This is a genomic window from Hymenobacter jeongseonensis, from assembly GCF_015694725.1.
GTDB classification, from domain to species: domain Bacteria; phylum Bacteroidota; class Bacteroidia; order Cytophagales; family Hymenobacteraceae; genus Hymenobacter; species Hymenobacter jeongseonensis.
In genome coordinates, this window is sequence record NZ_JADQDQ010000007.1 from 57,672 (window position 1) to 114,488 (window position 56,817).

Sequence of the window (56,817 nt, forward strand, 5' to 3'; positions counted from 1 at the left end):
GCTCACCAACATCCGGCAGGGCGACGACAACCTGGACATCGCCGCAAACGGCTTCAATTCCCTCGATTTTGGGGGTGTCGGCGGACTCGAAGCCCGCTTGGGACCGGCCCGTTTGGGCGCGCGCTACAACCTGAGCTTGGGCAAAGTATTTGAAGACGGCTCCAACTCATCCGGCACCATCAACCCGGCCTTTTCCAATAGCAAGATTTACAACAACTTGTTTCAGATTTACTTGGGTATCGGCTTTACCCAATAAGCACCCTTCCGCTCCATTTCCAGTTCTCAAAAAGGAAGCCCGCTGGGCTTCCTTTTTTTGTTTCAAATGCCTCCCTTCTTCTTTTCCATGCAACACGTTACCCTGCTTTATGAAGCCCGCGAATTGCTGTTGGCCCGCGGCATGGCCGTTCTGGCCACTTGGGCACTGCTCAACGTGGTGGTGAGCGGCTACGGCGCCTGGCGCACGCCCCGCCACCTCGAATCGTTCCACTTCCATGGCATGAACCTGGGCTGGGGCCTTGTAAATGCTGGGTTGGCAGCCTGGAGCTTGCGGCACCTCAGCCCGCCCACCGGCCTGCGCCTAGCCAACCTGTTCCAGGGACAACTCCTGAATGAGAACCTGTTTCTGTTCAACACCGGTCTGGACGTGGCCTACATCATGACTGGCTTCTACCTGCGGGCGTTGGCGGGACAGCCGGCGCGGCGGAGTCCAGCGCAGCTGGCCGGATTTGGCCGTTCGCTGTGGTGGCAGGGCGGTTTTCTGCTGGTGTTCGATGCCGTAATGTGGGCGCTGCTGCACAGGCAGGGCCAAGCCTGGCTGCCGCTATTGAATTAGGGATAGTGATGCGTGAGCTGCAATCCCATTATGGGACAAATTACCCATTTTGAGAACAGCTCAATTTTTTCAACCGGGAAATGGGTTCATAAGCCGGCGAAAACTCCTACTTCGGCTAATAAATCTGCAAGCGCGTCGTGAGCGAGCGAATTTTGAATATCACTTTTAACTGCTCCTGGCACATGGAAGTGTTTTCGCTTTGTCTCTGACAACCTTGCTTATGCGCCAGTTCATCACCGTCCTCGTTTCCTGCTGCCTGCTGATTGCCGGCACCTTCCGTGCGCAAGCCGACGTGTTTGACCGTGTTGAAGCCGTGGCGGTTACCTCGCCCGCCGGGGGCGTTCGCCTCAACGGCACGCTGCGCCTGCCCAAAGGCAACGGCCCCTTCCCGGCCGTGGTGCTGCTGGCCGAGCGCGGCGCCGACAAAAGCGACCCCAATTCGGGCAGCAACCAGCTACTGGGCAGCCTGGCCGATTACCTGGTGAACCAAGGCGTGGCCGTGCTGCGCCTGCACGAGCGCGGCCAAGGTGGGTCGGGCGGCTCGGGTGCCACCACCACGCTCGCGGAGCGGTCGGCCGATGCCATTGCGGCCCTCAACTTCCTGCGCACCCGGCCCCAGCTCGACGGTAGCCGCCTCGGCCTCATCGGGCACGGCGAAGGCGGAAACGTGGCGCTGCTGGCGGGCGCGCAGCCACTGGCGCCCAACTTTGTAGTAGCGCTGGCCGCCGCCGGTCTCCCCGGCCGGGAATTGCTCGCCAGCCAGCCCGTGATGTACGGCAAGGTGCTGGGCAACGACTCGACCGATGCGCAGCGCCAGCGCAAGTACCAGCACGAGCAAGCCGCCGCCTTGGTTGAAGCCGAGAAGCTGCGCGCCCACGGCTCCAATGCCGCGCAAGTGCAAACCTACCTCGACCAGCAGCACCTCCGCCAGAAGGCCGCCATGCGCCGCGACGCTGAGAGCAGCCTCAAGCACCAGCGGGCCATGCTCGAAATCGTGCGCCAAACCCCCGACAACAGCCAAGCTCAAGCCATTTTGAGCAACATGATGCGCCAGCGCTACCCCAACATTGCCCCGGCCGATGTGCAGGCCACCGTGCAAACGCTCACTACGCCCGCCTACCGCAACTTCTTGGCCTTCGACCCCCTGCCTTCGCTGGCTCAGGTGCAGTGCCCGGTGCTGCTGCTGCAAGGCGACGAGGATGCCGAAGTAAATGCCCCGGTGAACCTGGCCCTGCTGAAAAAAGGCCTGCGCAACAACCCCCGCGTGGCCGAGCTGCACTACCCCGGCCTAAACCACGCCCTGCAAATCATCAGTGCCATTGCGGCCGGCATGTCGCCCCCGCCCATTTCCCTGGACGCCCCGGCCGACATCCGCGCCTTTGTCCTGGGCCAGAAATAAGCGTTTCTAGTCCAACAAAAAAGCCTTTCTCTGCACAGAGAAAGGCTTTTTTGTTGCAAAGAGATTACTAGAGTGCAGGCTTACACTTAGCTATTGCCGCCGTGCTGGGGCTCCAGCATTTCTTCCACAATCTTCTTGTTGAAGGCGGGAATGTCCTGCGGCTTGCGGCTGGTGATGAGGCCGTGGTCGCAGACTACCTCCGAGTCTTCCCAGTGGGCGCCGGCGTTGCGTAGGTCGGTTTGGAGGCTGGGCCAGCTGGTCACGCGCTTGCCGCGCACGGCATCGGCTTCAATCAGGGTCCAGGGGCCGTGGCAAATGGCGGCAATCACCTTGTTGGAGCGGGCAAACTCGCGGATGAAGGCCACCACGTCTTTGTCCATGCGCAGAATATCGGGGTTCATTTGGCCGCCGGGCAGCACCAGGGCGTCGTAGTCGGCGGGCTTGGCATCGCCGATGACTTTATCGACGTCCACCTTGCTGCCCCAGTCCTTGCTCGGCCCGTCCCAGCCCTTGATGGAGCCGCTCTTGAGGGAGATGACGTGGGTTTCGGCGCCTTCGCCTTCCAGGTATTTCTTGGGTTCGTCGAGTTCCGATTGCTCGAATCCGTCGGTGGCGATGATGGCAATTGTCTTGCCCTTGAGTTTGTCGCTGCTGAAAATACTCATTGGTAGCTGTGGTAAAAAGGAAAGGCCAGGAATATGCCCGGCCTTCTGTCTTTACGCCGCTGCCAGCCGTTGGTTCGGCTGTGGGGCGGGGCCGGCGGGTTAGTCGAACCAGTAAATGGTGAAGGTGGTGCCTTCGCCCACGGTGCTGGCCACGTCCAAGTGCCCGCCGCGGCTGGTCACGATGCGCTGCACCAAGTACATGCCCACCCCGGCGCCCGCAATATGTGGGTGCTGGCGCGTGAACGGCTGAAAAACCGCCGTTGAATTATCCGGCAGCACCATGCCCAGGCCGTTGTCCTCCACCCGCAGGACGGGACGGCCGGCCTCGGTGAGTTGGCTCTGCACCCGCACCAGCGGCGTCCGCTCGGCATCGGCAAACTTGAGGGCGTTGCTGAGCAGGTTGTGCAGAATGGAGCGCAGATTGGCCCGGCCGTAGGTCAGCGTCGGGACGGCTTCAAAGTCCAGTTCCACAGCAGCGCCGATGTCCTGCACCTGGGCGCGCAGGCCCAGCAGCACTTCTTCGGCTACGCTGCGCAAGTCCAGGGCCTCGGCCGGCGCCGTCAGGCCGCGCTGGTCCTGCACGGTGGCGGCCAGTTCCTGCAGCGTTGCGTCGAGCTGAGTGAGCGCCCCATCCACCATGCCCTGAATTTTGGCATCTTCCGGGTCGTGGAACGTGGCGGTGCGGCGCAGCTCGTCAAACAGGCCGCGCAGGTTGAGCAGCGGCTGCTTCAAGTCGTGCGAAGCCGTGTAGACGAACGTGTCGAGGTCGCGGTTGGTGCGGGCCAGTTCGTCGTATTGGGTTTGCAGCACTTCGCGCAGGCGGTGCTGGTCGTCCACGTCGGTGCAGGCGCCAAACCAGCGCGGGCCGCGCGTGTCGGTGAGTTGCCGCGCCCGAATGATGTGCCAGCGGTAGTGCCCGTCGTGGCGGCGCATGCGGCACAGGCTTTCATAGGGCTCGCCCGTGGCGATGCTCTGCACCCAGCGCCGGGCCGCTCCGGCTTGCTCGCTGGGCTCGAGCAGGTTTATCCAGCCGGTGGGGCCCAATTCTTCCTGCGTGAGGCCGGTGTACTCGCCCGTGAATTGGTTGTAGTAATCAATAAAACCGTCCGACGTCGCCGTCCAGATGAGTTCGGGAATGCTGTCGGCCAGAAACCGGAGCTCGGCTTCGCCCTGGCGCAGGGCTTCGGACAGTTCGCGCTGGTCGTGGATTTCGGTGAGGGCGCCGTGCCAGAACACCGGCTTGTCGGGGGCCAGAAACTCGGGCAGGGCGCGGCTCAGCAGCCAGCGGTACTGCCCGTCGTGCCGGCGCAGGCGGTACTCAAAGTTCCAGCCAATGCCCGAGGCGCGGGCCGTATCGGCCTGGTACAGCACCCGCAGCCGGTCGTCCGGATGAATCAGCAGCGGCCAGATGGCGTTGAGGTCGGTGGTGGGCGGCTGGCCGGTGAAGTAGTACCATTGCGGACTTACGTACTCAAACTTGCCCTCCGCGTTTATCGTGAACGTGATTTGGGGCACCGTTTCCGTCAGCACCCGCAGGCGCGTGTCCAGCCGCCGGGTTTCGATGGACAGCTCGTGGGCGCGCTGCCGGGCTTCTTCCTGCACGGTCACGTCCACGGCAAACAGCAGCAAGCCGCTCACGGGCCCGCCGCCCTCGTGCACGGGCTCCAGGGCAATATCAAAATAGCGCAGCCGGGGCGGCTGCCCATCGGCCGCCGGCTGGGGGATGCAGTAGGACTTGGCCACAAACGGCCGGTCGGACTGATACACCTGCTGCATGACTTCAAGCAAATCGGCGGGTACCAGCCCCGCGGGCTCGGCTATCGACTGCCCTTCGCGGACGCCGTCCCCGAGCACTGCTCGCATGGCCTCGTTCACGAAGCCAAACCGCAGCTCGGGGCCTTGCAGCGTGACGACGCCCGCCGGCATGTGGTGCAGGATGTCCCGCAGCTGTTCCTCACGCATGGACGGACTCGACGTGCTCGGCAGGCATGGTTTCGGGGCCAAACACGGCCAAGCGCACCAAGTCCACCAGCATGGCATCGGCAATGGTGAGGGTGCTCGGCGGGGCCGTCAGTTTGTGAGGCAACAGAAAGCCTTCCAAAGCCTCGAAGCCGGTGGGCTCGAGCGGGTGAAAGGCCATGGACCACTCCGAAAAGCTGCGGGTGGCAATGCGCTTGTCCACCAGCTTTCGGACGTCGGAGTGGCGGCCGTCGCGCGAAATCTTATCAAACAATGGCTCCAGAATTTCCGGCTCGCCCTCAATAAGCTGGGCAATATGGCCATGGCTGTAAAACAGCACGCCCGTCACATTGCGGCGGGCGTTATCGTCGCGGCACTGGCCCAGCAACGCCTGCAAGTCTTCGTCGGACAACGGACGGACGGCCCGGCTCATGTAAACGATGTGAATCATATCAAAACAGCGGCCAGGCAGCAGGGCACTTCATTTTACGGTCTTTGGCGATAAGCAGTACCGCAATACGCAGTAACGAGTTGAAAGATATGTGCCGTATCGGAAACCTGAAAATGGCCGTTCCCAGTGTGCTCCGCTTCAGCCGCTTATTTCCTGCAGCAGGGCCAACGGCCTCCCAATTCGGATGGCTCTCAGTTCCCCTTGCTCCAGAAGGAGCGTTCGAGCCCGCAAGTTCCCCAGTGCGGATTTCCAGAACCGGCTGCCCGGCCCTGAATTTTATTTTTTCAATTATCTTCCAAGCCATGAATCGACTCTTACACGCGCTGCTTCCTACCTGGCGGTTTCTACTACTGCTGGCCTTGCTGGCTCCACTGGCCGCTTCGGCTACCCACTTGGTGGGCGGCGAGCTTGACTTGCAGCACCGCATCGGCAACACCTACACGCTCCGCCTCAACCTGTACTTCGACGACGTGCACGGCGACCCCGGCGCCCTCGACCAGGAGCTGATGGCCGGCATTTTCGCCAAGAACAACAACCAGCGCTTCGGCAACGTCGTCCTGCCCCTCACGTCCAATACGTTCGTTGACTACACCGACCCGGACTGCGCAGTCGGCTCGCTCCGCACCCGCAAGCTGGTGTATATCCGCGACATTGTCCTCAGCCCCGGCGTGTACAACAGCCCCGCCGGCTACTACGTGGCCGTGGAGCGCTGCTGCCGCAACGACGAGATTAGCAACATTGTGGCCCCCGAAGCTGCCGCCCAAACCTTCTACCTCGAATTCCCGGCCGTGGTGCGCAACGGCGCGGCCTTCATCGACTCCACGCCCCGCATTTTCCCGCCCCTCAGCGACTATGCCTGCAAGAACGAGTTGTTCTACTACGATTTTGGCGGGGATGACTCCGACGGCGACTCCCTGGCCTACGACATGGTGACGCCCCTCAACGGCAACACATCGGTGGCGTTTCCGGTGCTGCCCCAGGTGAGCCCCGCCCCCTACTCCCTCATCACCTGGAAACCGGGCCTCGGCACCGACAACCAGATTCCGGGCACCCCGCCCCTGCGCATCGATGCCCGCACCGGCCGCCTCACCGTGCAGCCCGCCGATACGGGTTTGTTCGTGTTCGGGGTGCGCTGCACGGAGTATCGCAACGGCCAGAAAATCGGCGAAACCCGCCGCGACTTTCAACTCAAAGTCCTCATCTGCCCCACCAATTCCACGCCCCAGATGGAGGTGCGCACCTCCGCCAGCCCCGCCGCCTACCTGCCCGGCCGCGACACCCTGCGCCTCGTGCCCGGCGGCAACCGCTGCCTCACCATCCGCTTCACCGACCCCGACCCCAACTCCGTGCTCACCATGAGCAGCCGTCCGGTCAACTTCAGCGCCAACGCGCCCCTCTTCACCACCACCCGCAGCGGCACGGTGCGCGCAGCCGGCGCCCCCGATACCCTAACCGCCACCCTCTGCTTCCCGGAATGTACCGACTCCCAGGGCAAGGTTTTCCTGCTCGATGTCATCGTGGCCGATAATGGCTGCAGCCTGCCCCGGCGCGACACCGTGCGCGTGGCCTTCATCGCCACGCAGCCGCCCAATGCCCCGCCCCTGCTCACCACCAGCTTTCCGGCGGCGCCCGTGCCGCCCGCCCCGCTCACGCCCGTCGTCATTCGCGTGCCCATCGGCACCCGCTACTCCGCCACCCTGGCCGGCACCGATGCCGACGGCCACGCCCTGGCCCTCACCGCCGCCGGCCAAGGCTTCGACCTTGCCGCCCGGCGCATGGTCTTCGCCGCCCAAAACGGCACCGGGCAGGCCGACGCCACCTTCGCCTGGGAACCCACCTGCGACGACGTCACGGCCGACGGCCTCCTCGTCCGGTTCCGCCTCGCCGAAACCGGCCCCTGCACGCCCCGCAACCAGGAACGCCTCGTCCGTTTCCAAGTCGTGCCCCTCGAAGAACCCGTCGCCTTCCGGCCGCCCAACGTCATCACCCCCAACGGCGACACCAAAAACGACGTCCTCACCATGCCCGACCTACCCGTCGACTTCTGCGACCAGCGCTTCGCCGGCATCCAAATCTTCACCCGCTGGGGCCAGCGCGTTTATCAGTCGCCCGAGCGCACCTTCCGCTGGGGCGGCGCCGGCGCGGGCGGCGTCTACTACTACCTCGTCACCTATACCGACGGCCGCAAGTTCAAAGGCTGGGTCGAAGTAATTCAGTAGCCGAACGAGGCAGCGCATTTTTCCAGCCAACTGACCGTAGCGCGATAGTAGCGCGGACTTTTAGTCCGCGTCCCCAAACGACACCCACGCGGCGTGGGGCGCGGACTAAAAGTCCGCGCTACTATCGCGCCGTAACCACAACCCCCACCTCATTTCTCCCCCAGCCCCACCACCAGCCGCTGCATCTCGTGCTGCCGAAACGGCGACCACGTCCCCAGTTCCGAGAAATTGTACCGCACCACCACCGCATTCGCATTGTCGGTGAAGCGCTCCAGCACCCCAGGCACCAGCCGCAGCATCGCCAGCACCTCATAGCTCTCATACACCAGGTAGGTGCGCCGCCCGCTGCCGTGCCGCAGCCGCTCCCGTTTCGCCACGTCAAAATACCCCGTCAGCGGCGACGAGTTGAAGGCAAACACCTTCTCCACCCGCCCGCAGGTGAAGCCCGCGTGCTGCGCCAGCCCTCCCCCCAGCGAGTGCCCCGCCGACATCACCCGCTGCCGACCCCCATACGCCGAGTCCAGCTTCGCCACCAACACCGGCGTCAGCACGCGGGCCTGCTCGTACTGGTCCCACACGCCCGGCGTGTTGGTCAGGGGCCGCACGTTGGCCACCCAATCCGCAAACTCCAGGTAGTTCGTCCCCCGAAACACCAGCACCGCCAGCGGCACCGTGCCCGGCACCGTCCGCACCCACACATCAAACACCAGCCCACTGGCCAGCCGCTGCCCCGCCGGCGCCCCCACAGCGTACCGAAACGCAAACGGCAGCCACCCGCGCCGCGCCAGCTCCCGCCGCTCCCTCACGTACTTGGCCGTGTCCTGCCCATAGTCCGGCCGATGGTCGCGGGATTGCACGCCCGAATACACGTTGGCGCTCAGCATCGCCATGTCCAGCACCAGCAAATAATCCGGGTCCACCAGCGTCGGCGTCAGCCGGGCCTGCGCCAGCTCCGCCACGCTGCGGGTATAGGTTTTAGCCTTTATCCGCACCACTGCTTGGTCGTGCGGTTGGCAACTAATACTAAACAGGAGAAGCAAACCCAGTAACGCCCAGCCCACCGTGCTTTTACTACCTAAAAATCGACTGCGCATGGAATTGCAAATTGCTTCCTTGGTTGAATTAACCGCGCCACTCCTAGCTCAGCTGCAACCCCTGGGAGGTAAACCGCCGGTAAATCCCCGCCAGAATCTCGCTTTTCGTGAGCTGCTCCTGCCGGATGTTGGTAATCCAGAACAGCACCTTTAGCTCGTACAGCTGCCCGTTCACGCTGTTGAGCAGGATTTCGGGCGGCATGCTTTGCATGGTGTAGGGGCTGTTTTTGATTTCCTCCTGAATCAGCTCGCGGGCCGTTTGCAGGTCGGTTTGCATGTCGGTGCCCGGCGCCATTTTCAGCACCAAATCCACCCGGATGTGGTCGTTCGTCCGCGTCCAGTTGATGACGTGGCCCGAGAGCAAGTCGCCGTTCGGCACAATGATTTCCGAGCCCGTCACCGACGTGAGCTTGCTCGACCGGATGCCGATGTCCTGCACCCGCCCCGCCTTGCCGGCCACCTCAATGAAGTCGCCCACGTGAAACGGCCGCTCGAAAATCAGGATAATGCCCGACACCAGGTTGTTCACAATGCTCTGCAAGCCTAGGCCAATGCCCACGCTCAGGGCCCCAAACACGATGGCAATTTTGCTCAGCGGCAAGCCCGTGGCCGCCGTGGCCAGCGCAAAGCCCACTATCACGAGCAGCAGCCGCAGCGCCACCAGCCACGACCCGCGCCGCCGCGAATCGGAGCTGTCGTCGTCGCCCACCTCCCCAAAAAAGTAGCCGATGTACCGCTGCAGCAGCGTGGAGATGTAGAGAATCACGAAGAACAGCAGGATGTTGCCGAACGTGAACACCGTGCTGCCCAGCGTGTGGGGGGCCGTCAGCAGGTGCTCCAGGCCATTATACACCGTCTCGTACTGGTTGAGGTTGGAGGTGAACACCACCAGCCAAAGCACGCCCGCCACCACCGTGAGCAGGCGCATGAGCTGGGGCTCGATTTTGTCGTAGTCAAAGTGGGCCGCGCCGCCTGCCACCAGCCGGCTGGCCAGCATTTGCAGGTGAAACGCCTCCGTAAACAGCTCAATGAACACCGCCAGTCCAATGCCCTGCGTGAGCCCAAAAATGGCCGCCGTACTGAACATCTTCGCCAAACTCAGCCGCCCAAACACGTTGCAAACCACCGCCAGCACATTCAGCCCCATAAACAGGCCCGTGACCGGCACCAAAAACCCCGGCAGCGCCACCGCCTTGCGCACCCGCATCAGCAGCACCAGCCCAATGCCCACGGCCACCACGTTCAGCCCCAACAGCCCCCAGCGCGCCCCCAGCCCCGACGTGGCATTGGCATTCACCGCCCCCATCGCCACAAAAAATCCCACCAGCCCCAGCCAGTACCAAAACGGCCGCCGCGGCCAGCTCCGCGCAAACACCGCCGTGAGCGCCAGCAGCAACAGCCCTTGCAGCAGGGCCAGGTACACGGGCGGCGGGTGCAGCTCCAGCGCCGGCGCCAGGCTGAACATCACCACCAGCGTGCCCGCCACCGGCCCCGGCCGCAGGTAGCGGAACGGCTCGTCCAGCACCAGCGTGCGCTTGCTCACCCGGCGGTAGTTGAAGCGAACCCAGCCGTAGAAGACCAGCCCAATCAGGGCCATGTACGCCCAGTTATCCCAATTAGTAGCGAAGTAGAACGCGTTGATTTGCCCCCGATAGGTACCGACCGGCCGCGCGACTTGCGCCGCCGTATCGGGCCGGGCCGCCCACAGCGGCGGGTAAGCCGCCTTCACCGTGGTGCGCCCGAACCGGCGCATTTGGTCGCCCACGGCATCCTGCAATTCCAGGGTCTGAATGTAGCTGGCCGCCACCTGGGTTTGCAGCGTCCGCACCCGCTCAAACCGCTTGGCGAGCAAGCCGCCAATGCGCTGCTGCCGCACTTGCAGCGCCGAATCGGCCCGCATCAGGGCCCGCGCGTGTTCATCGGGGTTGAGCACCCGGGCGGGGCGCGGCGCCAGGCCCTTCAGGCGGCCGTTCATCTCCTCCAGCTGCTGATGGGCAGTGCCCAGCGCCGCCCGCCATTCCGCCAGCTGCTCCTGAATGGTGCCCAGCATCAGCTGGCACATTTGCAGCTGCTTGATGTCGACCACCTGCGCCTTGTCCTCCACGCTGAGGCGGATGGCCCGCAGGTTTTCGACCACCTCGGGCAATTCTTCGGTCACGGTGCGCGCATCGAAAATCTTGCGCACCTGCCCCGAAATGCCGCTCAGCGTGGTATAAGCCTTTTCCAACCGGTCCGATTCATTGAACGCCACGGTATCCGCGGACAGGATGGTAGCCGCCAACGTGTCGGCAGAAACCGCAGTGGACTGCGCGGCCACGGGGCCCACCATCAGCAGCCCCAGCAGCAGCGCGGCGGAGTTGCGCCACCCAGCTTTCCGTGCTTTCAAACCAGTAAGTACCCCATCAAAAAACGTCATGTCGAATTCTTTAAGCTGGAAATTTACGCCTCTCCTCCTAAAGAAAGCTGGGCGCTAGTCCTGTCCGGCGTAGAGGCGCAACACCTTGCGTCTCGGCGTCCGCACCGTCTGGAAGTCGTGCAGACGACATCGTTCAACACCGGGACGCCAGCGGTTGCCGCTCTTCCCGGGCGTTGGCGCCGACCTACTTTTGCTCGCGCCAACTGCAACACCTCCCCTTTTCCCGCCGTCTGTTGTCCCTATGATTCGAATTCTCCTCGCCCTCCTCCTGCTCGCCGGCACCGCCGCCGCCCAAACCACCCCGCCCCTTTACATGCCCCGCGACATTCAGCGGGCCTACGACCGAGGCACCCGCAGCCCCGACGGCCGCCCCAGCCCCAAATACTGGCAAAACCGCGCCCGCTACGACATCACCGTGCAAGCCGCGCCGCCCGCCCGCGACATCCGCGGCCGCGAAACCATCACCTACTTCAACAACTCCCCCGACACCCTGAAGCAGGTCGTGATGCGCCTCACCATGAACATCCACCTGCCCGGCGCCGCCCGCGACGCCGACGCCAACCCCGACTACCTCACCTCCGGCCTCGTCATCGACACCTTTAAGGTCAACGGCCAGGGCCGCCCCGCCCCCTTCGCCGACGGCGGCACCGCCCGCAGCCTCCCCCTCGCCAAGCCCCTCGCCCCGCGCGATTCCATCAAATTCACCATCGCCTGGCACTTCCCGCTCTCCCTCGAAAGCGGCCGCGAGGGCGTCATCGACCCCAACACCTTCTTCCTCGCCTACTTCTACCCGCGCTTGGCTGTGTATGATGATTACGCGGGCTGGGACCGGCTGCCCTTCGTCGACAGCAAGGAGTTCTACAACGACTTCAACGACTACCGCCTGCGCGTGCAGGTGCCCGCCAACTACATCGTGTGGGCCACCGGCACCCTCCAAAACCCCGACCAAGTGCTGCAAAAAGCCGCCGCCAAGCGCCTCAAGCAGTCCTTCACCAGCGACAAAGTCATCCACGTGGCCACCGCCGCCGACCTGGCCAAGAAGTCCATCACCGCCCAAAACCCCACCAACACCTGGGTCTGGACCGCCACCGACATCTCCGACGTCACCGTGGGCCTCAGCAGCGGCTATGTGTGGGACGCCGCCAGCGTGGTAGTCGATACCAAAACCAAGCGCCGCGCCAGCATGCAGGCCGCCTTCGCCGATTCCACCGCCAACTTCCACCAGTCCGTCAAGTTCGGCCAATACGCCCTCGGCTGGTTCTCCGACCCCAAAAACTGGCCCGGCGTGGCGTATCCCTTCCCCAAAATGACGGCCTTCCAGGGCTTCGCCGACATGGAATACCCCATGATGCTGAACGACAGCCCCCAGCAGGACCCCAAATTTGGCCAGTTTGTGCAGGACCATGAAATTGCCCACACGTGGTTTCCGTTCTACATGGGCATCAACGAAAGCCGCTTTGCTTACATGGACGAAGGTTGGGCCACCACCTTCGAGCGCCTCATCAACACCAGCCAAAACGGCGCCGCTTACGCCGACGACTTTTACAAGAAATTCCGCGTCAACCGCTGGATTAACGACCGCAACTCCGCCCAGGACCTGCCCATCATCACGCCCAGCAGCGAGCTGCGCGCTGGCTACGGCAACAACGCCTACGGCAAGCCTTCGCTCAGCTACTTCGCCCTGAAGGATATGCTCGGCGATACGATGTTCAAGAAGTGCCTGCACGCCTTCATGGCCGACTGGCATGGCAAGCACCCCATTCCTTGGGACTACTTCAACTCCTTCAACACCACCTCCGGCCAAAACCTGAATTGGTTTTTCCAGAATTGGTTCTTTACCAATAATTACATCGACCTGGCCGTGGCGCCCGTCACCGGCACCACCGTCACGGTGCAGAACATCGGCGGCTTCGCCATCCCCTTCGACCTCGCCGTGGAGTACACCGACGGCACCAAAGCCACCCTGCACCAGTCGCCTGCCATCTGGCAAGCCAACCAGAAACAGGCCACCATCACCCTACCCAAAGCCGCCAAGTCCGTGGCCTTGCAACAGGGCGTTTTCATGGACGCCAACGAGAAGGATAATACCTGGACCCAGAGGTAATTGCCGATTTACCGTTCGGTTTGGGCTCGTTCCAAAGAAAGCGGAAATATTAAAATCCGATTAAAGTTGAAAAGCCGTAGGTTCGCTGGCAAAACGCCCAGAAACTACGGCTTTTCTTCGTTTTCAATCGCCTTCTATGCTCCTAATTCTTCTTTTTCTGGCAGTAATTCTGCTGACGTATTCCAACGGGGCCAACGACAACTTCAAGGGCGTGGCCACCCTGTGGGGCAGCGGCACGCTGGCCTACAAGCCAGCGCTGATTCTGGCCACTGTATCTACGTTTGCCGGCTCCATCTGCTCGTATTTCTTCGCCGCCGAGCTGATTAAGAACTTCTCGGGCAAGGGGCTGGTGCCGGATGAGATTATTGGGTCGGCCGCATTTGTGCTGGCGGTGGCGCTGGCGGCGGGCATCACGGTGTTGCTGGCCACCAAGTTTGGCTTTCCCATTTCTACCACCCACGGCTTGGTGGGGGCCTTGGTAGGCGCCGGCCTGGTGGCGGTAGGCACGGCCGTGAATTTCTCCAAGTTGGGCACCACTTTTTTCCTGCCCCTGATTTTGGGGCCGGTGCTGGCTGTGGGGCTGGGCGCCCTGGTCTACATTCTGTTTCGCCAAGGGCGCAAAGCGGCGGGCATCACGGAAGAATCGTGCGTGTGCGTGGGCGACACCTGGGTGCCGGTGGCCTCGGCGCCCACCGCGGCCTTCACGGCCTTGCCCACGCTGCAGGCCGGCCTCGGCACCCAAGCCGAGTGCCAAAACCTTTACCAGGGCACTTTTATTGGCCTCAACTTTCAGCCGCTCATCAACAACCTGCACTACGTGAGCGCCGCTACCATGAGCTTCGCGCGGGGCCTCAACGACACGCCCAAACTGGTAGGCCTGCTGCTGGTGTGCAAGTTTTTCGCCATGCCCGTCAACGTCCTGATTCTGGCCGTGGCCATGGCCATCGGCGGCTGGCTCAATGCCCGGAAAGTAGCCGACACCATGAGCAAAAAGATTTCCAAGCTCAACCACGGCCAAGGCTTCACGGCCAACCTCATCACGAGCATCTTGGTGATTGTGGCCAGCAAGTTCGGCTTGCCCGTGTCCACGACCCATGTGTCGGTGGGTAGCATCTACGGCATTGGGCTGGTGAATGGCACGGCCAACTCCCGCGAAATCGCCAAAATCGGCTTGTCATGGCTGCTTACGCTGCCAGTGGCGGCCCTGCTCAGTGCCGGCCTCTACTTCGCCATTCACGCGCTGAACCAATAGGGAAAAGTCGTGTAGCGCCCAGCACCCTGCGCCAGCAGTCGTCCTGAGCGCCACGATGGTCCTTCTCACCGAAGAACCGCAAATAGTACTAGAAGCAGGCGTAAGGAGGACCATCGTGGCGCTCAGGATGACAGATGAATGAAGTTGCCCTTGCACCGCTCTACATGAAAAAATCTCTCCTCTTACTCCTTGCTGCTCTTCTACCTTTTTTGGGTTTCGCCCAGATAACCACCAGCGCATTTGAAGGCTTGGTCACGGACAAGACCGGCGCGGCCATTCCGGGCGCTACCGTTGTGCTGGTGCACGTGCCCACCGGCACCCGCAGCGGCACCCAATCGGAACCGAACGGCAAGTTTTTACTCAACAACCTCAAGCCCGGCGGCCCTTATACCGTGCAGGTCAGCTTTGTGGGCTACACTACCCAGAGCAACGACGACCTTTTTCTGAGCCTGGGCAAAGTAGCCCGGCAAACGTTCACCTTAGTCGAGGCGGCCACCGAGCTGGGCGAAGTAGCCGTGACGGGCAATAAAAGTGACCCCTTCACGGCCGATAAAAACGGCCAGGCCTACCACCTCAGCCAGCAGGCCATCCAGAACGTGCCCACGCTGAACCGCAGCCTGGGTGACCTGACGAAGCTGATGCCGCAGGGCAACAAGAATTCCTTCGGGGGCGCCAATTACCGGTTTAATAACCTGAGCATCGACGGCATGGCGACGAACGACGTGCTGGGTTTCCAGGAGCCGGCCAGCGGTGCGGCGGGCACAGTGGCCTCGGGCACGCCCGGCGCGCTGGCCGGCACGCAGCCCATTTCCATCGATGCCATTGAGGAAATTTCGGTGGTGCTTTCGCCCTTCAACGTCACGCTGGGCAATTTCACGGGGGCCAACATCAACGCCGTGACCAAGAGCGGCACCAACAAATTCAAGGGCAGCGTCTACAGTTTTGCCCGCAACCAGGTCATCACGGGCAAGAGCGTGGACGAGCTGCACAAGCCCATTGCCAACTACTACGACGTTCAATCCGGCTTTAGCATCGGCGGCCCAATTATCAAAAACAAGCTGTTTTTCTTCGGCAACTACGAAAACCAGCGCCGCGAGGAGCCCGTGCTCTACGCCCCCGGCGAGCCCGACGCCAATGTGCCGCACGACGTGGCCGAGCAAATCAGCAACCACCTCAAAACGAAATACGGCTACGACCCCGGCACGTTTGGCGGCGCCACCATCCGGCGCCACAGCGACAAATTCCTGCTGCGCCTCGACTACAACCTCTCTGAAAAGCACCGCTTGGTGCTGCGCGACAACTACGTGACCGGCTTCGCCGACAACCTGGAACGCTCGCCCACGGTGCTCAATTTCGGCAACCAGGGCTTCCGGCACCACAGCCGCACCAACAGCCTGGTGGCCGAGCTGAAAAGCACGTTCAGCAACCAGCTTTCCAACCAGCTGATTATCGGCCACAACACCGTGTCGGAAAATCGCAGCTACGACGGCCGCATTTTCCCGCACCTCGAAATTAATTACAACACCGCCACATCGATTTTCGCCGGCACCTACCGTGAGGCGGCCGTGTACCGCTCCGACCTGAGCACCACCCAGTTCACGGACAACCTGACGCTGTTCAAAAACCGGCACACGCTCACGCTGGGCACCACCAACGAGTTGAACAACATCGAGTACCGCTTCCTGACGGCGTTCAACGGCCGCTGGCAATATTCGTCGGTGGATGCGTTCCTGCAGGACCGCCCCAACCGCGTGCGCGGCGTGTACAACACCGAAAACAACGACGTTGACTTTAACAAGGGCCTGCCCTCGGCCGATTTCCGGGTGATGCTGCTGAGCCTCTACGCCCAGGACGATTACCGCGTGACCAACCGCCTGAATGTGCAGGTGGGCCTGCGCGTGGACATGCAGGTGCACCCCGATAAAATCCCGGTGAATCCCGCTGTGTTCAAGAACCCAGAATTCAATCTGTACCGCAACGACTTTGGCGGCGTGCCGCAGTTCAACCCGCGCCTGAGCTTCAACTACCAGCTCAACGAGGCCAATACCATGCAGCTGCGCGGCGGCTCGGGCCTGTTCACGGGCCGCATCCCATTCGCTTGGTACGCCTATGCGCACTACATCTCGGGCAACCGCTACAACAACATCGACTACCGCCCCACCGGCCCCCTGCCAATTGCCGAGGACTTGTCGGCCCTGCAATCGGTGCAGCCCGGCATCGCCGAAATCAACCTCATCGACAACGATTTCCAGCTGCCCCGCGACTGGAAATCCACGCTGGCGTTTGATGTGAAACTGCCTTACAATTTCACCTTCACGGCCGAGGGTTTGTACTCGAAAGTGGTGTCGGGCGTGCTGTTTCAGTCCATCAATTTCAAAGAGACCAAACTCAATTTTGAAGGCGCCGACAACCGGCCCTACTTCGCCGCCACCGGCAACGCCGCCAAGATTGACCCCGCGTTCACGAACGTTTTCGTGATGTCAAACACCAACCAGGGCTACACCTACAACGCCACCTTCAGCCTGAGCAAGCGCGTGCAAAACCGCCTCGACGCCTACGCCGGCTACAGCTACGGCCAGAGCAAGGACATCGTGAACGGCGTGCGCGTGTCGCCGGCCGCCAACTACGAGTGGAACCAGTCGCTGGTCGCCAACACCCCCGCCCTGGCGTATTCCAACTTCGATTTGCGCCACAAGTTCATCGGCAATGTCACCTACAACGCCACCCTGTGGGAGAAAACGGGCGTCTCGGCCAGCCTCATCTACATTGCCCGCTCGGGCAGCCCGTTCACCTTCGTGTACGAAGGCGACGTGAACCGCGACGGCTCTGCCAAAAACGACCTGCTTTACATCCCGCGCAACGCGTCGGAAATCAAGCTGGTGGATTTTGCCACGCCCCAGGGCACCGTCACGGCCCAGCAGCAGTACGACCAACTAGCCAAGTACATTGCCAACGACGAGTACCTATCCGGCCGCCGCGGCCGCTACGCCGAGCGCAACGGCGCCCGTACCCCTTGGACCCAGCAGCTCGACCTGCGCTTCACCGCCAAACTGCCCGTGAGCAAAACCGGCACCCAGCGCCTGGAGGTCTCCTTCGACTTCATCAACCTCGGCAACCTGCTGAACCGGGAGTGGGGCCTGCAATACTTCGTGCCCAACATCAACAACTCGGGTTACGCCCTACTCGATTTCGTGCGGATTGAAAACAAGCAGCCGGTGTATCAGTTCAAGAACCCCGCCGGCACCCCCTGGCAAACCGACCCCATCAACTCCCGCTGGCAGGGCCAGCTGGGCCTGCGCTACTCGTTTAACTAGCGCTAGCACGGGGTTTCGTGGTGGAAGTCGACGGCACGCTGCGGCGATTACTCGTCGGAGCCCGCGGCGCGCCGCTGCTTTTTCAGTTGCTGGCGCACGGCTTTCACCCGCTCGTCAAAGCCGTCGGGGTCGTAGTCCACGGTGTCCACATCGAGCTGCTCGAGCAGGTCCATCATGGCGTTGGCGTGGTCGGTGCGCGTGCCGGCGGGCATGGTCACATACGCCATTTCTGACCACAAAAGGGCCAGCAGGCGCGTGCCGGCCTCGTCGCGCATCTGCATTTCCAGCACCAGGCTCGAATTATCGAAGTGAATCAGCTGGCTGCTGATGCGCACCTGCGCCCCCTGCCGCGCGGCCTTCAGGTAGCTAATGTGGTGCTTCGTGATAACCCAAACCGCGTGTTGCGCCCGCGCCAGCTCGCCCATGTTAAGGGAATAATGCGCCGTGGTGTGGTCTTCGCGGGCATTGAGGAAGTAGTCGAGGTAGCGGGAATTATTGAGGTGCCCCAGCATGTCGCAGTCCTGGAAGTAGACGTGGTGCGTGGTTTCGGGCGTTTTGACGAGCGTAGACATAACTAAGGGAAATAGCCGGGCGGCAAAGGTCGCATCCTTTCAACAAAAGCGGGCCTGAGTGCTTGACATGCGCAGCGCAGCGGCCCGCTCACTTTGCTTGTCATATTGAGCAAGGAGAAGTATCCTATCCGGTCAGAACCAATCGTCCAGCGGCGAGAAGGTGCTTCGCTACGCTCAGCATGACAAGGGGCGCGCAAGTTGGTTGGACTGCGTGGAAACCAGATAAACATGACGTCTTTCTGTTTTCAGCACGCCCATCGCACGCCCAAAACTACTCGGCACGCCTAACACTTTGCGGAAAAATTCTTACCTTTTAGCCATCAAAATTCCCGCACCATGTTCACGCTTACGCCCGCCCGTTCTGCCGTCCTGCACGCTCTTGCCGATACCATTATTCCGCCCTTGTCCGACGGCAGCCCGGCCGGCTCGTTGGGTGTAAATCTGGAGAAACTAGAAGCGGCCATTCAGGAGCAGCCACTGGGCGCGCAGGCTGAATTCGGCCAGTTGCTCGACCTGATGCAGAAGCCCATTTTGGGTCTGACTTGGTTTGGGCCGCTGAAACCCTTCCGCAAGCTCGACCCCGAGCAGCGGGAGCAACTGCTCCAAAGCTGGGCTTCCTCCAACATTCCGCAATTGCGCAAAGGCTTCCAAGCCGTGCGCAAGCTCTGCACGCTGCTCTACTACGGCGGCAGCATGCCCGACCTGCCCGCCGCCTGGGGCCGCCTGGGCTACCCCGGCCCCGAGGAGAAGCCCGTGGACACCCCCAAACCCATCAAAACCCTGCACCCTACCCAGGACACGGCGTATGATTGCGACGTGCTGGTCATCGGGAGCGGCGCGGGCGGGGGCGTGGTGGCCGGCGAGCTGGCGCAGGCCGGCTATGACGTGCTGGTCATCGAAAAAGGCCCCTACTGCCACGGCTGCGACTTCACCCAGCGCGAAGTGGACATGCTCGGCAAGCTTTATGATGCCAAAGGCGCCCTGAGCACCCAGGACGGCAGCATTGGTATTCTGGCCGGCTCCTGCCTGGGCGGCGGTACTACCGTGAACTGGGCCGGCTCGTTCCGCACGCCCGATTACGTGCTGCAGGAATGGGCCAAGGAGCACGACGCGCCGCACTTTACCACGCTAGAGTTTAAGGAAAGCATCAACGCCGTAGCCCGCACCATCGGCGTGAACACCAACTACACCCGCCACAACGGCCAGAACCAGGCTCTGTGGGACGGTTCGACCAAGCTGGGCCAGGAAGTTAAGCTGATTCCGCGCAACGAAAAAGGCCTGACTGATTCGGACGCGCACTTTCGGTCCCTGGGCTACACCACGCTGGGCGATGCCCACGGCATCAAACAAGGCACCCTGAACACGTACCTGCTCACGGCCTTTGAGCACGGGGCCCGCATCTTGGCCGACACCAAAGTAGACCGGGTAACCATTGCCAGCGGCCGCGCCACCGGCTCCGAAGCCGTGCACACCACCGAAGACGGGCGGCAGGTCCGCATCGCGGTGAAGGCCCGGCGCGTGGTGGTGGCCGGCGGCGCCATCCAAACGCCCGCGCTGCTGCTGCGCTCCGGCCTGAAGCACCCGCACCTGGGCCGGCACCTGCACCTGCACCCCACCGTGGTGGTAGGCGCCCGCTACCCGCACCCCATGAACTCCTGGCACGGCCCAAGCATGAGCGTGGTCAACGATAATTTCACCATGCTGCACGGCACCAATTTCGGCGCCAAGCTCGAAACGCCGCCCACCCACCCCGGCCTGCTGAGCATGGTGCTGCCCTGGCTCTCGGGCCGGCAGCACCACGAGCTGCTGCGCGACGCCAGCCACTTGGGCTCGTTCATCGTCCTCACCCGCGACCGCGACGGCGGCCGGGTGAGCATCGACAAGCACGGCGCCGCGCTGATTGACTACACCCTGTCGGATTTCGACCGCGCCAACATGCTGGAAGGCGTGCGCGCCGCCGCTCAAATCCACGTGGCGGCCGGTGCTAACTTGGTGTATTTGCCTCACGGCACATTGCCCATTCTTCAAGCCAAAGACGGCGTGTTGCAAAACCCGGAACTCCTCGATAAGCTGCCCCACCTGAGCTGGAAGCCCAACCAATTTGGCCTCTACAGCGCCCACCAGATGAGTACCTGCCGCATGGGCGGCGACGCGGCCACCCACCCGCTCAAGCTCAACGGCGAAACCGTGGAGGTGCAGGGCCTTTTCGTGGCCGACGGCTCGGCGTTTCCGGCGTGCAGCGGCGTCAACCCCATGCTCACCATCATGGCGCTGGCGCATTTCACGGCCCAGGGCATGAAAACCGGGGAGGGCCGGGCCGCCCACACCATACCTTTGGCCCCGACTCAGGGCCACCATGCAACAACCTAAAGACTGGCGGACTTCCCGCCAGGTAATTACCACGCTGTTTTTTGGCGGCCTGCTGCTGCTCGGGCTCCTGCTCACCCGCGACTACGGCATGAGCTGGGACGAACCAGCCGAACGGGAAGCGGGCTTTGTCAGCTTGCAGTACGTGGCCCAGCGCTTGGCCTCCTACGTGCCCCAAACCCCTTACCTGAGCGGTTGGCCCGAATTGCGCACCTACCGCGACGCCGACCACGGCGTGGCTTTTCAGTTGCCCCTGGCGGTGATGGAAGCCATTTTTGCCCGCTACGACCTGCAAGGCGCCTATTGGCTACGGCACTTTCTTGTTTTTGGCACCTTCATCCTGGGCACCTGGGCCGTGTACCGGCTGGCCACGAACCGCTTCGGCAGTTGGAAATGGGGATTGGTGGCGGCCGGCATGCTGGTGCTGTCGCCACGCATTTTTGCCGAGGCGTTCTACAATTACAAAGACTTGGTGTTCATGAACCTGTTCGCGCTGGGCGGGCTCACCCTCACGCGACTGCTACGGCGGCCCACGACGGGGCGAGCCGTGGCTCATGCGCTGGTCACGGCCTTGGCCACCGACGTTCGCATCATGGGCCTATTGCTGCCGGTGCTCACGGTAGGGTTTGGGGCCTTGGAATGGTGGGCCCGGCCAGTACGTCGGCAAGCACTAATGCGCACGCTGGCAGTTTATTCGGCTGCAACGATTCCCTTGGTGGTTCTATTCTGGCCGTACTTGTGGGAAGCGCCGCTGCAGCGGCTCTGGGAATGCTTCGGCAGCTTCCGGCGCTACCGCCAAACCATGCGGGTGTTCTATTTGGGCCAGATGGAATCCTGCCAGCGCTTGCCCTGGCACTACCTCTCGGTGTGGCTGCTAGTGACCACGCCCGTGGCCTATAGTCTGCTGTTTGTGGGCGGTGCGGGCGTGGTGCTGCGCGAGTTTTTTCGGCAGCCACTGGCAATGCTGGGTCGCGTGGCTGGCCGGCGTGACTTGCTTTTCGGGGCGTGGTGCGTGGGGCCACTGGTGCTGATTGTGGTCATTCAGTCGGTGGTATACGATGGGTGGCGGCACGTTTATTTCATCTACCCGGCCTTTGTGCTGCTGGCGGTGCGGGGGCTGCAGGCGGGCGTAGCCGCGTATCAGGCAGCGGGGCCGGGCTCGGCTGGGCGGCGGCTGGGGCTGGTGGCCGGCGTACTGTTGGCAGCGGGAGTTGCGCACACGGCCGTGCGGCAAGTAGCCGACCATCCGCATCAGTACGCGTATTTCAGTTTTCTGCAGGGGCCGTTGGCCGGCCAGCTGTTTGAGCGTGACTACTGGGGCATATCAACCGTGCAAGGCTTGTCTTGGGTATTGGCACACGACCAACGGGCCGCCGTTACGTTCAGCGACACCCTTTACTGCAAGGATTTTATCGGCAACAACACGCTCCTGCTGCCCGCGGCCGACCGGGCGCGGGTTCGGCTGGTACCACACCACCGGGCACAGTATTTTTTCGGGATGTACCGCTGGCATCCCGCGCCCTACGAGGAGACGTATGGCACGCCCATCCACAATATCAAGGTAAATGGCCTGCCCGTTCTCACGGTGTTTCGCCGTTGACGTCAATGGCACCAAGCCTAGGAATCCGAAAGCTGCGCGCTAGTTTTCGGACTTCTCACGCGTCTGCTCCTCTCCGAACTAGGCCACCGCTTTTGCAGGCATCTGAAACGGTTTCTTGCCAGATAATGCACCTAATTACGGTTTGCTGCGTACTCTTCTGAATATTGCTATTCCGACGATTTATGCGTTCTGCTTCTTTTTCCGTGTTGCTCTTGACCTCGGTGCTGACCTTGGGCAGTTGCTCGTTGTTCCGCCCCCGTGCCAAAACGCCCGTCATTGAAACCGTGCGCACGGAGGATTCGCCCACGCCGAAAACGGCGGCCCGCGACCTGGCCGATGTGATGACCACCGAGCTCCAACTCACGCCCGACCAGACGCAAAAAGTCCGCACTATTCTGAACGGCACCGTGGAGCAGGCCAACGCCGCCAAATTGAAGTACGCGCCCAAATCACCGGAACTACTGGCCGAGCTGAAGCGCATCAACATCAGCTCCCAGAAGGAGCTGCAAGTGGTGTTGGGGCCCACCAAATTCAAGCAGCTGCAAGCCAACCAGCGCAAAATGGCCGCCGAGATGCAGCAGCGCCAGAAGTAGCCGGACTGGCTTATTGCCGCACCATTTCCCGCCAAGGAACCCACAGCCCGGCATAGCGGGCTATTTGCTGCTCCTGCCGGCGAGTCCTTGGCGTTAGCAGCCAATACGCGTGGTCCTTTGAGCCCATGCGCCGCACCGCGCCCGTAGCTAGCACCGCAAGGCGCAAGGTGTCGTTGCCCAACCGCTGCCAACTCAACCGACGACCGTCGAGCAGCAGGCGCTCCACGTTCCACTGCTCATCAGCACCGGGTTGACTCACGTAGTACGCGCCCCGGTACCACCGCACCCGGCCCTTAAAATCCGGCGTGAGGGCACACACCGTGTCGCGAGCCCACTCATCCAGCCACAGCGTATCGGCTTGGCCGGGTCGCAGCCGCACACTGCCCGTGTTATGCGGGTGCCAGATGCCGAGCTTTTTGCTTGCGTCGTTAAGTTTCAACGAATCCAGTTTCTGCACCGTCGTTGCAAACGTCCACATCGTTTCTGACCAAACCATGGTGGGCGTAATGAGCAGACGTCTGGTCGAGTCATCAGGCATAATATACCAGCCCTGATGCCGCGCTGGGAACCCCTTTAGATTAGGAGCCGAGGCCAGAAACGGCTGCGAAAAATACACCGATTGCGAGTCCTCGCAGGAGGTCAGTAGCAGCGCTAATATTCCTAGAAAAAGCAGGCGCATGGCAGCAAGTTGAGTTAGCTATTAATGCCATATGCAGCCCTTCGTAACCTACCTGCCTACAAATACTTCACCAGCAGCCCAATCAGTCGGCGCACTTTGGGCGTGTAGGGCGGGTACATGGCTTTGATGCCGGTGAAGCCCACGCGCTGGCGCATCACGCCTTTTTCGTTGCTGAAGGCCAGGAAACCGGAATGGCCGTGCGCCTTGCCGAGGCCGCTGTTGCCCACGCCGCCGGTGGGCAGCTCGGGGTGCGCAAAGTGTAGCACCGTCTCGTTCACGCCGGCGCCGCCAGCCGATACGTTTTCCAGCAAATAGCGCCGGTTTTCGGCATTGCTGCTGAACACATACTGGGCCAGGGGTTTGAGGCGGGCGTTGATGTAGTCGGCGGTTTCGTTCAGATTTTTGAAAGTGAGCACGGGCAGCAGCGGGCCAAAAATCTCCTCTTCCAGAATGCGCGCCCCAGCCGGCACGTTGGTCAGAATGGTGGGTTCGATGTAGTTCTGCGAGCCATCGACGGTGCCGCCGGCGGCCACGGTAGCGCCGCGGGTTTGGGCATCTTCCAACAAACCGGCGAGGCGGGCAAAATGGTGCTGGTTGACCACCCGCGCCAGTGAGTCGGACTGCTGAATGCCGCCCCCATCGGGGTTGTAGGCCCGCTGAATGGCCGCTGCCAGCTCCTTGAGCAGCGCCGGCTGCACGCTTTCCTGCACCAGCAGGTAGTCGGGGGCCACGCAGGTTTGGCCGTTGTTGAGGAATTTGCCCCACACGATTTTCTCGGCCGCGTCGCGCAGATTGGCGGTTTCGTCCACCACGGCGGGGTTTTTGCCGCCCAGCTCCAGCGTGAGGCCGCTGAGGTGCTGGGCCGCGGCGCGCATTACAATTTTGCCCACCTCGGGGCTGCCAGTGAAGAAAATATGGTCCCAAGGCAGTTTCAGCAGCTCGGTGGCCACTTCCTTGTCGCCCTGAATGAGCACCACTTCTTCGGGCCGAAACAGCTCCTCGCACATGCGCTGCAACAGGGCCGACGTAGCTGGCGTTTGCTCGGCGGGCTTGATGACCACGGCGTTGCCGGCCGCAATAGCCGATATCAGCGGGCCCACGGCCAGATAGAACGGGTAGTTCCAGGGCGAAATAATCAGGACCACGCCCTTGGGCTCTACCTGCACCCAGGAACGGGTGCCCAGCAGCGCCATCGACGTGCCCACCGACCGCGGGGCCATCCACTGCTTCAGGTGCTTTACGGTGTGCTTGAGTTCGACCAACGAAGTCCAGATTTCGGTCATGTCCGTTTCGGCCGCGGGCTTGCGAAAGTCGGCCAGCAGGGCTTCGTGAATGGCCGGGCGGTTGGCGTGCAGCCAGTCGTGCAGCTTTTGCAGGCGGGCACGGCGCTCGGCCACACCTTCGCGGCGCAGAGCCGGTGCCCGCTGGCGCAACGCCTCAAACTGGGCTTGGAAGGCATTGGCCGCTGGCGAATTCGCCGGAACGGACGCAGCAGAAGGCACTGAAACGGCAGAGTGCATAAGCAGAAGCAATGGGCAAGCCAACCATTGGGCAGCGGCTCGCTGAAAGATACGCCGCCCGCCCAATATTGGGAGCGAAAAAGCACCAGGGAAAGTTGCCGCGGGCTCACCGCTAACGCGGGGCGATGTCTTGGTTACCTTTGCAGCTTGTTTCGGGCGTTTTTCCGCGCCATCTATTTCGCATTATGCTCCCTGTTATCAGGGCTTTATTGAGGGCAGCGCTGCTGCTATATTCCTATTTCTGAGTGGTTGATTGTTGTTTCCGCGGCGCCGTGCGGGTAGTTATTGCGCTAGTTGTTAGTGGTGTTTTTGTTTGCCCCAGCGCCGCCGCTTCCCTGCCGCGCACAGTGGCTCTATTGCCTTTACCCGACACTTCATGGCTGGGTGGCAGGGCCGATACCATCATCGGCGTCCCCCAGGACACGGCCAGGCAAACGGTCCGAAAGCCCCGGCCAGCGGCCGCGCCGGCCGATACCGTGTTCCCGGCCCGCAATGCGCAGGGCCGCTTTTCAACCTACACCGTGGCGCCGGGCGTCAGCTGGCACTACGCCAAGCCCCGCCCCTTTCAGTGGTTGCTGCACATTCCGCGCGACCTGGGCCAGTTTCCCGGGTATGCGTTCCAGAAGGAAAACACCAACACGCTGACGGGGCTGGCCGTGAGCTCGGTGGTGCTGTGGGTGGCCGACCAAGCTCTTGTCGATGCATCGCAGGATTTGGGGCGAGGCCTGCACCTATCGGCTAGCAGCACCTCCAAAACCCTGGTTCAGGTTCCGTTTCGCATCGGGGCGGCCAATTTGCCTTTGGAATTCAACGTGCCCGACAACCTGAACAGCGCATTCTCTTACCTTGGCAATTGCTGGACGCACCTCGCCATTGCGAGCGGCTTTTGGGTGTACGGCGGCCTGCGCCAAGACAACCGCACGCTCCAAACCTCCAGCCAGTTGGGCGAAGCCATTCTTGCGTCGGGCCTAGTAGTGCAAGCCCTCCAGCGCAGCACTGGTCGCCAGCGTCCTTTGGTGGCCACCGAGGAGCGGGGCAAGTGGGAACCGTTTCCCTCCTTCCGCCGCTACCAGCACCAGGTGCCCAACTACGGCGCCTTCCCCGGCGGGCACTTGGCAACGGCCATGGCCACCGTCACCGTTATTGCCGATAATTATCCGGAACACCGGTTTATTCGCCCGCTGGGCTACTCCCTGATGGGCCTGTTGGGCTATTCCCTGCTCAACAACGGCATGCACTGGGCCAGCAACTACCCCATCGGCATTGCCCTGGGCTACGCCTTTGCCAAAATTGCCGTGCGCAACGGCCGCACCCGCGTCGAACCTGCTCCAGACCCCGCGGCAACGGGCCCGCTGGCCCCCGCCAAACGGCGTCCCTGGTACCGCCAAGGCTCGTTTTCCCCCTACACCTTTGGTCCCTTCACCGGCGCCTCCTGGAAGCTGCGCTGGTAGCTGAGGCGCGTGGCCAAGCCTGGTTCCGCACGCGGCAACTACGGGTTTGTAGCTAAGTTCGCGGCTTCTACTATTGCGTAGTCTTATGAAGCAATTTTTCCTTGCCCTGTGCCTGACGGCGGGCACCGTGGCCGCAGCCAATGCCCAAGCGCCGGCCCCCAACGCGGCCAACGGCCAGCGCCTCGAAGAATACTGCCAGGTCACGGCCCGGCCCAAGCTCAACGGCCGCTATGTCATCGCCATTGATTACGGCCAGCGGCAAAAACTCATTTCCGAAAACCTGTTCCGCGACGCAACCGGAAAGAGTGTGGAGTTCAACTCGGCAATGGATGCGCTGAACTGGCTGAGCGCCCAAGGCTGGGAATTGGCCAGCACGTTTGTGTTGGTGGAAGACAACAGCAGCGTGGCGTACTACGTGCTGCGGCGGCGTCCGGCGTAGGCTATTTCACCACTAGGCTGCCCCGCAGCATGCCCATGCCGCAGGTGAATTCGAACCGGCCGGGCTTATCGGGCAGCAGCTCCACCAGCGTGGTTTTGAACGCTGGCAGGTCGCGCCTAATGCTGAAGTCCGGAAACAGCACCTCTTCCGAGCAGCTGTTTTCCTCGTCGCGGTAGAAACTCAGCTGCACGGGTTTGCCGCGTTCCACCTCAATCACATCGGGCGAGTACCCGCCCTTCACGGTGATGTCGACCTCCTGCACGCCGCTGGAAGAGGAAACCGCGCTGGCCGTTTGGCGCGCCGAGAAGAAGAAATACCACACCACAAAGGCCACCAGCGCCAGCCCCGTCAGGGTCACAATAATTTCTGCCGTGTCCATAACCGTTAGTTTTTAAGGGGCGTGAAGCCGCGCAGCCGCAGCGAATTTGTGAGCACCGACACCGAGCTCAGGGCCATGGCCGCGGCCGCTAGCATGGGAGACAGCAGCCAGCCGAACACCGGATACAGCAGCCCGGCGGCCACCGGAATGCCCAGTGTGTTGTAGATAAAGGCAAAAAACAGGTTTTGCTTGATGGTCCGAATGGTTTGGCGCGACAGCTCGATGGCCGTGACCACGCCCTGCAAATCGGAGCGCATGAGAGTGATGCCGGCGGCTTCCATCGCCACGTCGGTGCCGCCGCCCATAGCCAGGCCGATATCCGCTTGGGCCAGCGCCGGCGCGTCGTTGATGCCGTCGCCCACCATGGCCACGATGCGGCCCTCGGCTTGCAGCGCCTTCACCTTGCCGGCCTTGTCCTGGGGCAACACTTCGGCGAAATACCGCTTGATGCCCACCTGCTGCGCCACCTGGGCGGCGGTTTGCGGGTTGTCGCCGGTCATCATCACCACTTCCAGGCCCAGGGCCTGCAGGCGTTTGATGGCAGCGGCGGAGGTGTCGCGCACGGTATCGGCCACGCCAATCAGGCCTACGGCTTGCCCGGCCACAGCCACGTAGAGCACCGTTTTGGCCTGGGCCAGCAGCCCGTCGGCCTGCTGCTGCAGAGCCGGCAAAATGTTGATGCCCGCTTCGGCCAGTAGCCGGGAGTTGCCGATTAATACCGCTTGTCCATCCACGGCAGCCGACGCGCCTTTGCCTTCCACGGCCCGAAAACCGGTGGCGGCCAAGGGCGTGGCTTGCTGCGCATCGGCGTAGCGCACCACGGCCTCCGCCAGCGGGTGTTCCGATTGCCGTTCTACGGCTGCTACTATCGGCAGCAGGTGGCCGACATTCTGTCCGTCGGCCGCTACAAAATCCGTCACGGCGGGCTCGCCGCGGGTGATGGTGCCGGTTTTATCAAGCAACACGGTGTTTACCTGATACGCTTTTTCCAAGGATTCGGCGTTGCGAATGAGCACGCCGTGCTCGGCTCCTTTGCCGGTGCTCACCATGATGGCGGTAGGCGTGGCCAGCCCCAGCGCACAAGGACAGGCAATGATGAGCACGGCCACAAAGTTGACCAACGCCAGCGGCAGGCGGGTTTCCAACGGCGCCAAATCGAACCACAGCACAAAGGTGAGAATGGCAATGACGACCACCGTGGGCACAAAAATGGCGCTCACCTTATCGGCCAGCCGCTGAATGGGCGCGCGGCTGCCCTGGGCATCTTCCACCAGCTTCACAATCTGGGCGAGCATGGTATCGGCGCCTACTTTGGTCACGCGGAAGCGGAAGCTGCCGGTTTTGTTGAGCGTGGCACCAAAGACCGGGTCGCTGGGCTTTTTCTCGACGGGCAGGCTTTCGCCGGTGAGCATGGCTTCGTCCAGGGCCGAGTGCCCTTCCTCAATAATGCCGTCGGTGGCGACCTTTTCGCCGGGTCGCACCACCACCACATCGCCGAGCTGCACTTGCTCGATGGGCACGTCCACTTCCTGGCCGCCGGGGCGCACCACGCGGGCGGTTTTGGCCTGCAAGCCCATGAGCGTGCGGATGGCAGCCGACGTCTGGGTTTTGGCGCGCAGCTCCAGCACTTTGCCCAGCAAAATGAGGGCGATGATGGTGGCCGTGGTGTCGTAATACACTTCGGGCATCAGCCCGCGGCGGGTGAAAAAGCCCGGCACCACGGTGGCGGCCAGGCTGTAGAGAAACGCCGCTCCGGTGCCCACGGCAATGAGCGTGTCCATGTTGGCGGCGCGGTGCTTGAAGCCGTTCCAGGCCGAGCTGTAGAACTCCCGGCCGCTGTAGCCCAGCACCGGCAAGGTGAGCAACAGCAGACCGTAGTTGAGCCACTGCATGTTCACGCGCTCCATCGCGGCGGGCCAAAGCATGAGCATGCTCAGCGGCATGATGACGAGCGCCAGGCCGGCGGCCACACCAAACCGACGCTTGAGCTTTTGGTAGGCCAGGGCTTTCTGGCGGTCGATTTCGGCGCTGCGCTCGGCGGCGCTGGTGTCAGGGGGCCGCTCGGTTACGCCGTAGCCGGCATTCACCACGGCCTCCTTCAAGCTGGCCGGCGTGGCTTGGCTGGGAACGTAGTCAACGGTGGCTTTTTCGGTGGCGAAGTTGACCACCGCCCGCTGCACGCCGGGCGTGCGGCTGAGCGACTTCTCCACGAAGGACGCGCAGGAGGCACAGGTCATGCCTTCGATGTCGAGGGTCTCGGTTTTGGTGGTCGGTTCCATAATTGGTTATCAACAAATCGGGGTTTGGCACCGTTCAGCGCAAAATCAATCCCCGGAAATACGGTGCAAAGGAACGGCCGCCGCAGTCCCGGACTGGTACGAAATCCATCCAAAATCTTGCATAATTTGTCCTTCTGCTTGGCCGGGCGCCACTACAAAATCACGCCATTAAGTAGCATAATTTGGCGCTGCCGCGAAGCGTTATCCCTTTTGGCGCCGGGCTGAAACTTTGCCTGCCCGCTATCTACAACCCAATTTGGAGTGCTGGCTGAACGCGTGGTGGCTTACCCCTAGTAGGCGTTGCGCCGAACTGTGGCGGCGGGGCAGCTGTTTGCATTCCAGCCAGACCTTCTACTTTTGCGGTTGCTTAGTCGCTGTCATGTTCCGTAGCCTGTTCCTTTTCCGACGCTTGCTGGCGACGACCTTTTTGGCCGTCTTCGTCAACGTGTTCGTGGGCCAGTGCTACTGCGCCGGCATGACCCCGCCAAAGGCAGCAAGCGCCCTGAAGCAGGAACCGGCGGCCAAGCCCCTGCCGATGAAACCGGGCCACGCCTGTTGCAAAGCAGGAGGCAAGCAGAAACCAGCAGCGTCTGAACGCAGCAGCTTATCGCCCCAGCAGAAACAGTCCGACCAAGGCAACTGCTGCAAAGACAAGTCGACCAAGCTGCTCTCGACGCTGGCAGCCCCCGTCGAGAAGCAGTTAGTTGCCACTAGCCCGGCCTTGTTGCCGGAGGCCACGGCCTTCCACTTTCGCCCGGCTGCGGGCCAGTGGGACCGTACCAGCGCGGTTGTTCTGGTGCTCCGCGAGCACCTGCCGCCCAAAATACCCGATATCCGCATTTTCATTCAGTCCCTGACAGTCTGATTGTTCTGACGCGCTGAGGCTCGCCCCGGCATAGCTGTGCTATGCTTGGGGGCGAGCCTTTTTGTTGGCCCGGCGCCCGGGGCGCCCTTCCTCCTCCTCACGGTTTTTCTTGCTTTCCTGATAACTAGTGTCTCCCTGCCGCAGTTGGCAGCGGGCAGCCCATTCTGTTTCATTCAAATTCGCATTTTATGTTTCGCATTTCCGTTTCCCTGCTGGCTCTGGCCAGCGTATTTGCCACCGCCAGTTGCTCCTCCGACTCTGCCTCGAGCAGCTCAACCGATACCGTGACCACCGCCACCAACGGCCCGGCCGAAGGCACCGCCGAACACGCCGGGGGCCACATTTACTCCTGCCCCATGCACCCCGAGGTGACGAGCACCAAAGAGGGCGAAAAGTGCCCCAAATGCGGCATGAACCTCGAACACACCGACAAAGTAGCCAACGGCAAAACCTACCAGATGCAGTTTGCGGTGCAGCCCGCGCCGCCGGTGGCCGGCACGCCCGCCACGCTCAGCTTTAAGCCCCAGGAAGCCGGCAACGAGGCCGCGCCCGTGCCGCTGGCTGTGGTGCACGAGAAGAAAATCCATCTCATCATCGTGAGCAAAGACCTGGGCCAGTTCTACCACGAACACCCCGAATACACCGCCCAGGGCGACTACCGCGTGCAATACACCTTCCCGAAGGGCGGCGACTACGTGCTGTTTCAGGACTACACACCGGCCGGGGCCGGCCACCAGCTGGGCCGCCAGCCCCTCACGGTGAAAGGCGCGGCGTATGCGCCGGTGAAGTTCAAAAACGACGACATGCAGTGGGCGCAGGACGGCTACCAGGCCACGCTCTCGTTTGACAAGGCGCTGACCGTGGGGCAGCCGCTGGGCATGCAAATCACCATCAGCAAGGGCGGGCAGCCGGTAACGGACCTTGACAATTACCTCGGCGCGCTGGGCCACGTCGTGGTTATCAGCGAAGACACGGAGCAGTACCTGCACGTACACCCCAATGAGCAGGCCGACAAAGGCCCGGCCATCGGCTTCAACACCAACTTCGAGAAGCCCGGCCTGTACCGCGTGTTCCTGCAGTTCAACCACGGCGGCAAAATCCACACCGGCGATTTCACCATCAACGTGAAGGGCTAAGTTCCCGGTCGTTTTTCATCTTTTAACCCCACCCAACCAATGAAAATTTCCGCTTATTTCCTGGCCGCCCTCTGTTCCGGCGCCCTCTTGCTGAGCAGCTGCAACCGCGACCAAGCCGCTGATACCACCACCACGGATACCGCCGCGGCCGATACCATGGCCGCCGGCATGGACCACTCGGCAATGGACCATTCGGCCATGGGGCACGCGGCCACGGACGCCGCCAACCCCTCGCCCCTGCTGGTGGCTATGAATGACATGATGGCCAAAATGGAAGCCGTCAAGATGAAGGGCAACGCCGACCACGACTTTGCGAACCACATGCTGCAGCACCACAAGGGCGCCGTGGCCATGGCCGACCTGGAGCTGCGCGACGGCAAAGACGCCACCATGCGCCGCATGGCCGAGAAAATAAAGGCCGACCAACTCAAGGAAATCAGCGAGCTGCAAGCCGCGGCCGAACGCCTCGACCGCGCGCCCGCCAACTACAAACCCCAAGACCCGAGCGACCCGTTCGCCAGCAAAATGAAGGCGTTGATGACGAGCATGATGCAGAACATGCCGGCCCCGGCCACCGACCCGGACCTGAATTTCAACCAGCTCATGACCGTGCACCACCAAAGCGCCGTGGACATGGCCCAGGCCGAGTTGGCCCACGGCACGGACACGCGCCTCAAGGAAATGACGCAAAAAATGCTGACTCAGCAGCAGAAGGAAATCCAGCAATTCAAGGCCTGGTATGCCAAAAAAGCGCCAGCCAAAGCCGTGAGTGCGGCTTATACCTGCCCTATGAACTGCGAAGGCAGCGCCAGCACCAAGCCCGGCGATTGCCCCAAATGCGGCATGGCCCTGGTGAAAAAGTCATAACCGTCGCTGGGCATTTCGGACCTCCTGCCGCTGGGGTTTTGGAGCGCCCACCGATGGCTATGGCCAAAGCACGACGAGCAAATTTTAGCTGAGAGTATGAAGTATTTTGGAGTGACCTGGTTGGTGCTGGCGCTGCTGCTGAGCGGCGCAGCGGCGCACGCGCAAACCGCCGTCGTCAGCCTCGACAGCGCCGAAGCCGTGACGCTGCGTCGCCATCCGCGCCTGCGGCAGTCGGACCAGGAGATTGCGGAGCAGCGTGCCCTCAAGCGCGGCGCTTTCGCGCCGGCCAACCCGGATTTCCTGTTTGCGGCGCCCACGGGCGAGATGTGGGCGCCCGGCGTGGTCCAAACCATCGACTTGCCGAACGTGTACCGGCGGCAGGCGCAGGTGGCGCAAGCCGGCATCGGTTTGGCCGAGCGCGGCCGTGAGGTGAGCCGGGCCAGCGTGCTGCGCGACACCCGCCTGGCCTATCTGAACCTGCAATTTGCCGAAGCTCAGGTGCGGCAGCTCACCTACCAGGACAGCCTTTTTCGGTCCCTGCGCCTGGCCACCGACCGGCTGTTTGCGGCCGGCGAAGTCACCTCGCTGCAGCGCATCAGCACCGATGCCGAAGCCCGGCAGGTAACTGTGCTGCTGCAACAAGCCACCGAAGACCGGCGCGCCGCGCAGCGCCGCTTGGGCCTGTTGCTGGGCCGGCCCACCGCCCCGCTCGCCACCAGCACCGACCTGCGCCAAAGTGGCCCCGCGCTGGCCCAAACCGGTGCCGCGCTGCTCGGCGGTCTGCCCGCCGACGACAGCAGCGCCCTGGTGCAAAGCCCCGCCCTGGCCTACGCCACCCAAAACGTAGCGCTGAGCCAGTCGGGCATCAGTTTGGTGCGGGCCCGGCGCACGCCGGCCCTGACACTGGGTTACCAAAACCAGGGCTTTGAAAACTCTCCCATCCGCTACCGCTTCCAGTTTGGCGTATCGGTTCCCGTCTGGTTCTGGACCTACCGCGCCCAGCTACAGGCGGCCACGGCCCGCACGCAAGCCGCCGGCTACCAGCTGCAAACCCAGCGCCTGGAGCTGGGCAGCCAGTACCAGCAGGCCCTGGCCGATAGCCGCAAGTTCTCAACCTCGCTGGCATACTACGAGCAGACGGGACTTCCGCAGTCAGCGGCCATCATCAGCCAGTCGCAGCGGTTGTTTCGGGCGGGGGAAATCAGCTACCTGGTTTTGATACAGAGTTTGAATCAGGCCTTCACCATTCAGAATACTTACTTGACCACCATCCGCGACTACCGGCAGGCCTTGGTGGAACTTAACTACCTACGGGGTCAATAACATGAAACAGCTCGTAATGCTACTGCTGGGCCTGTTGCTCATCGGCCCGGCTCACGCCCACGGGGGCGAAGACCACGGCGACCACGCCACCGCTGCCACGCCGGGCGGCGCCACTACCTTCTCGGTGGCGGCGCTGTCGGCACAGTTCGAGGTGCTGCTGCGCTATGAGCCGCTGGAAGGCGGCCAGCCCGCGCACCTGCGCCTGTTCCTGTCCGACTACGCCACCAACGCCCCCATCAAAGGCGCCAAACTCACCCTGACCACCCCGGAAGATGCCGCCCTGAAATGGACCGCGACGGAGCAGGAGCCCGGCATTTACATGGTGGAAGGCCAATTCCCAGCCAACAAAACCTACAGTTTCGCGGCCAACATCGTGGCCGGCGAACGCGCCGACTTAATGCTGCTTGAAGGCATTGAAGTTGGTGAAAAACTGCCGGTGGCGGCAGCTCCGGCCACGGCAGCACCCGGCTTGTTCTCGTCCTGGAAAACCGTGCTGGCCCTGGTGGGCGCTTTTGCGCTCGGCATCGCCCTCACAGCGTGGCTGATGCGGCGCCGACGTCCGGCGCGGCCCGTTGCTATTTCAAATCCAACTCCTGCAGTCTATGAAAAGCAAGCATAAACTCCTGGCCGCTGCGGCCACGGCCGGACTGGTATTGACAGTGCTGCTGCCCCCGCCCGCCGCGGTGCTGGGCCACGATGGCGAAGACCACGGCAACGAGGCCAAAGCCGGCACCGGCGTTGCCCTTACCGACGAGGTGCTGCTGCCCAAGGAAAGCCAGTTTCTATTCGAAGTGCGCACCAATCTGGCCAGCTACTCTACTACCTACAGCCGGGCTACGCTCTTCGGCAACGTGTCGGCAGCGGCGGGCGGCGAAGGCCGCATTGTGGTGCCGCAGGCCGGCCGCGTTGTAATTTTGGCGGCGCAGGTGGGCCAAAAGGTAGCGGCCGGGCAAACGCTGGCCATCATCGAGCAAACGCTGGATGCCACCCAGCAAATCGGCCTCAGCACCGAGCGGGCCAATGCCCAGGCCGAACTGCGCGCCGCGCAGCAAGACTACGCCCGCCTCCAAACCATCGCCGACATCGCCGCCCGTAAGGACGTAGTGGCCGCCGAGCTACGCCTGCGCCAGGCCCGGCAGAACGCCAGTATCTACAACGGGCAGGCCCAGCAGCGGCGTGTCAGCATTACTTCGCCCATCGGCGGCACGGTGGACGTGTTTAATCTGGCCGTGGGCCAGCAGGTGAATCAGGGCGACGAGCTGTTTCGGGTGCTTAACCCCGGCAAGCTGCGCGTAGAAGCTCAGGTATTTGCCCAGGATTTAGCTAAAATCACGCCCGGCGCGCAGTTTCGAGTCGAAGGATTGCAGGGACAGGCCAGCGCGCCGGCCCGACTGGTGGTGTTCAGCAACGTGGTGAACCCCGTGAACCAGGCCCGCCAGCTGATTTTGGAACTGGATGGCGCCGCCGGCAGCCCGTACCGCCCCGGCCAGGCCGTGAACGTACAGGTGCTGGGCCAAAGCGACAGCGGCCAGAAGCAGCTGGTGGTGCCCACTTCGGCCGTCACCGACCTCAACGGCAAGCCCGTGGTGTTTGTGCACACCGAGCCCGAGCGGTTCAAAATTCGCTACGTGCAGCCCGGCGCCTTCAACGGCCAGCAAACCGTGCTGCGGCAGGGCGAAGTGAAGGAAAACGACCGGGTGGTGAGCACGGGCACGTATCAGCTCAAGTCCATTTACCTCAACCAATAAGCCGAACGACAAACTCCCCTCCTTGCCAAGGAGGGGATGTTCGAGCCGCAGGCTCGAACGGGGGTGGTTGCGCTCGTTGCACGATTTTAGAATGACGCCCGAACGACTCGTCCCAACTACGCAACCGGCGTAACCACCCCAGTTGCGACTGCAGTCGCAACGTCCCCTCCTTGGTAAGGAGGGGAGTTTCGTTCTTACTTCTCCATAGTAAATGCTCGACAACATAATTCGCTTTGCGCTGCAAAACCGCCTGCTGATGCTGGCCTTTGCCGTGGCGTTGCTCGTGGCCGGCTCCTACACGGCCCGCCAACTGCCCGTGGACGTGCTGCCCGACCTTGACCGGCCCCGCGTGACCGTGTTCCTGGAAACGCCCGGCATGGCTCCCGAGGAAGTAGAAGCCCTGGTGACGCTGCCCGTGGAAACGGCCCTGAACGGGGCCACCGGCGTGTCGGCGGTGCGTTCTAATTCGGCCATCGGGCTGGGCATGGTGTTCGTAGAATTTGACTACGGCACCGACATTTTCACGGCCCGCCAGATTGTGAGCGAAAAGCTGCAAACCGTGGGCGAGCAGCTTCCCACCGGCATTACGCCGGTGCTGGGGCCCATATCGTCGGTGATGGGGCAGATTATGCTGGTGGGCCTGTCGGGCGGCCCGCAAACCAACGCGGCCGACCTGCGCACGCTGGCCAACTACACCGTGCGCCAGCGCCTGCTCAGCATTCCGGGCGTGGCCCAGGTCATTCCCATCGGCGGCGACAACCTGCAGTACCAAGTGCTGCTCGACATGGCCCGCCTCAATGCCACGGGCATCACCGTGAACCAGGTGGAAGAAGCCCTGCGCAGCTCCAACCTCAACACCACCGGCAACTTTTTCGACCGGCAGGGCTCCGAAGTTCTCATCCGCAACCTGGGCCGGCTGCGCTCGGTGGCCGATATCGAGAACATCATTGTCGGGTACCGCGAGCAGTCGCCGGTGCGCGTGGCCGACGTGGCCAACGTGGAATTTGGGGCCCGCTTCAAGCGCGGCGACGGCAGCGTGAACGGCAAGCCAGCCGTCATTCTCAGCATCGAGAAACAGCCCGGCGCGACCACTGTGGGCCTCACCGCCGCCGTAGAGCAAGCCCTGGTTGAGCTCAAGCCCTCGCTGCCACCAGACGTGCAGGTGAATACCCGCCTATTCAAGCAGTCGGAGTTCATCGAGTCGTCGATAACGAACGTGGAGGAGGCGCTGCGCGACGGCGCCATTCTGGTCGTCATCGTGCTGTTTGCCTTTTTGCTGAACGTGCGCACCACCTTTATTTCGCTGGTGGCCATTCCGTTGTCGCTGCTGGTCACGGCGCTGGTCTTTCGCGTAGCGGGCATTTCCATTAACACCATGACGCTGGGCGGCTTGGCCATTGCCATCGGCGAGCTGGTGGACGATGCCATCGTGGACGTGGAAAACGTGTACCGCCGACTGCGCGAAAACAAGCAGCTGCCCCAGCCACGGCCGGTGCTCAAGGTCATCTACGCGGCGTCGAGCGAGGTGCGCAACTCCATCGTGTACGCCACCATTATTGTGGTGCTGGTGTTCCTGCCGCTGTTTGCGCTGGAGGGCATGGAAGGTCGCATTTTCGCCCCGCTGGGCATTGCTTACATCACCAGCATTGTGGCCTCGCTGTTCGTGTCGCTCACCGTGACGCCGGTGCTGTGCTACTACCTGCTGCCCAAAATGAAGCAGATGGACCACCCCGAAACCGACGGTGGCTTGGTGCGCTGGCTCAAAAAGAAAGATACCCGCCTGCTGCATTGGGGCCTGCAGCGCCCCAGACTGGTGCTCACTGCCACGGCGGTGCTCTTCGGAATGGCGGTGGCCATGGTGCCCTTCTTTGGCACCGAGTTTCTGCCGCCCTTCAACGAAGGCTCGCTCACGGTAAACTTCTCGGCCCCGGCCGGCACCTCGCTCACCGAGTCCAACAAGCTGGGCACGCTGGGCGAAGCGCAAATGCTCAAGATTCCGGAAGTGGCTTACACCGCCCGCCGCACCGGCCGCGCCGAGCTCGACGAACACGCCGAATCGGTGAACAACTCGGAAATCGAAGTGGCCTTCAAGACCGAAGCCGAGTTGGAGAAGGAAGGCCGGAAAATGCGCAGCCGCGACGAAATTTTGGCCGATATGCGCCAGAAGCTCGGCCTGATTACGGGCGTGAACGTAAACATTGGCCAACCCATTTCCCACCGCCTCGACCACTTGCTGAGTGGCGTGCGGGCCCAGGTGGCCATCAAAGTATTTGGCAACGACTTGCTGGAGCTGCGCCGCTTCGCCAACGAGGTGCGCGACGCCGCCAGCACGGTGCCCGGCGTGGTTGACCTACAAGTCGAGAAGCAGGTGCAGATTCCGCAGTTGCTCATCCGGCCCCGCGACGCGGCCCTGCGCGCCTACGGCATGGAACGCGGCGAAGTGGTGCGCGACCTGGAAACCCTTTTTCAAGGTTCCGTGGTGTCGCAGATGATAGACGGGCAGAAGCGGTTCGACCTCGTTGTGAAACTGCCCGAAAGCCAGCGCAACGACCTGGCCGCCATCGGCCAAACCCGTATTGAAACCCCCACCGGGGCCCTCATTCCGGTGAGCCAGGTGGCCGATGTGGTGTACGAGCCCGGCCCGAACACCATCAACCACGAAAACACCCAGCGCCGCATCACCATCTCGCTGAACGTGGCGGAGCGCGATTTGGGCTCCACGGTGAAGGAGATTCAGGCGAAAGTCGGCCAGCAGGTGAAGCTGGCGCCGGGCTACTACCTCACCTACGGTGGGCAGTTTGAGAGCCAGCAGTCGGCCTCGCAGAAGATTTTGTGGCTGAGCTTGTTTTCGCTGGCCGGCATCTTCCTGGTGCTGTTTTCGCACTTCAAATCCAGCTACATGGTGGGCCAGATTATGCTCAACATTCCGCTGGCCCTCATCGGCTCGGTGGTGGCGGTGCTGCTCACAGGCGGCACGTTCAGCATTGCCTCGCTGGTGGGCTTCATCACGCTCACGGGCATTGCCTCACGCAACGGCATCATGATGATTTCGCACTACATCCATTTGGTGGAGCACGAAGGCGAAAAGTTTGGCATACCGATGATAATTCGGGGCTCGCTCGAACGCCTAGTGCCCGTGCTGATGACGGCCTTGGTAGCTGCGCTGGCGCTGGTGCCGCTCACGCTGGCCAAGGACGCGCCGGGCAAGGAAATTCTATATCCGGTAGCTACCGTGATTCTCGGCGGCCTGCTCAGCTCCACTTTCCTCGACATCATCGTGACGCCGGTGGTGTTTTGGCTGGTGGGCGAAAAAGCCCTGGCCCAGTACTTCGCCGCGCACCAGGAAACCGGCCTCGGCGACCACCCGCAGGAGCTCGACGCGCCGCCGCTCACGCCGCCGTCGGACCTAAATCCGGTGCTGCCCGTGCGCTAATTGGGGACTGGGAATCAGGCTTGATTCATGTGCCTATGGGCCAAATCCTGACCGTTAGAAGCCTAATGCTATACCAGCCCCAGCGCACGCTCAGCTACTTTTGACTGTTTCTTTTATTTATTGACCCCGCCTGCTTCAGGCACTTCCGCTTTCGCTTTTATGAAAACGCTCCAATTCAAAACCAACATCAACTGCAACAACTGCATCCGGGCCGTAACGCCCACGCTGAACGGCGAAAAATCCATCACTTCCTGGCAAGTAGACACAGCCAACCCGGATAAAGTCCTGACCGTTACCGGCGATTTAACCGAAGACCAAGTTGTGGCGCTGGTAGAGGAAGCCGGCTTCAAGGCGGAAAAGGCATAATTGCCAGTTTTTCGAGCATGTTGGTGGACTGAGAATATTGGTTTCCGTCATGCAGAGCGCCGCGAAGCATCTTGCTCGGGGTAGTAAGCCAATCGTTAGGGTTAGTGGCAGCACGCGAGATGCTTCGCGGCGCTCTGCATGACCCAATAATATAACTTCCCTAAAAAAAGAAGCCCGTTCCAGAGTTGGAACGGGCTTCTTTTTGTCTTGGTAAGCGGTGACTAGAACAGCGGCTTTTTCACCTTGCGGTTGCCGTTTTCGTCGATTTTGATTTTTGTGCCGTCGGCCAGCTTCACTTTACGCGAACCGTCGTCGTCCACCTTCACTTTGGCGTCGTTCATGTACTTGGTTTTGCGGTCGCCGTCGCCTTCACGCTCCAGCTTTTTGATGCCCGAGCCCTGGCTTACGCTATTGGTGCGGGTGCCGGTGTTAGCCGTGGCCACGCGAGCCGGAGCCACCGAGTACGGGCCGTCGCCGTAGTTGGCGCGGTTGGCCGAGTAGGTGTTGTAATACTCGGGGTTGTTGAGCGTGGTGCGGACTTCTTCGTCGGCGCGGTCGTTGGCTTCGCGGATGGCGAGGTAGCGGCCCGTGGTGTCGGTGGCGTAGCGGGTTTCGAGCTCGCCCAAGGTCCGGCCGCGGGTGTAGTAGGTTTTTTCGATGCGCGTCACCACCACGGTGTCGGTCAGTTTGAGGTCTTCGGCCACCCGGGCGGCGAGGCGGCGGGCGTCGTCACGGGCAGTCACGTCGTCGGTCACGACCACCGCCGTATCCGCGCCAACGGGCGTGGTCGTGGTGGTGGTTTCGGTTGTTTTTTCTTGTTGGCAAGCGGCGGTGGCCATGGTGGCAGCCACCAGCAGGCTCAGGACTTTGGTATTCATGATTGCAAAAAATAAGCGTACAAAAAATGCAATGCTGCATTTTTTGTACGCTGATACGGCTTGGTTTACGCCGAGGTTGTTGAGGAGCTTAGGTGCTCACGGTTTCGTCACCGTTGGGGTGCCGGGTTTGGCCGGTGCGATAGCGGCGTCCTGGACAGAAGTAAAAGGCCACCCTCAGGATGATTAACGGACGACTTCTGCCAACGCGGGGCACCGAGCGAGGTCGACGCAAGGGCCGTGCCTACGCTGGGCTTTCTAACTTGCGGGTTGTAGCCCGTTATCCCGTTTTATTTCCGTTCGCCGATGCCACCCATTTCCTCCACCCGCCTCAATAAATTCATCAGCGAAAGCGGCTTTTGCTCCCGCCGCGAAGCCGACCGATACATCGAGCAGGGCATGGTGCTGCTCAACGGCAAGCCGGCCCAGGTGGGCGACCAAGTGGGCCCGCGCGACCGGGTGAGCGTGAACGGCCACAAGCTGGAGCCCAAGCAAGCCGAAGATGCCGTGTACTTGGCCTTCAACAAGCCGGTGGGCGTGACCAGCACCAGCGAGCCCGGCGTGCGCGGCAACATCGTGGACTACGTGAACCACGCGGCCCGCGTCTTCCCCATTGGCCGGCTCGACAAGGATTCATCGGGCCTGATTTTCCTAACCAGCGACGGCGACATCGTGAACAAAATCCTGCGCGCCGGCAACAAGCACGAAAAGGAATACCTCGTGCAGGTAAATCGGATTCTCTCCGACCGCATGTTGGAGGAAATGGCCCAAGGCATCCCCATGCTCGGCACCGTCACCAAGCCCTGCCTGATTGAGAAGGAAACCCCTTACATCTTCCGCATTACGCTGGTGCAAGGGCTGAACCGCCAGATTCGCCGCATGGTGGAGCATTTTGGCTACGAAGTGGTGAAACTCGAACGCGTCCGCATCATGAACGTGACGCTGAAAGGCCTGCCCGTGGGCGACTGGCGCGAGCTAACCCCGCAAGAGCTGGCCGGCATCATGAAAATGGTGGCGAAATCGAGCGGTACCGAAGACGCCTCGGGCGGCCGGCGCGCCCCCAAAAGCGGCGCCCCCAAAACACCCGCTGTGGACCGCCGCCCCAAGTCCGGCCCGCCCTCGCAAAAGAACCCTTCCGCGAACGGCTGGTGGGGCCCCCGGCCCGAAAAAGCGGCCGGCCCGGGCGCCAGCAAGCGCCCCGCCAAAGCCGGCCCTGGAGGCGCGGCCCGTCCCAAGAGCAAAGGCCCCAGTGCCACCGGCAGCCGACCCGCCTCCAAAGGCAAAGCTGCCCCGGGCGGACGCAGCAAAGGGCCCGCCCCCCGCCGCTAAGCGTTTAGCGCTGCTTATTTTTTCTGCTTGGCTAGCAAATCAAGGGCTTTCCCCAATACTGGGTCTGTGGCGGCAGATTGGCCTTTAGCGGCAGTTTTCAAGTCGATGTAGACCGGCGGGCGGAAGGTTTCGCGGGGCTGGCCCTTGACGTGGAAGAGCCGCTCGGCCGGAATATTGAAACCGATGCCAGAATTGGGCAAGCGATAGGAGTAAATAGCTCCGTTGAGCTGGGCCATTTCGGTACCGACCACGGTGGCGCGGCCCAGCGCATCGAAGCCGATGGCCAAGCCCTCGCCCATGCTGCCCGTCCAGCGGCCCACCAGCACCACCAGCGGCCCGGCATAGCGCGGGCCGCGGGGCACCACGTACTCGAGCCAGATGCGGCGGATGCCGGTCTGGGTTTCTTCTCCCGTGAGCTCGTGGCGCTGGTACGGGCCTTCGCTGGCAATAAACCGCCCCATAATGGCCCGGGCTACCGTGGAGTTGCCCCCGCTGGGTGTTTCACGCAGGTCCAGTATCAGGCCCTGGGTTTCCATCAGGGCCGTAAGGGCGCTGTCGAACGGCGCGATAAGGCCGTTATCAAACAGGCAGTTGTTGATTTTGAGGTACCCCATGTTGCCAATTCGCCGGGCTTCGAGGCGGGAAGGGTAGGTGATGTTTTCGAGCTTCATGATGGGCTCATCAGGGCGGGCCGTGAGGGGGCGGCCGTCGGTCCGCAGGGTCCAGGTGCGGGGGCTGAGGTGGTCGCCGGCCAGCAGGTGGCGTAGCGCAAAGTTGCGCGCAGCGGCATCGGGGCGCCGTAGCGCGCGGGGCAGAAACGGACGGATAGCCTCCTCTACCAGCACGCCATTTACCTGCGTAAACACCATTCCGGGGCGTACGCCGCTGCGCTCGGCCCCAAGCCCGGGCCGCACAGCGAGGACCACCGCCTCGTTATTCACAAACTCCGCCCAGACGTCAGTCCCGGAAGGCACGAGGCGCCGCGAATCGAGGCGGTTGGTGCCGAGGCCCGCGTGGTCGTCGTATAGCTCGGCCAACGCGTATTCGAGCAAGCGGACAAAGGCTCGGCGGCTACTCAACGTATCGAGTTGGGGGCGGTACAGGGCCCGAACTTGATTCCAATCGGTTTGCTTTTGGGCGAAATAGCAGTAATCGGTTCGGATGGTGTTCCAGAAGTAATCGAAGTCCTGCTGGTACTGCTGGCGCGTGAGGGGCACTTTTTGGGCCCTTGCCCCGCCCGGAGCGAGTAGCAGGCAAATGAAGCCAATAACCAGATGCAGGAAGCGTTGATTCATGTTTGTAAAGAAACATGGGCATTGGTTAGCAAGGGTAGCAAGGACAAGAGTAAGCGGGAATCAAATCCGGCTGTTTCGGGGTTAGGTTTGTTGATGAAGCACGTATTCCTGGTCTTATTGCTGTGGCTGCCGTGGCCCGCTTCGGCGCTTGAGCCCCTCGAGCCGCTGCAGATTGCCGAGCAGTTTGTGGCCCCCGGGGGCTGGCCAGCCATGAAGGAATACCTCTGCTGCGAGGCCGCGGGCCAAGCCAAGCGCGAAACCCTGGGCCAGCAGATTCCGGCCCGCCTCCAACGCGCGTGCCAATTGGTGCAGCAAAGTCTTAGTACTGCTGTTGTCGCCGTGGAACTACGTGACTCGATAGACCGCAAGGATTTTTACCTGCACTTCGGCAAGGAAGCGGGTTCTTGGAAGCTACTTGCCATTCGTAACCTGGCCATGACACACCTGGGGCCGCCCATGGTCGAAATCCTGGCGGGCATGAAACCGGCGGAAGTAGCCGACTACGACCTCAAGCACCCCGACGCCAGCCACGCCTTCACCTTGGGCAACCTCAAGCTGTGGACCAGCGCCGATGCCGACATTGCCGCGCACTTCACCAGCAACCGCCCCGATTTTCAAAAGCTGCTGCGCCTGGTGCAAGCCGGCAAGTATTTCGCTTCCGCTCAGTCCCTCTCCCCATCTGCCGGCGAGCAAGCCGCCAACGCCGACCCAGCCGTGCACGACCTGCTGCGCAAGCTGTTTCTGGCCCAGGTCACGCGCCGCGAAACCGAATGCACCAGCTGCCTGGAGTTCGTCATTGGCGGCAAAGTGAGCAGCACCGTGGGCTTGCTCTACCAGCCCACCAAAGCCCTGCTCCCGGCCATGCACCCCGACCGCCTCATCGTACTCAAACCCTTGGGTGATGGCTGGTATCTGTATAAAACCGTTTGAGAGTCGCGACCCCGGCCCGTGTGGCAGGCTTGGTACCTTTGCGGTCCCACCGCACCGCTCCCCATGAAGCCACCACTCCCCGCCGCCGCTCTTGAGAAAGACCAGTTGCACCCGCGCAACCCGCACCGCGCGGCCTACGATTTCCCACAGCTTAGCCAGCGCAGCCCCGAGCTAGCCGCTTTTGTGCAGGCCAACCAGTACGGCAACCTGTCGATTGATTTCGCCAACCCCGCCGCTGTAAAGGCCTTGAACCGGGCGTTGCTGCGGCAATTCTATGGCATTGAGCACTGGGATATTCCGAAGGGCTACCTCTGCCCGCCCATCCCTGGCCGGGCCGATTACGTGCATTATCTGGCCGATTTGCTGGCGGAAAGCAACGGCGGCACGCTGCCGCACGGCGAAGAAATTACGGTGCTCGACGTGGGCGTGGGTGCCAACTGCATTTACCCCATCATCGGCCGGCGCGAATACGGTTGGCACTTCGTGGGCTCCGATGTGGACGGCGTTGCCGTGCGCGCCGCCCAGCAAATTGAGGCGGCCAACCCCAGCCTGGCCGGCGCCATCGAGTGCCGGCTGCAACCCGCTCGCACCCGCATTTTCGACGGCCTTATCCAAGCCGGCGAAGTGTTCGACCTCACGATGTGCAACCCACCGTTTCATGCCTCAGCCGCAGCCGCGGCCGCCGGTAGCCAGCGCAAAACCGCCAACCTAGGCACTAGTCGCGGCCCGCGGCCGGCCTTGAACTTTGGCGGCCAAAACAATGAATTGTGGTGCGAAGGGGGCGAGGCTTCCTTCATTCGGCGCATGGTGCAGGAAAGCGGCCGGCGGCCCCGCTCCTGCTACTGGTACACGAGTTTGGTATCAAAAAAAGAAACCCTTCCGGGCGTATACCGAGCCCTGAAAACCGCCGGAGCCACCGTCGTGCGCACCATCGACATGGCTCAGGGCCAGAAAAAAAGCCGCCTCGTGGCCTGGACTTTCCTCACGCCCGCGCAGCAGGCTAAGTGGCAAGCTGAGCGGTGGGCAACTATTCACTAGCAGACCCGATGAACGCGCCTTAATATTGCGTATCTTCGTAATAATCCACTCCTCTGTTTTGTTCCTCTACTTCAATTAGGAAAAACAGATACAACGATTTAGCAGTACAAAACTATGGGTAGGTCACAAGAGACTTTTGGTAAGAAGGACAACGAAAAGAAGCGGGCGAAGAAGAAAACCGAGAAGGAAGAGCGCAAAGCCGAGCGCCAGGCCAACGCCAAAGCCGGCCAGCCGCTGGAAGAAATGTTTGCTTACGTGGACGAGGATGGCAACATCTCCGCCACCCCGCCCGACCCCAAAAAGAAGCGCATCATCAAGGACGAGGACATCCAGATTGGGGTGGCCCGCCGCACCGACGATGACGACGACGACCCCGTGCGCAATGGCATCGTGAGTTTTTTCAACGATTCCAAAGGCTACGGCTTCATCAAAGACCAGCAGACGCAGGAAAGCATTTTCGTGCACGCCAACGGCTTGGCCAGCGGCCCCATTGGCGAGAACGACAAGGTGACTTTCGAGGTGGAAATGGGCCCCAAAGGCCCCAACGCCGTGCGCGTGAAAAAGGCCAGTGCCACGCCGCCGCCCGCCGCCCCAGCCGCGCCCGCGGTTTAAACCGGATTCTTATCAACAAAAAGAGGCTGATGCTCCCCGGAGCGTCAGCCTCTTTTTGTTGGGTGCGAGCGGCTGCTTAAGCCCTACACCTGGTCTTCGTCGCGGTCGTCCATGGCGCTTAGGCTCTGCTCTGCCGCGGTGGCGGCGGAGGTCTTGGCGGTGGCGGCAGCGGTGTTGTTCCGGCGCTTGTTAAAGTAGCTCAGGCCTAGGGCTACCAGCGCGGCGCCGCCCACCACTTTGGAGGTGGTGCTGAGCCCGCCGATGCCGTTGGCGGTGCCTCGTCCTAGTTTCCTAAGAGATTTGGTGGCGCCGCCGAGCAGGGAAGTTTTCTTGCCGGCCTTGGTTTTGGCGGCTTTGGCTTTCTTGTTCTTTTTCATGGTGTTTTGGGAAATATGGGGAGTGGATGCTACGAAACGGCGTGGCCCGTTGCGCGGTAGGCTGCGGCCACGCAGCAGGGTTCCGCCGCTTGGTTGGTGCGCTCGCGGCGTTAGCTCTCGATTTTGGCTTTGGGCGTTTTTCGGCTTTTCCGGGGAACGTGGGGTTTGCCATTGGCCGCAGCTTTTTCTTCATCCGTAGGAGTGGCGTCGGCTGCATGAAGAGCGTGGGCGTGGGGCGCGGTAGTAGCCGGCTTATTCGCGTCGGTCGCCTCGGTTTCGAAGTCGTGCTGGGCCAGGTAGGCGAGGCCGGCGGCCACCAGCGCGAGCCCGCCCACCACTTTCTGGCCGGTGCTGAGCTTCTGGATTTCCTTGGTCACTTTCCGAAACTTCCGGACCGATAGCGCAGCGGCATCCAGCAAATCTTCCGATACTGGGTCGTTGTTCGAGTGCTTCTTTTTCTTTTTGCCTTTGCCCATAGCCGTAGGAGGTAAGTACCGGGTGGAAAGAAGGAAAGAACTAGCCCGTTGGGCAGTGCGGTAGCACCAGCGGCCCAACAGGTTACGTTATTCGCAAGGCGACGGGGTAAGGTTTCCTTTTTGGCCGGCTGCTTTTTCGCTACTGGGCAGTTACGGCACCTACAGTTAAGGTATTCAGCCGCAACTCATTGCCCAGCAACTGCGCCGGCCCGGCCATTTTAGAGCAGCAGCACGTCAATCCGGTGGGCGTGCACTTTCTGCAGCGATTCGGACCAGGCAAACACCGTAAAATAGCCGTCTTGTGACGCTACCAGGCCGATGGCGTCGCGCTGGTCGTGCACAAACTGGGCGGCGGCTAGGTGCCGGGTGCCGCCGTTTTGGGCGGGGTGCACGTGCTGCGCTTCGCTGCCCACCACCGGCTCGGTGAGCACCATGTTGTCGACGGGCGTGCTGCCTTTGGCCCGGGCCACCTTCGCTCCGAAGGCCAGCAGATGGTACTCCTGCGTAATGACGGTGGCGCCATCCACGGCGGTAAAGCCGCCCACAATCCGAATGTTGCGGTGCAGCTTGCTCTGCCACTTCCGCCGCGATTGCCCCGGCCGCTGCCGGGCACGGATGCCCTTGTAGGCGGGCGCCACCGCGTAGGTCAGGGGCTGCACCACCGATACCTGCCACTGGCTGGAGCCGGGCGGCACCACCAGCACCAGCCCGCCGCGGCCGTGGAGGCGCATGGCGGCGGCCAGTTCCAGCAGCACGTTATCGGTTTCGCCGGTGCCGGTGGGCAGGCTGCGGCCCGGCAGGAACGCGCGCAGGGCCGGGCAGTCGCTCAGGCCGCCGTGCTCTTCGTCCACCATTTGCAGGTGGTCGCCGCGCAGCACGGCCACGTTCACAAACTTGCCGAAGCCGCCCACGCGGCGGTGCTTCACCACCAGCAGGCCGGGCTCCACCACTTCCAGTACAAAGCACAGCGGCGGAATAATGGTGGACGTGCCCCACACGTAGAGGCCGTCGGCATCGTGCCACACGCCCAAATGGATGCCGGGCTGCTCCACGGCCGGCGCCAGCTTCAGCAGGTTGTGGGGCGTGAGGCGCCGCCGCTGGCCAAACACCAGCGGCTGGCGGGCCTGCTCGGGTGGCAGCAGCGCCAACGAAATGCGGGGTGCGTGCCCTTCCTCCCGCCGCATGCTGGCCCAGAAAGCCACGTCGATAATGGCTTCCACGCAATGGGTTTCGGGGGGCGAGGCCAGCCGGGAAGCCTGCTCCACACTGGACTCCCGGTGCCGCGCAAAGTGGGCTTCCACCCGGGGCGCAGCCATGCGCGCCGTCAGATAAGTCGGTTCGGAATACATAGGGGCAACTACGTGGATTTGCGGCCTCAGGCTATCAAACAGCAGAAACCCGAAACGCGTGCCGTAACGTCTCTCAACGCAAGAAAAGCGAATGAAAGATGGCGACTCCGGCCCGGTAGTGCTGCTTCGGCTATGCCTCGCAGGACCGTACTGTTTCCGCCCTTATTCCCGGTCGAAATTGGCGCGCTTGTTCAGGTCAGCCAGGCGCACGGTTTCGGCCACGCGGCGGGCGCGGGTGGCGGGCTGTTTGGCGCCCAGCACCCAGGTCAAAATCCCCTTGCGGGCCGAGAGCGAGCAGGCGGCGAAGTGACGGGCGGCGGTAGCATCAGCGGCCAGGGCAGTGGCCAGGTCGTCGGGCACGAGGCCGGCCTCGGCGGCATCAAGGCTTTCCCAGGCGCCGTTTTGCTTGGCGCGGGCGATGGCGGCCAGGCTGCAGAAATTCATCGCTTCCGACAAACTAGTCCGGTTGAAAGAGCTGAAAGACGTGCTGAAATAAGCCAGCGTGTGTTGATAGGCAAGCTGTATATTGACCAATACGAAAAGAGGCTGAAGCTCCCGTAGCTTCAGCCTCTTCGTTTCTGCCGTAGGGCGGGGCACGATGTAAATGGCCCGGTTCTCCGTGGCGACTAGCAGTGGGAAATTACCACCAAGCAGCCGGTGCGGGATGCTTATTTGCTGGACCGGCCTGCCACGCGGCGAGCTTTAAGCTGTTTGATACCATAAGCAACACCACCCGCTAAGAGCAGCGAAACACCACCGTCGATGGGAACCGCAGCTGGTTCGAGCGGGTTGGCAGGCGTCGGGCCGCCCGAACTGGGCTGGGCAAAAGTGGGCAAGCTGGTCAGCACACACAGGGCCAGCAAGCGCGTGGCCGAATAAAGAAGATACTTCATGGAATGGGGTACGTTAAGAACGCCTCAAGGCCGGCCCATTGCGTGAACCGAACCGGCCTTGGTTAATTTATTGAATCACGACGCGCTTGGCCAGCGTGGTAGCGCCAACCTGCAGGCGCAGGGTGTACACGCCAGCGGCCAAGCCGGTAGCCTCCACGGCAAGGCGGGCGCCAGTGGCCGCCATTGCAGCATTCTGGCGGCGCACCACCTGGCCAAGCGCGTTGAGCAGGTTGGCCTGCACCAGTGTAGCCCCAGCGATAGCCGGCACAAGCACCGTAAAGGTGTTGTGAGCCGGGTTAGGGTAGAGCGTCACCTCGGCGGCCATCAGGGCGTGCGCGTTGGCGAGGGCAATGCGGGCGGCGAAGTGAAGCGTGAACCGACCGGTTATCGAAGCGGCGGCTTGCGCACTGGTTACGCTAAAAGAATAAACGGGCTGCAAACGCAGGTTCACGGTTTGGCCGGTAGCGGCGTCGGTGAGCAGGGCATCGAGGCTGGCGGGCAAGTTGGCGAGCGTGGCAGCAGCCAGCGTATAGGTACCGGCGGCGGGTACGCCAACAGTCAGTGGTAGCACGGTGGCCACTGTGAAGGTTGGGCGGCCGTCGATGGCAAGCGACTCGCTGGTGGTGGCCACGCTGGCCAGATTCAGTCCGGTGGTGTTGGGCAGCTTCAGGGCATCGTACTGGGCATCGAAGCCGGGCGTACCCCCTGTTTCGGCGTAGGCATAGTGCATATCGGCATTACCGTTGCCGGCCCGCAGTTCGAGCTGCACCAGAGGACGGGTGTCGGCCGTGGCGCGTTGGAAGGTGGTGCCGTTGAGCGTGGTAAGACGCTGGCTGTTGCGGAAGGTGAGTGAGCCGGTGGTTTGGCTAGTGCTCACGCGGGTAAAGAAGCCCTGGGCCACGGGCAGCACGGGATTGCCGATGCCGTTGGTATAGCTGCGGTAGGAACCGGTGTAGGGGCCCGAGCTGGCGTACACGTAGATGGCGGCATCCAGACCGGTGCGGTCACTCGCAGCCACACGGCTGTAGTCGAGCGGGGCGGGGTAAGGATTGCCGACCAGCTGCCAACCGGCGGCTGCGGCGTTGGCCGAGGCAGCGGCGTTGCGGCTCAGGTTCAGGGTCTGGGTGCCGTTGGTGAGCGGACCCACAAAGTCAACCTGCTGCGAAGCGCTAATATTGACAACGTAGCCCTGGCCCACGGCTAGCGGCGAGGCCAGGCTGGCTGGAACCACAAACCCTTTGTCGAAAGCCGAGTTATTGTTGGTAACCGTAGCCAGGCGGCTTTGGTCGTAGGCAAACACGGTGGGGAACGGCGTGGTGGTGGCCGGCGTGGCCGAGGTGTTGTAAACGCTGCCCTGGCTGATTTCGGGAGCGAAGCCGGCCGTAGCCAGGTCGCCCACCGTGCTGCCCGAAACTGGGGCACTGTAGTGGCGGTAACCCAGGCCACTGTTGGCCGAGGCGATGTAGCGTTGCACCGTGACGTTGCCGTTTACTCTGCCCGTGCCGCTGTTGTCCACCAAGGCCGTACCGGCGGCGTCGGAAAGCAGCGTCAGCTTCCGGCCGTTGGTGGTCAGGTTGCCGCTGGCGGGGGCCAACACGCCGTGAATGCTTACGGCACCAGTCTGGAGGGCGCCGGCCGTATTTGCAACGTTCAGGCTCCAGAACTGGGTACTGCCGCTGCCGCCGATGAGCTGCGTGGTGATGCCGCTCAGGCTGGTGGTGCCGGCCGTGGCACTGATGGTGCCGCTGTTGTTCAGACTGGCTTTTACATCCAGCGTGCCACCGTTCATGGTCAGGCTGGCACCAGTGCCGATGGTAAGGTTATTGGCCATGCCATCGCCACTGCCAATTACCGGATAGGGCGACGTATTGGTGGGTACGATGGCGTTGAGCAGGCTGGTAGGCACGCCGTTCGACCAGTTGGTAGTCGTAAACCAATTCGTGGTACGGTTGCCCAACCAAACGGTGGAGGTTGCTACCGGAGCTGCCAGGAAGCTCGGCAGCGTAGCCGTGCCCGACGTCAGCGTAATGGCACCCTCACGCGAAAGGCCGCGGCCGGTCAGTTGCGCGCCCGCAATCATGATAATGGCTCCGTCGACCAGCAAAGTACCCTGCATCACCGAGTTTTGTCCTAGAGTAGTCAGTCCGCCAATCTGCCAGTACACGTTGTTGGCATTAGCGCCTCTGATTAGCAGCACCTGCGAGTTCTGAGCCGTGGTTAGGGCGCCGGTTACCTGCAAATAAAACGTCGCGTTCGGGTCGTTGCCACCATCCAGAATCAGCGTGCCGGCTAGAGTCGAGGCGCCGCCCACGGTGTACGCACCGGGAGTTAGTGTCACGGCGGGCGTGCCGCCGAAAATTGCCAGCGAATTGTAGACAATGGCCGACATGTGGCCATAGGCGCCCTGAACCGCCGTAGCTGCTTGCGTCGAGCGCGTGTCGGCTACGTGAATGGCCCCGTTTATTACACCCGGAGGAAACCCGTTAAAAGCACCCGCATCGGTACCAATGTCGCCATTGATGACACTGGGGCCGTTGTTATCTATGGCACCAACCGCAGTGAACATTGCGAAGCCGGCCGCAAGGCCCAAAGGTGGCGGCGTGTTCTGGCCAAAGCTGCTGTGTGAAGAGCTCAGCAGCAAGGTAAAGGAGAGGAGAAGTAGTAAGCGCTGTTTCATACGGCGGAATTGAAGGATAAAGAGTTTTGCATTTTGCAAAGCTCCCTTTCTTTCGCCCCAGCTTCCTTACACAATTCGCACGATTATTTACATCATTCCCAATTGCTTAGGCCACATTTTTCTTCCGCTTAAGCTGCTTAAAAAAAGTCGGCGTCAGCCCGGTTTCCTTTTTGAACTGGCCGGAGAGGTGCGCCACGCTGCTGTAGTTCAACTTATCGGCGATTTCAGTGAGGTTCAGCTCATCATATATTAGCAACTCTTTCACCCGCTCAATCTTATGCCGGATGATGGAGCGCTCGATGGTAACGCCCGTGGCTTCCGAAAACAACGTAGCCAACTGGGTATAATCCCGGTTCAGCTGCTGGCTGATGTAGTCAGAGTTTTTCATTTTTGGCAGGGTATCGGCGTGGTGCACCAAGTCGACGATGATGGCCTGCACCTGCTCAATCAGTTCGCCGTGGCCCTTGTCCAGCAATTCGACACCCAAGTCTTGCAGCTCCCGCTGCAATTGGTCGTGCTCCTCCGGGGTGATGTCCTGCTTGAACTCCACCTCGCCTAAGTCGACCTGCCCATAGTGCAGCCCGAGCTTATCAAGTTTGGCTTGCACTTCCGCCTTGCAGCGCACGCTGACCATGTATTTAATGTATAGCTTCATGGTGACTAATGGGGCGACGGAAGCAGCACTGCTTCGCCCGAAACACCCGGCCACTTAGGCAGCCAGCAGTGGCGAGGCAAGGGAGTTGCTGCCAACTATTACCCAAATAACGCGGAATGTCCGGCAGCATTTACTCCCGGTCGAAATTGGCGCGCTTGTTCAGGGCAGCCAGGCGCACGGTTTCGGCCACGCGGCGGGCGCGGGTGGCGGGCTGTTTGGCGCCCAGCACCCAGGTCAAAATTCCCTTGCGGGCCGAGAGCGAGAAGGCGGCGAAGTGACGGGCGGCGGCAGCATCAGCGGCCAGGGCAGTGGCCAGGTCGTCGGGCACGAGGCCGGCCTCGGCGGCGTCGAGGCTTTCCCAGGTGCCGTTTTGCTTGGCGCGGGCGATGGCGGCCAGGCCGGCGGGCATGAGCTGGCCGGCGGCTTCGAGGCGCTCCAGCCGCTCCTTGTTCACCTTGCTCCAGCCGCTGCGGGGCTGGCGGGGCGTGAAGAGCAGCTGCGTGCGCTCGGCGTCGAGCTTGCGGGGCAGCGAGTCAATCCAGCCAAAGCAGAGGGCTTCTTCCACGGCTTCGACATAGGTGACGCTGGGCTGACCGCTGGCTTTTTTGAAATAAACCAGCCACACGCCGGGCAGGCTGGCGTGGTGCTCGGCCAGCCACTGCCGCCACTCGGCGCGGCTAGCGGGCTGGGCCTGGGAGTAGGTATCGGTACGGGGCATGGGAGGAGCGTTTGAGCGAAGCATCGTTCTGCTGTAGAGACGCATATTTGCGTCTCGTCGTTGGTCGATTCTGTTCAACGACGAGACGCAAATATGCGTCTCTACACCGGGCTGGCAACTTGTGGGATTAATATCAAACTGTTTCTTATCATCGTTCTCGGTTATGCGTCATTCCTTCGTAGTCTTCCTGTTGCTGTCGGCCCTTACCGGCACCACCGCCCGCGCCCAAAGCACGCCGCGCAAAGCCGAACTGGCCAAACCGCTGCCGGCGGCTGCTCCGAAACCGCTCATCAAAGATGAGCTCTACCAAACGGTGGCTAGGCTGGACACAGAAATGTTTGCTGCCTTCAATGCCCATGACGCGGACAAGCTCATGTCCTACTTCGCCGATAACGTGGAGTTTTACCACGACAAAGGCGGCCTGAGCAACTTCGCACAGACCAAGGAAGGCTTCGCGCGCCTGTTCGCCCAAAGCCCCGACATCAGCCGCACACTGGTGCCGGGCACGCTGGAAGTATTTCCGGTGAAAGACTACGGGGCCATGCACATCGCCACGCAACGGTTTTGCCACATCGAGAACGGCCGCCAAGACTGCGGAAATTCCAAATTCGTGATGGTGTGGCAGCAGCAGGCCGGCACCTGGAGAATCACCCGCGTCGTGAGCTACGACCACTGAGGGGTGTAGCTACTTCGGAACTGGTGGTGGCAACGTAATCCGAGCATTAGGATATGCAGAGTCGAAGCATCTAACCGCAGCCAGGTCTGTTGTCCTGAAACGGTTGGCGGGCATGCGGAAGCTTTGGCGAGGCGCCATCAACTGCATAAACTCAGCGAGCACAGGGGCGAGCAAACAGGCCGGGAGCTGGATAAGCACTAGAAAGCCAAAAACTACTGCTTGCTTTCTGCCAGCCCTCTATTAATCATTTGAAACAGGGGATTTTCCGGTTTCACTACCTTTTTAAGTTGCGTTTGGGCTACGAGGAAGTGCGGCCAGGCCACCTTTGGCCGCTTGAGTTGCATGTTGAGGATGGCGATATACATGTGCAGCAGGCCCTGCGCCGTGGGTTCGGCAGGCGCATTCGGCAATTGGCTGCTGAAAAACGCTTCGGCCTCAGCCCATTGATTTTGGGCCTGGTAAATGTCCATGATGTCAATGAACATCTGGTCGTCGGCAGGATTGAGTTGATAGAGGCGCGCAGCCCAGCTGGCGGCCTCCGGTGCATGGCTAGTTACAGAGATTTCCAGCAGATTGCGCAGGGTGGCGTAGCTCTTTGGTTGCAACTCCAGACTCTGTAGCCACGCTTTGAGGGCCTCGGCGGGTTGCTGTTGCTGCTGGTAGAGCTCACCCAACATGCGGGCAGCATCGGCTTTCATCGCGGGGTCGGAGTAGAGCCGGAAAGATGCCTGAGCGTACGGTGTGGCCTCGGCAGGTTTCTTCAATTGCCACAGGGCATACGCCAGGTTGTAGGGCGCATCGGGATACTTTGAATTCAAAGCAATGGATTTCTCAAACGGCGCGACGCTGGCTTGGGCCTGTTTCTGCACCAAGTAAGCATACCCTACCGCGTAGTAAGACATGAAATCCCCTAGTTGGTGCGCATGCGCCTGCTCGTAGTTTTCAATCACCAACCTGAGCAGCTGTTCTTCGGTTTTGTCTTGTTCGCCGCAGTGGCAGAGCATGGCCCGGTAGTAATAGTCACCTAGTCCTTTGCAGAGGCGGTAGTCTTGCGGAAACCGCTTGCGCAATTGCGCAAGCTTCTGGGGAATATCGAGCAGGTGCATGCTGTATTGTCCTTCTTTGCCGCGCAGTTTTTCTACTGTCTCGCCTGGGGCCAAGTCTTTCAGGCCAAACCCTTGAAAATTGAGGGTAATTAAATAGTAATCAAGCAGTAGCTTTTCCTTTTGCAAGAATACGTCTGGTAGCTGGTCTTTCGGGTCGATTTTATCCAGTACTTCATAAGCGGCCTCGTATTTCTTGCTCGCCTCAAGCTTTGAAGATTGTGTTACTGCTTCAAGCCCGGCTGACTGACATATTCCCAAATGGGCAAGCAGCAACATGGGCGCTAAAAGTGAGGAAAAGCGTAGATACAAAGGCATTGGCTAGAATTTTTAGATATGGCAATCGGAGACGAAGCTAAATAAAAAGAGGCTGAAGCTACAGGAGCTTCAGCCTCTTTCAGTTTCTACCGCAGGGCTAGAGAATCATCTACAATCCCTTTTTGACAGGAGAATAGCGAGCGGATAAATATTCCAGAACGCTGTCTCTAGGCTCCAAAGCGTCTTTAACAAACTTGCGAACCACGAATACCCCTAACAAGCCGAAGTTCGCAGCAAATGAAGCGCCCCAGGTACTCGGAACACAATAGCCAACTTTCAGTTGCTTTTTAGTTAGCCGGATTTCAGCACCGCTGAAATTTGCCTTTTTAGCTATCAATACTTTATCAAATAAGTAGCTATTGATATAGTATGAATAGTCAGGCAAAGCGCGCTCCAGCTCTTGTTTCAGCTCTTCAATTGAAAGTGGCAATTCCATAATCGAGAGGCGCAACTACATGTGAATGGCCCGGTTCTCCGTAGCCGCCAAACACGCTTCTTTCATGGCTTCGGCGTAGGTGGGATGCGAGTGGCTCATGCGGGCCACGTCCTCGGCGGAGGCGCGGAATTCCATGGCGGTCACAGCTTCGGCGATGAGGTCGGCGATGCGCGGGCCAATCATGTGCACGCCCAGGATTTCGTCGGTGGTTTTGTCGGCCAGCACCTTCACGAAGCCGTCGGTGTCGCCGCTGGCGCGGGCACGGCCGCTGGCTTTGAAGGGGAAGCTGCCGATTTTGTAGGCCTTGCCCTGCTCCTTGAGCTGCTCCTCGGTGTAGCCCACTCCCGCCACTTCGGGCCAGGTGTACACCACGCCGGGGATGAGCAGGTAGTTGATGTGCGGCTTCTGGCCCACGATGGTTTCGGCCACGAACACGCCTTCTTCCTCGGCCTTGTGGGCCAGCATGGCGCCGCGCACCACGTCGCCGATGGCGTAGATGCCGGGCACGTTGGTTTGCAGGTGGGCATCGACCTTGATGCGGCCGCGCTCTTCCATTTCCACGCCCGCAGCTTCCAGGTTGAGGCCGGCAGTGTAGGGCACGCGGCCCACGGCCACCAGGCAGTAGTCGCCTTCAAACTTCACCTCCTCCCCTTTCGGGTTGGTGGCGGTCACGGTCACGCTGTCGCCCTCGCGGGTGGCGCCTGTCACTTTGTGGCTCAGGAAAAACTCGATGCCGATTTTGCCCAGCACGCGCTTCAGTTCCTTACCCAAGCCGCGGTCCATGGTCGGGATGAGCGAATCGAGGAACTCGACCACCGAGACTTTGGCGCCGAGGCGGGCGTACACGGAGGCCATTTCGAGGCCAATCACGCCGCCGCCAATCACAATCATGTGCCGGGGCACTTCGCGGATGTTCAGGGCCTCGGTGCTGGTGATGATGCGCTCCTTGTCCTGGGCGATGAACGGCAGCACCGTGGGCTTGGAGCCGGTGGCGATGATGACGTTTTTGGTTTCAATCTGCTGCGCCTCGCCGCCGCCGGTGGGCGCGATGCTGATGTGGGTTTTGTCGATGAACGAGCCAACGCCGGTGATGACGTCGATTTTGTTCTTCTTCATCAGGTAGGAAATGCCGTCCACGTTGGCCTTCACCACGCCGGCCTTGCGGTCAATCATGCGGTTCATGTCGACGGTCAGGTTTTCCAGCCCGATGCCGTGGTCCTGGAACACCGAATGGGCGTTGTGGTAGTGCTCGGAGGAGTCGAGCAGGGCCTTGCTGGGGATGCAGCCCACGTTGAGGCAGGTGCCGCCCAGGGTGGGGTATTTCTCGATGAGGGCCGTTTTGAGGCCGAGCTGGGCGCAGCGGATGGCGGCCACGTAGCCCCCAGGACCGGAGCCGATGACGGTGACGTCGTATTGATTCATAGAGCCGAATGTTCGGTGATGGTTCGTGCCACGAAGGTACGGGCTAAGGCGGTTGCCGCACAGGTGGAACCGCCCAGTTGGCAGCCCCCATCAAGCACCAGGATGAAAGCCAGAAGCCAACCCTTACTTGCGTAGCAAAAAAGGCCCCAGCACCAAGGCATCTAAGCCGGACTGAAAGTAGCAGTCCAGGGCATCAGCCGGCGACTCGACCAACGGCATGCCGTTTACATTAAACGACGTGTTGAGAAGCACGGGAAAGCCGCTCAGCTGCTCAAAATCCAGCAGCAGTTGGTGAAAAAGTGGGTTGTCGGCCGCG

General features: G+C 61.7%; 49 protein-coding genes (2 of these 49 running past the window's edge). 25 read left to right on the forward strand and 24 right to left on the reverse strand.

All coding sequences use genetic code 11. The features are described from left to right. From I2I05_RS14600 to I2I05_RS14610, 3 genes are all read left to right on the forward strand, one after another. Positions 1-256, forward strand: the 3' portion of a protein-coding gene (locus tag I2I05_RS14600; protein WP_196283014.1) for a porin family protein. The gene continues 434 nt to the left of window position 1, outside the view; only the last 256 of its 690 coding nucleotides appear in the window; the start codon falls outside the window, past its left edge; it ends in the stop codon at positions 254-256. Between the two features lie 87 nt (positions 257-343). Next, the gene (locus tag I2I05_RS14605) at positions 344-832 is read left to right on the forward strand and encodes a DUF6992 family protein (RefSeq protein WP_196283015.1); all 489 of its coding nucleotides are present in this window, start codon (positions 344-346) and stop codon (positions 830-832) included. 220 nt (positions 833-1,052) lie between these two features. Continuing rightward, positions 1,053-2,231: an alpha/beta hydrolase gene (locus I2I05_RS14610; RefSeq protein WP_196283016.1), complete on the forward strand. Its 1,179-nt coding sequence runs from the start codon at positions 1,053-1,055 to the stop codon at positions 2,229-2,231. Positions 2,232-2,317: 86 nt separating this feature from the next. Here the strand turns inward: I2I05_RS14610 and I2I05_RS14615 are convergent, their stop codons facing one another. The 3 genes from I2I05_RS14615 to I2I05_RS14625 all read right to left on the reverse strand — a co-directional run bounded on the left by I2I05_RS14615 (position 2,318) and on the right by I2I05_RS14625 (position 5,306). Beyond that, on the reverse strand, positions 2,318-2,896 hold the full coding sequence (locus tag I2I05_RS14615; RefSeq protein WP_196283017.1) for a type 1 glutamine amidotransferase domain-containing protein: 579 nt from the start codon (positions 2,894-2,896) through the stop codon (positions 2,318-2,320). Positions 2,897-2,995: 99 nt separating this feature from the next. Next, positions 2,996-4,858 (reverse strand): PAS domain-containing sensor histidine kinase, encoded by a 1,863-nt coding sequence (locus tag I2I05_RS14620; protein WP_196283018.1) that lies wholly within the window; start codon positions 4,856-4,858, stop codon positions 2,996-2,998. After that, positions 4,851-5,306, reverse strand: a complete 456-nt coding sequence (locus I2I05_RS14625; protein WP_196283019.1) for a BLUF domain-containing protein — start codon at positions 5,304-5,306, stop codon at positions 4,851-4,853. Before I2I05_RS14625 ends, I2I05_RS14620 begins: the two co-directional genes overlap by 8 nt. Before the next feature lie 302 nt (positions 5,307-5,608). Here I2I05_RS14625 and I2I05_RS14630 point away from each other — a divergent pair, with 302 nt between their 5' ends. Beyond that, entirely contained in the window at positions 5,609-7,525 is a 1,917-nt protein-coding gene (locus tag I2I05_RS14630; protein ID WP_196283020.1) for a T9SS type B sorting domain-containing protein, read from the forward strand. Positions 7,526-7,674: 149 nt separating this feature from the next. Here I2I05_RS14630 and I2I05_RS14635 read toward each other — a convergent pair whose 3' ends face one another. Both I2I05_RS14635 and I2I05_RS14640 read right to left on the reverse strand, forming a co-directional pair. Continuing rightward, positions 7,675-8,565, reverse strand: coding sequence for an alpha/beta hydrolase family protein (locus I2I05_RS14635; RefSeq protein WP_196283021.1), 891 nt, complete (start codon positions 8,563-8,565; stop codon positions 7,675-7,677). Between the two features lie 97 nt (positions 8,566-8,662). Beyond that, complete coding sequence (locus I2I05_RS14640) at positions 8,663-11,005, reverse strand: mechanosensitive ion channel family protein (RefSeq protein WP_196283022.1); 2,343 nt, start codon at positions 11,003-11,005, stop codon at positions 8,663-8,665. A gap of 271 nt (positions 11,006-11,276) precedes the next feature. On the opposite strand from I2I05_RS14640, the gene I2I05_RS14645 reads away from it, so the two are divergent. From I2I05_RS14645 to I2I05_RS14655, 3 genes are all read left to right on the forward strand, one after another. After that, positions 11,277-13,139, forward strand: coding sequence for a M1 family metallopeptidase (locus I2I05_RS14645; protein ID WP_196283023.1), 1,863 nt, complete (start codon positions 11,277-11,279; stop codon positions 13,137-13,139). A gap of 136 nt (positions 13,140-13,275) precedes the next feature. After that, positions 13,276-14,391, forward strand: coding sequence for an inorganic phosphate transporter (locus I2I05_RS14650; RefSeq protein ID WP_196283024.1), 1,116 nt, complete (start codon positions 13,276-13,278; stop codon positions 14,389-14,391). Between the two features lie 164 nt (positions 14,392-14,555). Continuing rightward, a complete protein-coding gene (locus I2I05_RS14655; RefSeq protein WP_196283025.1) occupies positions 14,556-17,705 on the forward strand; it encodes a TonB-dependent receptor in 3,150 nt (1,049 codons plus the stop codon). A gap of 47 nt (positions 17,706-17,752) precedes the next feature. Here the strand turns inward: I2I05_RS14655 and I2I05_RS14660 are convergent, their stop codons facing one another. Next, complete coding sequence (locus I2I05_RS14660; RefSeq protein ID WP_196283026.1) at positions 17,753-18,277, reverse strand: acyl-CoA thioesterase; 525 nt, start codon at positions 18,275-18,277, stop codon at positions 17,753-17,755. 336 nt (positions 18,278-18,613) lie between these two features. Here I2I05_RS14660 and I2I05_RS14665 point away from each other — a divergent pair, with 336 nt between their 5' ends. The 3 genes from I2I05_RS14665 (at position 18,614) to I2I05_RS14675 (ending at position 22,837) form a co-directional block, all read left to right on the forward strand. Beyond that, the gene (locus I2I05_RS14665; RefSeq protein ID WP_196283027.1) at positions 18,614-20,647 is read left to right on the forward strand and encodes an FAD-dependent oxidoreductase; all 2,034 of its coding nucleotides are present in this window, start codon (positions 18,614-18,616) and stop codon (positions 20,645-20,647) included. After that, the gene (locus I2I05_RS14670) at positions 20,634-22,244 is read left to right on the forward strand and encodes a hypothetical protein (RefSeq protein WP_196283028.1); all 1,611 of its coding nucleotides are present in this window, start codon (positions 20,634-20,636) and stop codon (positions 22,242-22,244) included. Before I2I05_RS14665 ends, I2I05_RS14670 begins: the two co-directional genes overlap by 14 nt. A 182-nt stretch (positions 22,245-22,426) precedes the next feature. Beyond that, positions 22,427-22,837 (forward strand): hypothetical protein, encoded by a 411-nt coding sequence (locus I2I05_RS14675; RefSeq protein WP_196283029.1) that lies wholly within the window; start codon positions 22,427-22,429, stop codon positions 22,835-22,837. A 10-nt stretch (positions 22,838-22,847) separates the two neighbouring features. Here I2I05_RS14675 and I2I05_RS14680 read toward each other — a convergent pair whose 3' ends face one another. Both I2I05_RS14680 and I2I05_RS14685 read right to left on the reverse strand, forming a co-directional pair. Then, complete coding sequence (locus I2I05_RS14680) at positions 22,848-23,516, reverse strand: hypothetical protein (protein ID WP_196283030.1); 669 nt, start codon at positions 23,514-23,516, stop codon at positions 22,848-22,850. 56 nt (positions 23,517-23,572) lie between these two features. Further along, positions 23,573-25,036, reverse strand: a complete 1,464-nt coding sequence (locus tag I2I05_RS14685; protein WP_196283031.1) for an aldehyde dehydrogenase family protein — start codon at positions 25,034-25,036, stop codon at positions 23,573-23,575. Between the two features lie 347 nt (positions 25,037-25,383). On the opposite strand from I2I05_RS14685, the gene I2I05_RS14690 reads away from it, so the two are divergent. After that, entirely contained in the window at positions 25,384-26,487 is a 1,104-nt protein-coding gene (locus I2I05_RS14690; RefSeq protein ID WP_196283032.1) for a phosphatase PAP2 family protein, read from the forward strand. A gap of 85 nt (positions 26,488-26,572) precedes the next feature. Continuing rightward, positions 26,573-26,926, forward strand: coding sequence for a hypothetical protein (locus I2I05_RS14695; RefSeq protein ID WP_196283033.1), 354 nt, complete (start codon positions 26,573-26,575; stop codon positions 26,924-26,926). A gap of 1 nt (position 26,927) precedes the next feature. On the opposite strand, the gene I2I05_RS14700 is transcribed toward I2I05_RS14695, so the two are convergent. Both I2I05_RS14700 and I2I05_RS14705 read right to left on the reverse strand, forming a co-directional pair. Continuing rightward, on the reverse strand, positions 26,928-27,305 hold the full coding sequence (locus I2I05_RS14700) for a cupredoxin domain-containing protein (RefSeq protein ID WP_196283034.1): 378 nt from the start codon (positions 27,303-27,305) through the stop codon (positions 26,928-26,930). Between the two features lie 5 nt (positions 27,306-27,310). After that, on the reverse strand, positions 27,311-29,584 hold the full coding sequence (locus I2I05_RS14705; RefSeq protein WP_196283035.1) for a heavy metal translocating P-type ATPase: 2,274 nt from the start codon (positions 29,582-29,584) through the stop codon (positions 27,311-27,313). A 379-nt stretch (positions 29,585-29,963) separates the two neighbouring features. Between I2I05_RS14705 and I2I05_RS14710 the strand changes: the two genes are divergently transcribed. The 8 genes from I2I05_RS14710 (at position 29,964) to I2I05_RS14745 (ending at position 39,322) form a co-directional block, all read left to right on the forward strand. Further along, entirely contained in the window at positions 29,964-30,449 is a 486-nt protein-coding gene (locus I2I05_RS14710; RefSeq protein ID WP_196283036.1) for a hypothetical protein, read from the forward strand. 188 nt (positions 30,450-30,637) lie between these two features. Continuing rightward, the gene (locus tag I2I05_RS14715; protein ID WP_196283037.1) at positions 30,638-31,585 is read left to right on the forward strand and encodes a heavy metal-binding domain-containing protein; all 948 of its coding nucleotides are present in this window, start codon (positions 30,638-30,640) and stop codon (positions 31,583-31,585) included. 39 nt (positions 31,586-31,624) lie between these two features. Then, entirely contained in the window at positions 31,625-32,452 is an 828-nt protein-coding gene (locus I2I05_RS14720; RefSeq protein WP_196283038.1) for a DUF305 domain-containing protein, read from the forward strand. Between the two features lie 96 nt (positions 32,453-32,548). Further along, the gene (locus I2I05_RS14725; RefSeq protein ID WP_196283039.1) at positions 32,549-33,775 is read left to right on the forward strand and encodes a TolC family protein; all 1,227 of its coding nucleotides are present in this window, start codon (positions 32,549-32,551) and stop codon (positions 33,773-33,775) included. A gap of 1 nt (position 33,776) precedes the next feature. Further along, the gene (locus tag I2I05_RS14730) at positions 33,777-34,394 is read left to right on the forward strand and encodes a hypothetical protein (RefSeq protein ID WP_196283040.1); all 618 of its coding nucleotides are present in this window, start codon (positions 33,777-33,779) and stop codon (positions 34,392-34,394) included. Further along, complete coding sequence (locus tag I2I05_RS14735) at positions 34,378-35,523, forward strand: efflux RND transporter periplasmic adaptor subunit (protein ID WP_196283041.1); 1,146 nt, start codon at positions 34,378-34,380, stop codon at positions 35,521-35,523. Before I2I05_RS14730 ends, I2I05_RS14735 begins: the two co-directional genes overlap by 17 nt. A gap of 211 nt (positions 35,524-35,734) precedes the next feature. Next, on the forward strand, positions 35,735-38,956 hold the full coding sequence (locus I2I05_RS14740; protein WP_196283042.1) for an efflux RND transporter permease subunit: 3,222 nt from the start codon (positions 35,735-35,737) through the stop codon (positions 38,954-38,956). Positions 38,957-39,115: 159 nt separating this feature from the next. Continuing rightward, on the forward strand, positions 39,116-39,322 hold the full coding sequence (locus tag I2I05_RS14745) for a heavy-metal-associated domain-containing protein (protein WP_196283043.1): 207 nt from the start codon (positions 39,116-39,118) through the stop codon (positions 39,320-39,322). 221 nt (positions 39,323-39,543) lie between these two features. On the opposite strand, the gene I2I05_RS14750 is transcribed toward I2I05_RS14745, so the two are convergent. Beyond that, entirely contained in the window at positions 39,544-40,200 is a 657-nt protein-coding gene (locus I2I05_RS14750; protein ID WP_196283044.1) for a hypothetical protein, read from the reverse strand. Positions 40,201-40,503: 303 nt separating this feature from the next. On the opposite strand from I2I05_RS14750, the gene rluF reads away from it, so the two are divergent. Beyond that, positions 40,504-41,526, forward strand: coding sequence for a 23S rRNA pseudouridine(2604) synthase RluF (gene rluF / locus I2I05_RS14755; RefSeq protein WP_196283045.1), 1,023 nt, complete (start codon positions 40,504-40,506; stop codon positions 41,524-41,526). A gap of 14 nt (positions 41,527-41,540) precedes the next feature. On the opposite strand, the gene I2I05_RS14760 is transcribed toward rluF, so the two are convergent. Continuing rightward, positions 41,541-42,821 (reverse strand): S41 family peptidase, encoded by a 1,281-nt coding sequence (locus I2I05_RS14760; protein ID WP_196283046.1) that lies wholly within the window; start codon positions 42,819-42,821, stop codon positions 41,541-41,543. Between the two features lie 93 nt (positions 42,822-42,914). On the opposite strand from I2I05_RS14760, the gene I2I05_RS14765 reads away from it, so the two are divergent. The 3 genes from I2I05_RS14765 (at position 42,915) to I2I05_RS14775 (ending at position 45,401) form a co-directional block, all read left to right on the forward strand. Beyond that, entirely contained in the window at positions 42,915-43,751 is an 837-nt protein-coding gene (locus I2I05_RS14765; RefSeq protein WP_196283047.1) for a hypothetical protein, read from the forward strand. Positions 43,752-43,814: 63 nt separating this feature from the next. Then, entirely contained in the window at positions 43,815-44,789 is a 975-nt protein-coding gene (gene rlmF, locus I2I05_RS14770; protein ID WP_196283048.1) for a 23S rRNA (adenine(1618)-N(6))-methyltransferase RlmF, read from the forward strand. A gap of 114 nt (positions 44,790-44,903) precedes the next feature. Then, entirely contained in the window at positions 44,904-45,401 is a 498-nt protein-coding gene (locus I2I05_RS14775; RefSeq protein WP_196283049.1) for a cold-shock protein, read from the forward strand. A gap of 83 nt (positions 45,402-45,484) precedes the next feature. Here I2I05_RS14775 and I2I05_RS14780 read toward each other — a convergent pair whose 3' ends face one another. The 8 genes from I2I05_RS14780 to I2I05_RS14815 form a co-directional block, all read right to left on the reverse strand. Continuing rightward, on the reverse strand, positions 45,485-45,778 hold the full coding sequence (locus I2I05_RS14780; protein ID WP_196283050.1) for a hypothetical protein: 294 nt from the start codon (positions 45,776-45,778) through the stop codon (positions 45,485-45,487). Between the two features lie 110 nt (positions 45,779-45,888). Then, a complete protein-coding gene (locus tag I2I05_RS14785) occupies positions 45,889-46,254 on the reverse strand; it encodes a hypothetical protein (protein WP_196283051.1) in 366 nt (121 codons plus the stop codon). Positions 46,255-46,472: 218 nt separating this feature from the next. After that, positions 46,473-47,603: a putative sensor domain DACNV-containing protein gene (locus I2I05_RS14790; protein ID WP_196283052.1), complete on the reverse strand. Its 1,131-nt coding sequence runs from the start codon at positions 47,601-47,603 to the stop codon at positions 46,473-46,475. Positions 47,604-47,765: 162 nt separating this feature from the next. Beyond that, positions 47,766-48,047, reverse strand: a complete 282-nt coding sequence (locus I2I05_RS14795) for a YdeI/OmpD-associated family protein (RefSeq protein ID WP_196283053.1) — start codon at positions 48,045-48,047, stop codon at positions 47,766-47,768. Between the two features lie 224 nt (positions 48,048-48,271). Beyond that, positions 48,272-48,496 (reverse strand): PID-CTERM protein-sorting domain-containing protein, encoded by a 225-nt coding sequence (locus I2I05_RS14800; protein WP_230688356.1) that lies wholly within the window; start codon positions 48,494-48,496, stop codon positions 48,272-48,274. A 67-nt stretch (positions 48,497-48,563) separates the two neighbouring features. Then, positions 48,564-51,173: an ice-binding family protein gene (locus I2I05_RS14805; RefSeq protein ID WP_196283054.1), complete on the reverse strand. Its 2,610-nt coding sequence runs from the start codon at positions 51,171-51,173 to the stop codon at positions 48,564-48,566. Between the two features lie 106 nt (positions 51,174-51,279). After that, a complete protein-coding gene (locus tag I2I05_RS14810) occupies positions 51,280-51,828 on the reverse strand; it encodes a helix-turn-helix domain-containing protein (protein ID WP_196283055.1) in 549 nt (182 codons plus the stop codon). A gap of 130 nt (positions 51,829-51,958) precedes the next feature. Further along, positions 51,959-52,546, reverse strand: a complete 588-nt coding sequence (locus I2I05_RS14815; protein WP_196283056.1) for a YdeI/OmpD-associated family protein — start codon at positions 52,544-52,546, stop codon at positions 51,959-51,961. Between the two features lie 163 nt (positions 52,547-52,709). Here I2I05_RS14815 and I2I05_RS14820 point away from each other — a divergent pair, with 163 nt between their 5' ends. Beyond that, positions 52,710-53,222 carry a nuclear transport factor 2 family protein gene (locus I2I05_RS14820; RefSeq protein WP_196283057.1) on the forward strand — a complete coding sequence of 171 codons (513 nt, stop codon included), beginning with the start codon at positions 52,710-52,712 and terminating at the stop codon, positions 53,220-53,222. Between the two features lie 212 nt (positions 53,223-53,434). On the opposite strand, the gene I2I05_RS14825 is transcribed toward I2I05_RS14820, so the two are convergent. The 4 genes from I2I05_RS14825 to I2I05_RS14840 form a co-directional block, all read right to left on the reverse strand. Next, positions 53,435-54,604: a tetratricopeptide repeat protein gene (locus I2I05_RS14825; RefSeq protein WP_196283058.1), complete on the reverse strand. Its 1,170-nt coding sequence runs from the start codon at positions 54,602-54,604 to the stop codon at positions 53,435-53,437. 148 nt (positions 54,605-54,752) lie between these two features. After that, on the reverse strand, positions 54,753-55,079 hold the full coding sequence (locus I2I05_RS14830) for a hypothetical protein (RefSeq protein ID WP_196283059.1): 327 nt from the start codon (positions 55,077-55,079) through the stop codon (positions 54,753-54,755). 15 nt (positions 55,080-55,094) lie between these two features. Next, on the reverse strand, positions 55,095-56,501 hold the full coding sequence (gene lpdA, locus I2I05_RS14835) for a dihydrolipoyl dehydrogenase (RefSeq protein WP_196283060.1): 1,407 nt from the start codon (positions 56,499-56,501) through the stop codon (positions 55,095-55,097). Between the two features lie 123 nt (positions 56,502-56,624). Continuing rightward, positions 56,625-56,817 carry the 3' portion of a carbamoyltransferase family protein gene (locus I2I05_RS14840; protein ID WP_196283061.1) on the reverse strand. 1,517 nt of this gene lie beyond the right edge of the window, so 193 of the gene's 1,710 nt are visible here — the last part of the coding sequence; the start codon falls outside the window, past its right edge; it ends in the stop codon at positions 56,625-56,627.

Excerpts from the sequence above, each read along its gene's own strand:
- I2I05_RS14790 (WP_196283052.1), bottom strand. The coding sequence starts at position 47,603 with ATGTATTCCGAACCGACTTATCTGACGGCGCGCATGGCTGCGCCCCGG.
- I2I05_RS14620 (WP_196283018.1), bottom strand. The coding sequence starts at position 4,858 with ATGCGTGAGGAACAGCTGCGGGACATCCTGCACCACATGCCGGCGGGC.
- I2I05_RS14610 (WP_196283016.1), top strand. The coding sequence starts at position 1,053 with ATGCGCCAGTTCATCACCGTCCTCGTTTCCTGCTGCCTGCTGATTGCC.
- I2I05_RS14830 (WP_196283059.1), bottom strand. The coding sequence starts at position 55,079 with ATGGAATTGCCACTTTCAATTGAAGAGCTGAAACAAGAGCTGGAGCGC.
- I2I05_RS14680 (WP_196283030.1), bottom strand. The coding sequence starts at position 23,516 with ATGCGCCTGCTTTTTCTAGGAATATTAGCGCTGCTACTGACCTCCTGC.
- I2I05_RS14695 (WP_196283033.1), top strand. The coding sequence starts at position 26,573 with ATGAAGCAATTTTTCCTTGCCCTGTGCCTGACGGCGGGCACCGTGGCC.
- I2I05_RS14675 (WP_196283029.1), top strand. The coding sequence starts at position 22,427 with ATGCGTTCTGCTTCTTTTTCCGTGTTGCTCTTGACCTCGGTGCTGACC.
- I2I05_RS14725 (WP_196283039.1), top strand. The coding sequence starts at position 32,549 with ATGAAGTATTTTGGAGTGACCTGGTTGGTGCTGGCGCTGCTGCTGAGC.
- I2I05_RS14615 (WP_196283017.1), bottom strand. The coding sequence starts at position 2,896 with ATGAGTATTTTCAGCAGCGACAAACTCAAGGGCAAGACAATTGCCATC.
- I2I05_RS14815 (WP_196283056.1), bottom strand. The coding sequence starts at position 52,546 with ATGCCCCGTACCGATACCTACTCCCAGGCCCAGCCCGCTAGCCGCGCC.
- I2I05_RS14765 (WP_196283047.1), top strand. The coding sequence starts at position 42,915 with ATGAAGCACGTATTCCTGGTCTTATTGCTGTGGCTGCCGTGGCCCGCT.
- I2I05_RS14745 (WP_196283043.1), top strand. The coding sequence starts at position 39,116 with ATGAAAACGCTCCAATTCAAAACCAACATCAACTGCAACAACTGCATC.
- I2I05_RS14605 (WP_196283015.1), top strand. The coding sequence starts at position 344 with ATGCAACACGTTACCCTGCTTTATGAAGCCCGCGAATTGCTGTTGGCC.
- I2I05_RS14775 (WP_196283049.1), top strand. The coding sequence starts at position 44,904 with ATGGGTAGGTCACAAGAGACTTTTGGTAAGAAGGACAACGAAAAGAAG.
- I2I05_RS14785 (WP_196283051.1), bottom strand. The coding sequence starts at position 46,254 with ATGGGCAAAGGCAAAAAGAAAAAGAAGCACTCGAACAACGACCCAGTA.
- lpdA (WP_196283060.1), bottom strand. The coding sequence starts at position 56,501 with ATGAATCAATACGACGTCACCGTCATCGGCTCCGGTCCTGGGGGCTAC.
- I2I05_RS14720 (WP_196283038.1), top strand. The coding sequence starts at position 31,625 with ATGAAAATTTCCGCTTATTTCCTGGCCGCCCTCTGTTCCGGCGCCCTC.
- I2I05_RS14795 (WP_196283053.1), bottom strand. The coding sequence starts at position 48,047 with ATGAATTTCTGCAGCCTGGCCGCCATCGCCCGCGCCAAGCAAAACGGC.
- I2I05_RS14665 (WP_196283027.1), top strand. The coding sequence starts at position 18,614 with ATGTTCACGCTTACGCCCGCCCGTTCTGCCGTCCTGCACGCTCTTGCC.
- I2I05_RS14810 (WP_196283055.1), bottom strand. The coding sequence starts at position 51,828 with ATGAAGCTATACATTAAATACATGGTCAGCGTGCGCTGCAAGGCGGAA.
- I2I05_RS14710 (WP_196283036.1), top strand. The coding sequence starts at position 29,964 with ATGTTCCGTAGCCTGTTCCTTTTCCGACGCTTGCTGGCGACGACCTTT.
- rluF (WP_196283045.1), top strand. The coding sequence starts at position 40,504 with ATGCCACCCATTTCCTCCACCCGCCTCAATAAATTCATCAGCGAAAGC.
- I2I05_RS14625 (WP_196283019.1), bottom strand. The coding sequence starts at position 5,306 with ATGATTCACATCGTTTACATGAGCCGGGCCGTCCGTCCGTTGTCCGAC.
- I2I05_RS14730 (WP_196283040.1), top strand. The coding sequence starts at position 33,777 with ATGAAACAGCTCGTAATGCTACTGCTGGGCCTGTTGCTCATCGGCCCG.
- I2I05_RS14750 (WP_196283044.1), bottom strand. The coding sequence starts at position 40,200 with ATGAATACCAAAGTCCTGAGCCTGCTGGTGGCTGCCACCATGGCCACC.
- I2I05_RS14670 (WP_196283028.1), top strand. The coding sequence starts at position 20,634 with ATGCAACAACCTAAAGACTGGCGGACTTCCCGCCAGGTAATTACCACG.
- I2I05_RS14800 (WP_230688356.1), bottom strand. The coding sequence starts at position 48,496 with ATGAAGTATCTTCTTTATTCGGCCACGCGCTTGCTGGCCCTGTGTGTG.
- I2I05_RS14705 (WP_196283035.1), bottom strand. The coding sequence starts at position 29,584 with ATGGAACCGACCACCAAAACCGAGACCCTCGACATCGAAGGCATGACC.
- I2I05_RS14645 (WP_196283023.1), top strand. The coding sequence starts at position 11,277 with ATGATTCGAATTCTCCTCGCCCTCCTCCTGCTCGCCGGCACCGCCGCC.
- I2I05_RS14630 (WP_196283020.1), top strand. The coding sequence starts at position 5,609 with ATGAATCGACTCTTACACGCGCTGCTTCCTACCTGGCGGTTTCTACTA.
- I2I05_RS14760 (WP_196283046.1), bottom strand. The coding sequence starts at position 42,821 with ATGAATCAACGCTTCCTGCATCTGGTTATTGGCTTCATTTGCCTGCTA.
- I2I05_RS14820 (WP_196283057.1), top strand. The coding sequence starts at position 52,710 with ATGCGTCATTCCTTCGTAGTCTTCCTGTTGCTGTCGGCCCTTACCGGC.
- I2I05_RS14780 (WP_196283050.1), bottom strand. The coding sequence starts at position 45,778 with ATGAAAAAGAACAAGAAAGCCAAAGCCGCCAAAACCAAGGCCGGCAAG.
- I2I05_RS14655 (WP_196283025.1), top strand. The coding sequence starts at position 14,556 with ATGAAAAAATCTCTCCTCTTACTCCTTGCTGCTCTTCTACCTTTTTTG.
- I2I05_RS14805 (WP_196283054.1), bottom strand. The coding sequence starts at position 51,173 with ATGAAACAGCGCTTACTACTTCTCCTCTCCTTTACCTTGCTGCTGAGC.
- I2I05_RS14825 (WP_196283058.1), bottom strand. The coding sequence starts at position 54,604 with ATGTTGCTGCTTGCCCATTTGGGAATATGTCAGTCAGCCGGGCTTGAA.
- I2I05_RS14740 (WP_196283042.1), top strand. The coding sequence starts at position 35,735 with ATGCTCGACAACATAATTCGCTTTGCGCTGCAAAACCGCCTGCTGATG.
- I2I05_RS14650 (WP_196283024.1), top strand. The coding sequence starts at position 13,276 with ATGCTCCTAATTCTTCTTTTTCTGGCAGTAATTCTGCTGACGTATTCC.
- I2I05_RS14685 (WP_196283031.1), bottom strand. The coding sequence starts at position 25,036 with ATGCACTCTGCCGTTTCAGTGCCTTCTGCTGCGTCCGTTCCGGCGAAT.
- rlmF (WP_196283048.1), top strand. The coding sequence starts at position 43,815 with ATGAAGCCACCACTCCCCGCCGCCGCTCTTGAGAAAGACCAGTTGCAC.
- I2I05_RS14715 (WP_196283037.1), top strand. The coding sequence starts at position 30,638 with ATGTTTCGCATTTCCGTTTCCCTGCTGGCTCTGGCCAGCGTATTTGCC.
- I2I05_RS14735 (WP_196283041.1), top strand. The coding sequence starts at position 34,378 with ATGAAAAGCAAGCATAAACTCCTGGCCGCTGCGGCCACGGCCGGACTG.
- I2I05_RS14660 (WP_196283026.1), bottom strand. The coding sequence starts at position 18,277 with ATGTCTACGCTCGTCAAAACGCCCGAAACCACGCACCACGTCTACTTC.
- I2I05_RS14700 (WP_196283034.1), bottom strand. The coding sequence starts at position 27,305 with ATGGACACGGCAGAAATTATTGTGACCCTGACGGGGCTGGCGCTGGTG.